We start from the raw sequence: 57,671 nt of genomic DNA, 5'->3' as shown, positions 1-57,671 counted from the left end.
GAGCAGAAGGACTATCCGGCTGCGCCCTTCTTTGACAAATACGGCCCGCGCGGCGTCATCCACAGCTGGGCGACTGACGCCGACGACCCGACCGAGGACCCGCGCTTTGGCCGCATCGGCAAACAGAAGGTCGAGGATACCGGCCAGCTGAACATCGAGCGGATGAAGAATGTCGACGAAGAGTTCATGGATGTCTCGGTCGATTTCATCAAGCGCGCGCAGGACGCCGACAAACCCTATTTCGTCTGGCTGAACCCCAGCCGGATGCACATGTTCACGCATCTGGACAACAAGGACCGCTATCTGGCGCAGGAAGCCACGACCGAGGATGACCTGTACGGGTCGGGCGTGATCCAGCATGACCGTCAGATCGGCGAATATCTGGCCGAGCTGGAAAAGATGGGGGCGCTGGACAATACCATCGTCATCTATTCGACCGATAACGGCCCCGAGGAAAGCGCCCGCTATCATGGTGGCACCACGCCATTCCGGGGTGAAAAGATGACCACCTATGAAGGCGGCGTGCGCGTGCCCTTCATCGTCAGCTGGCCCGGACATATCCCGCCCGGTCAGGTCATCACCGGCATGCAGTCGCATATGGATGTGATGACCACGATCGCGGCGGCGGCGGGTATTCCCGATGTGAAGGAAAAGGTGCTGGCCGAGCAGAACCAGGTGCTGGACGGGGTCAACAACCTCGACCTGTGGCTGGGCAAGACCGACAAGTCCAACCGCAACGATTTCATTTATTACTACGAAGGTGACATCAAGGCGCTGCGGGTCGGCAACTGGAAGCTGCACTTCCAGACCTCCGAGGGCTATTACGAGCCTTGGGTGAAGCAGAAATTCCCGATGCTCTACAACCTGCATTTCGATCCCTACGAATCCCACGATGACATCACCCAGCGTTCGGACATCACGCAGCGCAAGCAATGGCTGTCCGAACCGGTGCAGGCCCTGCTGGGCGCACATCTGAAATCGCTCAAGGAACACCCGCCGGTGCAGGTCGCGCCGACGCTGGATTTTTCGGAGTTGATCAAGCAGATGACCGCCAGCACCAACTAAGCCCAGAGTGGCGTGTCCCGCCGGGGCGCGCCACCGTCACATCCGAGGTTTGACGTGAATCCCCAATATCCCGCCCTCGACCGGGCCGGTCTTTTGCAGGGCCGGACCTATCGCTTTCACGCGATGGTCAAGCCCTCGGGGGCCGAATGCAATATCGACTGCACCTATTGTTTCTACCTGCACAAATCCGGGCTGCTGCATCACCGCTCCCAGTCCCGGATGGGCGACGACCTGCTGGAAAACCACATCCGCCAATATATCGAGGCCCAGACCGGAGAGCAGGTCGTCTTCTCATGGCAGGGCGGCGAACCCACGCTGATGGGTCTGGCCTTCTTTGAAAAGGTGGTGGTGCTGCAGGCGAAATACGCCAAGCCCGGCCAGCGGATCGAAAACGACCTGCAGACCAACGGGCTGCTGCTGGATGCGCGCTGGATCGGGTTTCTCAAGGCGCATGGCTTTCACGTCGGCCTGTCGATCGACGGCCCGCGCCAGTTGCATGACCGTTTCCGCGTCACCAAGAACGGCAAGCCGACCTTCGATCTGGTGATGAATGCCGCCCGCATGTTGCGTGAGGCCGGGATTCCCTTTGCCGCGCTTTGTGTGGTGAACCGCGAAAACGCCCTTCACCCGCGCGAGGTCTATCGCTTTCTGGCCGATGAGCTGGGCACATGGCGCATCCAGTTCACCCCCGCCGTCGAGCCGCGCCAGTTCGAAACCGACGCCCCCGCGCGGGTTCAGGACCAGCCGCTTGAGGACGACCCTCGCGCCCGCCCCGGCCATCCCGATTCCATCGTTACCGACTGGTCGGTCGATCCTGTCGATTACGGCCGCTTCCTGTCCGAAGTCTGGGACGAATGGATCGCCACCGATATCGGCCGCGTCCATGTGAACCTGTTCGAAACCGCGGTGGCGCAGGCGGCGGGCCAACCGGCACAGATGTGCACCCAATCCGAATTCTGCGGCAAGGCCGTCGCGGTCGAGCATGACGGAGAGGTCTATTCCTGCGACCATTTCGTCTATCCCGAATACCGCATCGGCAATATCGCCGACACGCATCTGGGCAATCTGGCCTTTTCCCCGGCGCAGCAGGATTTCGGCCACGCCAAAAGCGCGACGCTGCCGCGGAAATGCCGGGACTGCGCCTATCTGCGGCTGTGCTGGGGTGAATGTCCCAAGAACCGGTTGATCCGCTCGGACACGGGCGAGGCCGGGCTGAACTACCTGTGCGCCGGGCTTTTCGCCTTTTACGACCATATCGGCCCGGACGTGGTGCGTATCCTGCAGCGGCTGGGGCGGATCTGAGCGCATCGACCGAACGGACCCTCATTCGGATTACATTGCCTGATCATTCATGTTTCGAATTGGACGATAGGTTTTCCATACGGCTAACAAATATGGCGCGACCTGGGGAGGGGCAGCCATGTTTGACCAGCCAGCCGAGAAACGTCTGGATTTCGACCTGTCGGATCGTCTGACCAAAACCGAGGGTTGGGTCTATATGACCGGGATGCAGGCGCTGGTGCGTCTGCCCTTGCAGCAGCGCAAGCGTGACATGGCGGCTGGACTGAAGACCGGCGGCTATATCTCAGGCTATCGCGGCTCGCCCCTTGGGCGCTACGACATGGAACTGTGGCAGGTCCATGCCGAACTCAAGGCGCATGACATCGTCTTTCAGCCCGGCCTGAATGAGGATCTGGCCGCGACCGCCGCCTGGGGTAGCCAGATGGTCGGGCTGTTTCCGGGGGCCGAGGTCGAGGGCGTCTTTTCGATCTGGTATGGCAAGACGCCGGGGATGGACCGGGCGATGGACCCGATCCGGCACGCCAACCTTGCCGGGACCAATCCCAAGGGCGGCTCGCTGCTGCTGGTCGGGGATGATCACGGGGCAAAATCGTCCTCGATCGCCTGCTACTCGGATTTCAACTTCGTCTCGGCGGGCATTCCGCTGCTGGCCCCGGCCAATGCGCAGGAGGTGCTGGATTACGGGTTGCACGGCATCGCGCTAAGCCGTTTTGCCGGTTGTCTGGCCGGGATGAAGCTGGTGACCGACGTGGTCGAGGGCGGCGGCTCGGTGCGGATTTCGGCGGATGAGCCACGGATCACGCTGCCCGAGGCGCCGCCGGGGCCGGGCATCGCGGTCTTTGCCACGGTGCTGCAACAGGAGCGGCAGCTTTACGACGCCCGGCTGGCGCGGGCGCTGGACTATATCCGTGCGAACGGGCTGAACCGCATCATCGGGGCCGACGCTGCGCGCATCGGCATCGTCGCCGCAGGCAAGGCGTGGCAGGACCTGTCGCAAGCTCTGAACGAGATGGGCTGGTCCGAAGGCCGACTGGCTGGGATGGGGCTGCGGCTGCTGAAAGTCGGTGCGGTCTGGCCGCTGGACGACCGGATCGTCCGCGACTTTGCCGAGGGGCTGGATACCGTCGTCGTGGTCGAGGAAAAGCGCCCGCTGCTGGAGGACCAGATCCGCGCCACGCTTTATGGTCAGGCGCGCGCCCCGCGCATTATCGGCAAGACCTTTTCCGGGCAGGCCTATGCCAGAGACGCGGGCGAGGTTGCGTTTCAAAACTACGGCGAAATCGACCCGAACCAGATCCGCGGCGTCTTGACCCGCGTCATTCGCGACCTGAACCCGGCCGCGCCGATTGCCGCCCCCAATGCCGCCAGCGGCACGGCCCTGCTGGAAACGCCCGGCGCGCTGCGGATGCCGTCCTTTTGCGCGGGCTGCCCGCATGGCCGTTCGACCAGGGTCCCCGATGGCAGCCGGGCGCTGGCCGGGATCGGCTGCCACACCATGGCGGTGCTGCGCGACCCGATGAAGACCAACTCGATCACCCAGATGGGCGGCGAGGGGGTGGCTTGGCTGGGCCAGTTTCATTTCACCAAGGAAAAGCATGTCTTCGCCAATATGGGCGACGGCACCTATTTCCATTCCGGCCTGCTGGCGATCCGCGCCGCCATCGCCGCCAAGGTGAACATCACCTACAAGCTGCTGCATAACGGCTTTGTCTCGATGACCGGCGGCCAGCCCGTCGACGGAGAGATCGACCCCTTGCGGATGATCGACCAGCTGCGCGCCGAGGGCGTCGCCGCCATCGCGCTGGTCGCTGATGAGCCGCAGAAATATCAGGGCACCGCTCTGCCCGCCAATGTCACCCTGCATCCGCGCACCGAAATGGATCTGGTCCAGCGCGAGATGCGCGAGCGCACCGGTGTCACCGCGATCATCTATGATCAGCCTTGCGCCACCGAACGCCGCCGCCTGCGCAAGCGCGGCAAATGGGTCGATCCCGACAAGCGCGCCTTCATCAATCCCGAGGTCTGCGAGGGCTGCGGCGATTGCTCGACCGTCTCGGGCTGCATGGCGATCGAACCGCTGGAAACCGATCTGGGGCGAAAGCGACAGATCAACCAATCCTCCTGTAACAAGGATTTTTCCTGCGTCGAGGGCTTCTGTCCCAGCTTTGTCACCGTCGCGGGCGTGAAACCCAAACGGGTCAAGGCCGCGCAGGTCAATATCGATGCCGGGGCGCTGCCGCAGCCCGTGCTGCCTGCGGTCGCGGGTTCGTGGGCGGTGCTGGTGTCGGGGATCGGCGGCGCGGGTGTGGTGACGGTCGGGCAGACTCTGGCCGTGGCCGCCCATGCCGATGGTTGGTTCAGCTCAAACCTCGACATTACCGGTCTGTCGCAGAAATACGGCGCGGTGCATTCGCATATCAAGATGGCCCGCACGCCCGAGGACATGGCCGCGACCCGCATCGCCACCGGCGAGGCTGATGCCCTGATCGGCTGCGATCTGGTGGTGGCCGCGGGCGATGAGACGTTGTCGAAGCTGAACCTTGGCCATGCGCTGGCTGTCACCGACACGACCGTGGTGCCGACTTCGGAATTCGCCAAGAACCCCGACTGGCAGTTGAACGGCGATGAGCAAATGTCGCGCCTGACCCGTCTGCTGGGTGACCGCGCGCAGGGTCTGGACGCGCAGGTTCTGGCCACGCGCCTGCTGGGCGATGCGGTCTATGCCAATATGCTGCTGGTCGGCGCAAGCTGGCAGTCGGGTGCCCTGCCATTGTCGCTTCAGGCGATGATGCGCGCGATCGAACTGAACGGCGTCAAGATCGCCGAGAACCGCCGCGCCTTCGATCTGGGCCGGTTGGCGGTGGCCGATCCGCAGGCCGTCACCGCCTTGCTGCGCGGCGCGCTGTCCCCGGTCGATCTGGGCAGCCGCCGCAAGCAGTCTCTGGACGAGGTGATCGCCCATCGCGCGGGCGAACTGACCGCCTACAAGAACGCCACCCTTGCACGCCGCTATAGCGACATGGTCGCCCGCATCCGCAAGGCCGCCGATGCGGCAGGTCTGGGCGAGGCCCCGGTCATGGCCGTCGCGCGCTGCTACTACAAGCTGCTGGCGGTAAAGGACGAATGGGAGGTCGCGCGGCTTTATTCCAAGCCGGAATTCGCGAAATCCTTGGCCGAGAGCTTTGACGGTCAGCCCGAACTGACCTTCCATTTCGGCGCATGGCCCTGTGGCGGGCGGGACGAAAAAACCGGCGCATGGGTCAAGGGCGCGGTCAGCGGGCGCAAGGCCATGCGCTTCTTTGGCCTGATGCGCCGCCTGCGCTGGCTGCGCGGCACGTTGCTGGACCCCTTTCGCAACAGCGAGGAAGCGCGCCTGGCCCGTCGCCTGCTGTCCGAATACGAGGCCGACATCGCCTTTGCACTGGCGCGTTTCGGAACGGCCGCGGGGTCCGATCTGACGGCGCTGCTGTCGCTGCCCGAACATATCCGCGGCTATGGCCATGTGCGCGAACGCCACGCGGCCGATGTCGACACCCGCCGCGCCAAGCTGCGCGCGGCCCTTACGACCACGACGGCTGCGGCCGCCTGATCCCAGGAGAATGAACATGAAACTGCGTTCCGACGCCGTCACCAAAGGTGTCCTGAATACCGGCGCGCGCGCGCTGTGGCGGGCCACCGGCACCAAGGCGAATGAATTCGGCAAGCCGATCATCGCCATCGCCAATTCCTTCACCCAATTCGTGCCGGGCCATGTCCATCTGCGCGACGTGGCCCCTCTGGTCGCCGAGGAAATCCGCGCGGCGGGCGGTGTGCCCAAGGAATTCAACACCATCGCCGTCGATGATGGGATCGCGATGGGCCATCAGGGGATGATGTATTCGCTGCCTTCGCGAGATGTGATCGCGGATTCAGTGGAATACATGGTCAATGCCCATGCCGCCGATGCGCTGATCTGCCTGTCCAATTGCGACAAGATCACCCCCGGCATGATGATGGCGGCCTTGCGGCTGAACATCCCGACGATCTTCGTGTCGGGCGGGCCGATGGAATCGGGCAAGCTGAACTACCGGGGCAAGTCCATGCGGATCGACGCCATCGACACGCTGATGGTGATGGGCGATCCCACCGTCACCGCGCTTGAGGTCGATACGGTCGAGGAGGCCGCCTGTCCGACCTGCGGTTCCTGCGCGATGATGGGCACGGCCAATTCGATGAACTGCCTGACCGAGGCCTTTGGTCTGGCTCTGCCCGGAAACGGCACGACACTGGCCACCCACAAGGACCGCGAGCGCCTGTTCCGCAATGCCGCCCGCCGCATCGTCGGCATGGCCGAGGAGTATTACCGCGACGGCAACAGCCGCGTGCTGCCCCGCGCCATCTGCTCGCGCGAGGGGTTTGAAAACGCGGCGCGGCTGTCGATGGCGATCGGCGGTTCGACCAACACCATCCTGCATCTGATGGCCGCCGCTCAGGAGGCCGGGGTGGACTGGACGGTCGAGGATTTCAACCGCGTCTCGAATTCGACGCCCTGCCTGTGCAAGGTCTCGCCCAATGCACATGAGATTTTTGTCGAGGACATGCATCGCGCCGGCGGCGTCATGGGGGTCATGGCCGAGTTGAAGCGCGCGGGCCTGCTGCATACGGACAATCCCGCCGTTTCTGCCGACACCATCGGCGAGGTCGTCGACCAATGGGACATCACCCGTCCCGGCAATGACACGGCCGAGACGCTGTTCCGCGCCGGTCCCGGCGGCGTCAGGACCATGCGCCCCTTCAGTCAAGAGATGCGCTTCGCGGAACTGGATACCGACCGCGATGCAGGCGTGATCCGCAATACCGCCAATGCCTTCAGCGAAACCGGCGGGCTCAGCGTGCTTTACGGCAATATCGCCCCCGACAGTTGCGTGGTGAAGTCGGCGGGCGTGCCTGCGAACCTGTTCGAGTTCACCGGCCCGGCGCGCATCTTTGAAAGCAAGGACGATTGCGTTCTGGCGATCAACAGCGACCAGATCAAGCCGGGCGATTGCGTGGTCATCCGCTACGAGGGTCCGCGTGGCGGGCCGGGGATGCAGGAAATGCTGACGCCCACCGGGATGATCAAGGCGCGCGGTCTGGCGGATAAGGTGGCGCTGATCACCGATGGCCGCTTCTCGGGCGCGACCTCAGGTCTGTCGATCGGGCATATCTCGCCCGAGGCGGCCTCGGGCGGAGTGATCGCGCTGATCGAGGAAGGCGACCAGATCCGCATCTCACTCAGCGACCGCCGCGTCGAACTGCTGGTGGACGAGGCCGAGATCACGCGCCGCCGCGAGGCGATGTCTGCTCGCGGCGCGCTGGCATGGCAGCCGGTCGCGCGGGTGCGCGAAGTCTCGACCGCGCTGCGCATCTATGGGCTGATGGCCAGTTCGGCCGACAAGGGCGGCTCGCGCGACACCGAACGTCTGGCCCGTCTGGAACTGGCCGCCGCGAATATGTGACGGGACATCGCCCCAAGCCGCGAAACCCCCGTGCATAGAACCATGCGCGGGGGGATGGGGGATAATTGGTCATTGAGCAATATCCCCGCCGTCGTTGTAGAAAATACTCCCGGTCGATGTACTTCCGGGAATTCAAAATTCAATCGGTACGGTACTCAAAAAATATTACGCCGACGCGTTGGGCGTGAAAAAACAGCCGAAGTAATGGCAAAAAAGTCGCGCTACGCAAAGTCGATCAAGGCGATGATCGCGGCAGCGCTGTCGTGCCGCTGCCCCCCCGAAGTTCGTCTATGGTCCGCACGAGTTTTCTTGAAGTCCAAGCGTAAAGATGGGCCAGGGCGACCCCGACAATGATCGACGAAATCAACGCCATCCATGGCTTCTCGACGCCGAATATTTTCCTCACGACGGATATCATCACGTAATGGGTAAGATAGATAAACAGTGATGCCCCGGCAATTTCCGCCACCAGTACCTTGATGGGAATTGGCACAATGAATGCCTCAACGAACAGAACGAGTGCGCAACCACCAGCCACATAAAAAGCAGCAGAAGTCGCGCCCCACTTCAACAAGACTGCCGCAACGGCCACGAACAAGGCCAGTAGCCGTTTGCTCGGGTCCTTTGCGAGCGCCAAAACGATGCCCAAAGCAAAGGCCCACGCATAGTTCCAAGGTGTTCGGTGGTAATTATAAGTACTATCCCAGAAGAACTCGATGATTTGATTGAGCGCGGCGACTGCCAGAAGCAAGACAAGCGCGCTCAACATCGGGCGGCTCTTGAACGAATACTGTACTTTCGAGAATGAAAAAAATGCCGCAGCTAACACCAGCAATTGCAGATAGAATTCAGAGAAGTAAAAAATGAAACCCTTCAGCTCACGCGGATCGAGATAATTCGAGACCAGAAGCAGCGGCAATATTTCGAACCGTTGTGTCGCCCCTTGTAGAAAAGCGACCATAAGCAGTGTGGGTATCGCCACATATTTGATCGTTCCCCAAAGGGTTTTGGTGCTACCGGTGCGGATGATTTCGGGCAGTTGAAAGCGCGCGACCGAATACCCTGCAAGCAGGATCAGGAAATAGGCGGCGCCCCAATTCGAACTGTAGACAAACGCATCGGTATGCAGCGCGACGATGCAGATCATGAAAAATGCGCGCGTCAATGTCGCGGATTCCAGCCGTCGCCAATTGGACTTCTTGGTCGTGCCCAGACCTTGCTGCAACTCGGCTGCGCTAAGTTGCGGCCAGTTGTTCGGCAATTGGCCGAAGCGTTGTTCAAAACTCAGCGAGAACTGAATGTAGTGAAGGGAGTCCCCGCCAAGGGACTCGAAGGAATCTTCAGAGCGAACCGGTTGACCGGGGAACTCATGCCGGAACAAGGAAAGAACGTCGCTGATCTCACCTGTCGGGACATGCGACCTGTCGGGGGTCAGCTGCGAGACGAACTGCTCTGCCAGAACCGAACGCTTTACCTTGCCGGTTCCCGTGACGGGCAGGGCATCCACAGCCATGACATGCAGCGCGCTGCCCGCCACAACCCCCATACTCTGCAACGCGGCAGCGGCCAGTTCCTTCACCCGTGCGGTGCCAGAGGGACCGGCCTTGACGGCGACCAGAACGCCATCGCCACGCTGGGCATCGGGGACTTTCGCCACCGCAATCTGCATGCCCGGCTCAAGTCCGGATCGGATACGCTCCTCAAGCAGGTCGGGCGAGACCTTTACGCCGCCGCAATTGATCAGATCGTCGGCGCGGCCGTCAAAGAAAAGACAGCCGTCCCGCATGTGCCCAAGGTCGTTGGTCTGCAGCCAGCCATCCGCATCCTGCAGATTGTGCAAGCCCTTGGCGTCGATGCGCCACCTGGCGACATGGGGTCCGCGGATCCGGATACGACAGTCCGCGCCAAGCTGGATCTCGGTTCGTCCCACCGGTCGGCCTACGGAGTGCAATTGGCTCTCTGACGCGGATGAGACCTGCAGGAAGGTGCTGCGCGAGGCCTCGGTCAGACCATAGTGCTGCACGATCAGCGCATTGGGGAACATCGTCCGAACGCGGAGCTTTTCATCCGCTGTCATATGCTGAGATCCGATTTCCATCCAGCGCAGGTTCTTGCCCGACTCGCCGATCAGGTCGGGAGCATCCAGAAGGATGCGAAGCAAGGTCGGCACAGCCGACAGCGCGTTGACCTGATTGGCGGCCAGCATGCGGGCAAGCTCAAGCGGGTCGAAACCGCGGGGCGGCAGGTAAGCATGTCCGCCCACGGCGCTGATTGCCCGGTAGCGCCCCATGCCAAAGCTGAATGTCGCCGGGACACCGACATATTCGCGAATCTCGGCCGTCATCTGCATTTCGGCGATGATTCGCTCAGCCGCGTCGGCCAGATTCGCGTAGGTCAGAAGAATGCCTTTGGGCTGCCCCTCGGTCCCCGACGTATAGCTGACCTGCGCTGGAAGATCGTCGTGGATCAGGGGATGCCTGGCGGTGTACCAGCCCGACTGTTCCACCGGAGCGATGCAGCGGTCAATCACGATTCCGGACAATCCGCTTGCTTCTTTTGCGTCGTTGACCATCACGAATGGCCGCCGCGCGTCATTCAGCGCAAATACATTCTCGATGAAGGCTATCGAATTCTTGCGAATGACCGCGGTTGCTTCGAGCTTCTGAAAGTCCATGATCCCTGCAAATCAGTTAATTGTTAAAAACAGCTTTGAGTCTGGAATTGCTCTTTGGTGACTGGCAGTTGGGCGCAACGGATTGGTCTCATTGCGTTCCTGACAATCGGGTCGGTATGGAAGTTCTCATCCCACTTTTATTGTTTTGCAAGTAGAGGTTTGATTCAATTTGCGCAGCATGTCGAAAATGACAGTTCCAGGTGCCGCTTGCATCTAAGGGTTGATGTTCTTTTGCATTAATATCGGTTTGCGGGTTGCGGCGCGCTTCGCGGAATTTTCCGGTTGCTCTGGCAACACTCTAGGGTGGTACGTCTTTCGGTGCCTTCACCGCGCAGTCCAGCACTGCTCAGGCAACAGGGTGGAAAGCGGCGGTGATCTTGCCCCGTAATCCCGGACCGGGTCATGTTCACTATGCGACCGTTGCGAAGGATCGTGTCGATCTTCGCCTGCTCCGCTATGCGCAATCCGATGCTCGGGTGCCATCGGTGCTGGTTACAGAAGCAGGTGACCTACGCGAAGAGTGTAGTTTGACTTTCGCGTTACGAAGGGAAACTGGCGCGACGGAGCCAACCGTCTCAAGTCCTAGCCGCCAACCCTTCAGTTGCGACGATGTGAGGTCAAGCTTCTGACGACGCTAACCTGTGTGGCGATCGGCTTGGACGGTCGCGCAACCGCCTGTTCCTTAAGTTCCGCTGCGACGTTGCTGCAACTTGCGATGCGCCGGGGCGAGGGCTCGGATTGTCTTTCAGTTGACGTCCAACGCCTCCATACCGCTGCATGTGGTGCGGGTGGCGGTTCCGCCCTTTGAAACCGACCTGAATAGAGCCCGATACACGCGGGCGACGGCGGCATTATGCGGGCCATGATCGCACACTCCCCTACCGTCACTGCGCTTGTCGACGGCGTGTTCGCCCAGCTATCCACAATACGCCACATGGACATTCGCTGGGCGATGTCGCGAGGTGTCCGCATCTAAGGTGCATTCAGTATAGGGGCGGTGAGGGTTGCTAAATGGAGGTATACGGAATAGTCGGCTACGAAACCACTTTCAGGTGGTACCGCCGAATGCCACCTACCGACGATGCGGAGGCGGTGTTTGTATCGACTTTGCCGTATTCCACAGTATTCCTGCGGGATTTCCGGCTCGGCGTGTAAACCTTTATCAAGTTGTTTTCTTTACGATTCCGGGACAGAGCGATTTCAGGCATTCCATCAGCTTGTCAGTCGGTTCGAAACCCTGCTGATCAGGCAATCTCCTTCCGGAGCCTGAATCGCGCCAGCTGACTGAAATAGGTTGTTCCTGAGTTTGAAGTGGTCAGATACGGACCCCCAATCTGGCTAGCGCGGTCATCATCGGCGCGGTCTAGCTCTGCGGCGGACTTGCAGAGGGGGGAACATGTCCGCCATCCAGAACCAATTCGCGGCGCTGCTGTGGCAGAACGCCAAAGGGGCCTCGCCGCCGATGCTGACCCCGGCCTTGGCACGAAAGCTGACCCAGCGGCTGGACGGCATCCGGCTGTTTGCGCATGGCTATACCTTGCTGACCAACCTGACCCATGGCCGGGCCACGCCTTGGGACTTGCTCGATTTCGCTTGGCGGCACGAATTGCAGGGAGTCTGCCTGCATGTGCTGGACGGCGGCCGCAACAGCCTGTCCGGGATGGACGATCAGGCGCGACAGGCATTCGGCCTGCGCGCGCGCGAATTCGGGCTGGACCTGCATCTTGAGATCAGCTCGACCCTGCGCCCGGATCTGGATCAGGCGGTTGCGATCGCCCTTGCGACGGGTTCGACCAATATCCGCGTCTATTCCCGCTACGAAGGGCTTCTGTCCGAGGTCATGGCCCGGATCGAAGCCGATCTGCGCTATATCTCCGAGCTTGCCGACCGGCACGGGCTGAACTTCGATTTCGAGCAGCATGAAGAGCTGAAAAGCCACGAGATCGCCACGCTGCTGCGCCGGATCAATCATCCCCGGCTGAATGCGCTGTTCGATTTTGGCAATATGATCAATGCCAATGAGCAACCCCTGCCAGCCTTGCAGGCGATGGCGCCGTTGATCCGGCAGGTTCATCTGAAAGGCGTGCGGATCGTGCCGCAGGGCAAGGGAACCGGCCATTACGGCGTGCTTCAGGGCAGCGCACAGGATGACCTGCCCGGCCCGAGGATGCTGTACGAATTGCTGATGCTGGGCGAGGACGCGCCGCAGGTCATAGCCTTCGCGCTCGAACAGGAAAACCATTACGCCGCCCCAGCCTTCCGCATGTCGGATGAGGCTGACGACCCCTTCATCCCCTATCGCGAGATGAGCGATACCGTCCTGCCGCCCGGCCATACGCTGGACAGCATGATGGCGGCCGAGCATCGCTGGCTGGAAAACCAGCTGGACTATATGCGCGGGCTTATCCGCGAGCTGCGCCTTTTGGCTGCGCTTGTTCTGGCAGAGGCCGAGCAGCCCTGCAAACCCCATGCCCTTGTCGGAGACCAGCAATGACCACCGCAAACCGCGCGAAATGGCTGCGCTTTCTTGTCCTGATCCTTGGCGGCGGGACGATCTATAAGCTGGCGAACGTCAAGGACGCCTTCTATGTGCCGCTGCAAGAGGTCATGGGCCTGTCCCATACGCAGATCGGAACGCTGCTCAGCGTCAATTCCATCGTGGCGACCGCGCTTTTCGTGCTGGGGGGCATGATGGCCGACCGCTTCGGGACGCGCAAGCTGATCCCTCTGGGGCTGATCGGCGCGGGGCTGCTGGGCCTTTATATGGCCAGCTTCCCCGGCTTTGGCGGAATGCTGGTGGTCTTTGCCTTGCTGGCGGTCTGCGCGGATTGCCTTTACTGGCCCGCGCTTTTGAAGGCCGTGCGCAATCTGGGCAGCGATGATGAGCAGGGCCGGATGTTCGGCTTTCTGGAAGGCGGGCGGGGCGTCGTCGACACGGTCGTCGCCTTCTCGGCGCTGGGGGTCTTCGTGGTCGCGGGCTCGGGTGCGCTGGGGCTGAAATCGGCGATCCTGTTCTATGCGATCATCGATATCGTCGCCGGGATTGCGGCATGGTTCCTGCTGAATTCCGCCGCCGAGAAACGCGCGGAGGCCGAACCGGTGGGCCTGTCCGGCCTGATCGAGGCGATGCGCGTGCCCGCCATCTGGCTGGTCAGCCTGAATGTGTTCATGGTCTATACCGTCTATTGCGGCCTGACCTATTTCATTCCCTACCTGAAAGAGATGTACCAGCTGCCGGTCGCGCTGGTCGGGGCTTACGGCATCATCAACCAGTATTTCCTTAAGGTTCTGGGCGGTCCGGCAGGCGGCTACATGGCGGATAAGTCATTCCGCAGCGCCAGCCGCTATATCAAATGGGCCTTCCTTGCGCTGCCGCCGGTGATGGTCCTGATCCTTAGCCTGCCGACGGGGGCTGCCTATATCTATCCGGCCATGGCTGCGATGCTGTCATTCGCCTTCATCGTCTTCAGTATGCGCGGCGTCTTCTGGGCCCCGATGAGCGAGATCGGAATTCCGTCCCGCATCACCGGCTCGGCCTTTGGTCTGGGCTGCCTGATCGGATATGCGCCGGGCATGTTCGCCTATATGATCTATGGCGCGATCCTTGACCGCTTTCCGGGTCAGCAGGGCTATACCTATGTCTTTGCCCTGATGAGCGTGCTTGCGGTGATCGGCTCGCTGGTGGCGGGGCGGCTCAACCGCATCATCGGCGGTCCCGATGCCAAGGCGGCGGTGGCCGCCTGAGCCTTAGCGCAAAGCGTCCGAGACGATGCGCGCCAGCGCCTCGAGCCCCGGCTCGAGCTGCTGGGGCGTGACCCCCGAAAAGCCAAGGATCAGGCCCGGACGCGCGGACGGGCGCATCCAGTAATCGCTCAGCGCATAGCCATGCACCCCCGCATCTTTGGCGCGTTCGGCAATCATCCGGTCGTCCAGCCCATCGGGCAGCCATAACAGCGCGTTCATGCCGCTATCGGGCCGCTCGACATGGAACAGCCCCGCGCCGACCTGTCGCGCCACGGTCAGGAACCGGTCGCGGCGCTCGCCGTAAAGCTCGCGCATCTGGCGCAGATGGGTCGCGAAATGCCCCTCGGAAATGAACTCGGTCAGGGTCATCTGCGAGGGAAGCGGCGCGCAGCGGAACATCAGCGCCATGGCATTGCGGAACATGTCGATCAGAACCGGCGGCAGGACCAGATAGCCGACGCGCAGAGCCGGGAACAAAGCCTTGCTGAAGGTGCCGACATAGATCACGCGGCCAAAGCGATCGGCGCTGTGCATGGATGGCAGGGGCCGCCCGGTATAGCGGAATTCGCTGTCGTAATCGTCCTCGATGATCCAGCCGCCATGGGCCTCGGCCCAGTCCAGAAGCTTGAGCCTGCGTTCCAAGGCCAGCGTGGTTCCGGTCGGATGCTGGCGCGAGGGCATGACAAAGACCATGCGGATGCCCGGATCATTGGCAAGGATGTCTTCAAAGGCCATGCCGTCGCCATCGACCGGGGCCGTCACGATCCTGCGTCCGAGCGACGCGAACATATTGCGCGCGATATAGGGGCCGGGGTCCTCGACCAGAATCCCGTCGCCGGGATTGGTCAGCAGCATCGCGGCCAGCATGAACCCGGCATGGGCGCCCGGCGTGATCACGATCTGGTCGTGATGACAGGCGTCACTGCGATGCAGCGCAAGGTAATTGGCGATGGCCCGGCGCAACGGCGCATAGCCCTGCGGTTCGGCATAGCCCAGATTGCTGCGATAGCCGAGGCGGGTCTGCCGGTTCACGCATTTCTGCCACAAGGCAAAGGGAAAGCGGTCATAGGCGGGCGTGTTGGGCAGAAATGGCCGCGCCTGCCGCGCCTCAATGTCGATGGTCAGGTCCTGCAGTCTTGCGCCCATCTCGGAGAGTTGCGGATGCGCTCCGGCGCCTGCGGCCGCGTCCTCGCGGGCCATGGCGCGCGGCAAATGCTGGGGCACCGAGCCCGCGACAAAGGTGCCCGCGCCGTGGCGCATTTCCAAAAACCCCTCGGCCTCGAGCCCTTCCAGCGCCAAGACGGCGGTCGGGCGCGAGATCGAGAATTCGGCCGCCAGCATCCGGCTGGAGGGCAGCTTGGCTCCGCCGGGCAGCACGCCCGAGACGATTGCATTGCGCAACTGTTCCTTGAGCTGCTGCGCCAACGAGACATGGCTACCACGATCCAGACTGATCCATGTCAGGATTGCTCCGGACGGGCGTCGCGCCATATTTCCTCGCGTCAGTCGATCTTCAAGGCGGCCAGTGCCGCGCGGTGCAAGACCGCATTGGCCGAGATCAGGACGGTATCGAAAACCCGGCCGTCGGGCAATGGCAAGCCCGCCCAATCGGTGATGATCCCGCCCGCGCCAAGAATGATCGGGGCCTGTGGCAGGATGTCGTAATCGTAAACATTCGCCTCGGCCAGAATATCGACCAGCCCCAGCGCCAAAAGCCCCGCCGCATAGCAATCATGCGAGCTGCGGTTGAAGCGCGTGCTGCAAGCCAGCCGGTCATAGCGCGGCGCCTGCGCCCCATCGAAATGGTCCCGCGCCGAGGTGTACAGCACCGCATCGGCCAGATTTTCGACGCTGCTGCACCGAATGGGCTGCGTGCCGAAGAGGGTGGGCAGGCCCGCCCGACCCAACCAGCGCTCGCCGGTGATCGGCTGGTCGATCAGCCCCAGCACCGGCTGTCCGCGATACAGCAGCGCGATCTGCGTGCCAAAGGCCAGCGAGCCCGAGATAAAGGATTTCGTGCCATCGATCGGGTCCAGCACCCAGACCCATTCCGCATCCGCCTGATGCAGGCCAAACTCTTCGCCACGGATGCCGTGATCGGGAAAGGCATCGGCGATCATCGCGCGCATCAGCGCCTCGGCCTCGCGGTCGGCGATGGTCACGGGGCTTGCGTCATCCTTGGTCTCGATGATCAGCCGTTTGCGGAAATGCTGCGCGATCAGCGGGCGCACGGCATCGGCCATGGACAAAGCCAGTTCGGTCATGGGTGCGGGGCTGGATATGGTCTGGTCGCTGGTCACGACGCGCTCCTGAAATAAGGCAGATGGTCATGCTTGGCGTGCAATCCCGCGCTGCCGCAGGACGCCCCAAAGCACGGCACAGATCACCGTCAGCGCGACGAAGATGATGCCGATGGCATTGATCATCGGGCTGATGCCAAAGCGCATCCGCGCGCCGATCTCGGTGACCAAAGTATGATCGCCGCCGATTGAAAAGATCGTGGTGTTGTAATTTTCGAAGCTTTGCAAAAAGGCGATGACGGCGGCGCTGATCATGGTCGGGCGCAGAAAGGGCAGGGTGATGCGCCGGAATGCCCGCGCCGGGGTTGCGCCAAGGTCAAGGGCTGCTTCCTCAAGCGTGATGTCCTGCCGTTGCAACCGCGCCATGAACATCAGCATCGCATAGGCCGAGATGAATGCCGATTGCGCCAGAATGGCGGTCAGGACGCCGCCCGAGACCCCCAGTTGCGACCAAAGCGTGACCGTCGCAATGCCGATGATCAGCCCCGGCGTCAGCAAGGGCGAGACCATGATGATGTAAAGCAATCCCGCCGAGCGCCGTCCCAGCTTTGACAAAAGCAAGGCCCCCGCCAGACCCATGGGCAGGGACAGCGCGACCACCGCCCCCGCGATCATCAGCGAATTGGCCAGTCCCGACCACATGCGGGCGTCCTGCCAAAGCGCGCTGAACCAGCGCAGCGTAAAGCCCTTCCAGACCGTGATTGAGGGGGGCGAATAGTCGTTCACGCCCGCCAGCATCATCGCGATCAGCGGCAGGAACATATAGGCAAAGAACAAAAGCATATAGACATGCAGCACCAGATCGCCTGCCTGTCTGCCGCGCGGGGAATGCGTCATTTCGCGATATCCTTCAGGCTGACTTTCAACAGGCGCATCATCAGAAAGACAAAGATCATGCAGACGATCAGCAGGCTCAACGCATAGGCCGCGCCGACATTCCAGTTGGTGGCCTCGAAGAAGCGGTTGTAGATCAACTGGGTGAACCACGGCGCGGCGGTCCCCCGCGTCATGATATAGGGCACCGAGTAAGACCCGACCGACAGCATGAAGGTCATGATGCAGCCCACGGCAATGCCGGGGCGGGCATGGGGGATGACCACGCGCCGATGGATTTGCCAGACGGGCGCGCCCAGATCACGCGCGGCCTCGATCTGGTTTTTGTCCAGCGTTTCCAGAACATTATAAAGCGGAAAGACCATGAACAGGATATAGGCGTAAACCATGGCGATAAAGACGCCTGCGCCGCTTTCCAGAAACGGCACGGCAGGCAGGCCCAATGCGCCCAAGACCGCGTTCACCGGCCCATTCGGGCCAAGCAGCATCTGCCACGCGAAAATGCGCAAAAGCTCATTGATCGCATAGGGCACGACCAGCATCAGCATGATGAGCGCGGCGGTTCTCGCAGTCTTGAGTTGCGCCACCGCGAAGGCGATCGGATAGCACACCATCAGCGCAAGGGCGGAAACCGCCAGCGAGGCCAGGATCGTGCGGACAAAGATCGCGAAATGCGCCGCACCCATCTGGCGGAAATTGTCCAGCGTATAGGTCTTGACCGGGGTGGTTTCGGCACGCTCCAGATCGGCGATCTGGGCTTGGATCGCGCCTGTCTCGGTGTCGACCGCCGCCAGCTTTTCCGGCTGATCCGCAAGGGTGCTGCGGTCCAGCGCCAGCAGGTCCAGCCGGTTGTAAAGCCCGTCGATTTGCACCGACAGTTCGGCGGCACCCACGGGACGCTCCATCCGCCACAGGGATTTGTCGATCATGATGATCTGGGGCGCGGCGATCAGCCCCAACACCCAGACCCCCGAAAAAAACAGGATCAGGCAGGTCAGCGGCCCGCCAAAGGCCCGGATAAGGCTAGTCATGCGAAATCTCGCCCTTGGGCAGGATCAGGGCCTCGGCTGCTTCAAAGCCCAGCCGGACCTCGCCCTCGGGCGGGGCGCCGCGCCCGTCATTTGGCATATTGACCAACAGCTTGCGGCCTTGGGCCTCGGTGACGATCATCGACCATGCACCCTCCATGTCGCGGCGCGTCACGCGCGCGGGAAGGGTGTTCTCGGCCGCCTCGCCGGGGGAAAGCAGGCGCAACCGCTCGGGGCGGATGAACAGCATGGCGTCAGAGGAAGCGGGCAGGGCCTTGGGATTGCTTGCCCGCAGCAGACCCAAAGGCGTCTCGCATTGGGCGATTGGGCCAGATTCGGTCAGCTTGCAGGGCAGGGCGTTCATCTCGCCGACGAAGGTGGCGACGAAACTGTCACCCGGATGGTCATAGATCCGCGCGGGTGCCCCGATCTGGATGATCTGGCCCTTGTTCATGACAGCCACGCGGTCGCTCATGGTCAGCGCCTCGCCCTGATCATGGGTGATATAGACAAAGGTGATCCCGGTCCGGGCCTGTATCTGCTTGAGTTCCGCGCGCATATGCTGGCGCAGCTTCAGATCCAGCGCCGAAAGCGGCTCATCCAGTAGCAGGACAGCGGGCTCGACCGCCAGCGCGCGGGCAATCGCGGCGCGCTGCCTTTGCCCGCCGGAAAGCTGGTCGGGCAGTTTCCCGGCATGGTCGGCCAAGGCGACCGTCGCCAGCAATTCCTCGGCGCGGGCGCGGCGCTTGGCCCGCGACCAGCCCCGCATTTCCAGCCCGAAGGCCACGTTTTCCCAAACGGTCATCAGGGGAAACAGCGCAAGGTTCTGAAAGATCAGCGCCGTCGGGCGATCCGACGGCCCCAGCCCCAGCATCGAACGGCCGCCAATGCGGACATCCCCCTCGGTCGGCTCAAGAAACCCCGAGATCATGCGCAGAAGCGTGGTCTTGCCGCAGCCCGAGGGGCCTAGGATCGAGAAAAACTCCCCCGCCCTGATCGTCAGGTCGGTGGGTTGCACGGCCTGAAAACGGTTGAAGCGCACCGATGCGCGCTGCAGCTCGATTTCCATGCCGATCGTCTGGCCAGTCATATGGGACTCCGTCGCGATCTTGGGGGCGGCGCGGGATTGGTCGCGCCGCCCAGCCGGGGCATTCAGGCGTTGGTCAGCTTCTCGACATATTCTTCGCGCACGGTCGAGAACCAGGGCGTGAACATCGGCCACCACCACAGATTGTCGATGGCATTGCCGGAATAGGCGAATTCGAACGCGGCCCGGCTGGCCTCGGACAGATGCGGCGCGGTGCCGCCCGCAGCCGAGTTGTAGCCGGTATTATCCGCGAACATCGCGCCGATCTTGGGCGTCAGCATGAAGTTCAGCAGCTCATAGGCCTGTTCGATATTTTCGGCCCCCACGGGAACGGCGGCGGTGTCCATCCATGCCAGCGCCCCTTCCTTGGGCGACGCATAGCGCCATTTCGGCGCGGCATCGGAATGCAGCTTGATCCCCGTCGTGTCCCATGTCTGTCCGATCGAGCAGCCGCCATCGGTAAAGGCCGAGGTGGCCTCGGTCGAGTTGTTCCAATACGAGCCGATATTCTTCTTATGCTTGGCCGCAAACGCCACGCAGGCATCGAAAATGCGGCGGGTATCGGCCTCGGTCTTGTAAAGATCCATCGCCCGGTTCGAGGGCAACTCGCCCGTCGCATCCAGATGGATCGCAAGCGTGATCAGAACCGATTTCTGGCGCATGGCAACCTTGCCATCCAGCCCGTCCTTCCACAGATCGCCCCAGGACAGCGCGCCGGGGGCGAAGTCATGGGTCTCGCTGTCATAGGTGATGCCCTCGGTCCCCCAGCTGAAGGGGATCAGATAGCGCTTGCCACGCCGCGCCGCGCCCAGCGTCAGCGAGTTGCGCCACAAGGGCGCCTCGATCTGGTCGACCCGCAGACGGTTTTCGTCGATGGGGGCAAGCAGATTGCCCTCGTCGTAATTGGGGCGGGTGTCGACCGAGGGGAAGATCAGATCGAACCCCTTGCCGCCCGCGGCCCGCAGCTTGCTGACCGCTTCCTCATTCGAGCCATAGGTCGAGATGTTGATCTTGATCCCGGTCGATTTCTCGAAGGCCTCGACGATATTGGGCTGGAAGTAATCGCCCCAGGCAAAGACGTTCACAGAGCCGGACGAGGCCAGCGAGCGTCGTGCAAAAAGCGGAGCGGCAAGTGCGGCGCTGCCCGTTGCCAGAAGCGCGCGGCGGGTGAGATCGGTCATGGACTTATCCTTGTCTGGACAGAGGCGGGTTCATGGGAAACGGACCTGCCGTGCAGGTCTGCGGCGATGAAAACCCATCGCGGTCAAGGGTGCAGAAGGCGAAACAGGCGTCTTGTGGAAGCCGGTCTGCGGGTGCTGGTGTTGCCTTCATGCGGGTCCTCACGCGGCTGTGACGGGTGATGTCCCCGACATGCCAGCAATCCCCGATCTCGGATTTAGCCACTCAAATGGTTTCTTGCTGTCCACTTTCACGCAAACGCAATATTAGGAGTGTGACCTCAGATATGTCCGTGAAAATAATATGTTGCGTCCGGTCTTGCCGCCGCAACATGGGGTCGGATTTCGACCTTTTCGACCAGTCGTTGGTTCTGGCCAGCCCCACGTCTGGGGCGTCGCTCGCGCTCAGGCAGCTTTGCGCAACACTGACACCATGGACGGGCCTTTCCACTGCGCCGCGACCGATTGCGCGACCAGCTCGGCGGTGGCGGCGGAGAGGGTCCAGCCCAGATGGCCGTGGCCGGTATTATAGAATACGCCTTCGCGCCGTCCCGGCCCCACCCGCGGCATCATCGAGGGGGTCATCGGGCGCAATCCGGCCCAAGGGACGCATTGCCGGGTCGAGACCTGGGGGAAATGCCGGTTCACCCATTCGACGATCGGGCGGATGCGACAGGCGCGGATATCGCGGTTCTCACCGGCGAATTCCGCGGTGCCGGCAACACGGAAGCGGTCGCGGCCAAGGCGGCTGGTGACGATCTTGGCCGCGTCGTCCAGCAGGCTCAACTGCGGCGCTGCGTTGCGCGACACCTCATCGGGCAGGTTCACGGTGATCGAGTAGCCCTTGACCGGATAGACATTGATCCGGTCGCCAAGCGCGCGGGCCAGATCGCGGCTGCCGATCCCGGCGCAGATCACGATGGCGGCATGGGTGCTGTCTGCGACGCCCTGTGGTCCTTGAGCGCGGATCGCGATGCCCTGCGCGTCATGGCGGCAGGATAGGATCTCGTGTTGCATGGCGAAATCGACACCCATCCGCCGACAGGCCTCGGCCAGACCCACGGTGAACAGATGGATATCCCCGGTCGCATCACCCGGCGTGTGAAAGCCACCGATGAAATCGCCCTTCAGCCGCGGCTCAAGGCGACGCACCGCATCGGCGTCCAGTTCCATCCGCTCGACCCCGCCCTTGGCCAGCAGATCCGAGACGCGGCGGGCATGGTCCATCTGACGCTGATTGGCATAGAAATGCAGAATGCCCCGGTCGTCGCGGTCAAAGGCGATGCCCTCGGCGCTGGCGATGTCTCGCATCCGCTGGCGCGCGGCGACGGCCAGACGGGCGGTGGCCGTGGTATTGCTGCGATAGCGCGGAATATGGGCCAGAAACTCGGCCAGCCAGCTGTATTTGTGCCAGCTGGGCGACAGGCTTAGCGACAGCGGCGCGTCGGGTTTCAGCATCCATGACAGGCCCTTGATAATGGTCGAGGGATGGTTCCAGACCTCGGCATTCGAGGCCGAAAGCTGGCCGCCATTGGCAAAGCTTGTCTCCATCGCGGGGTAGCGCTGGCGGTCATAGACGGTGACGGGAAAGCCGCGCGAGGCAAGCTCATAGGCGGTGGTGATGCCGGTAATTCCGGCACCGATCACGGCGATCGATTGCATCATTCACTCCGATATTCAGGCCAGAACTTCGCCGCGATCGACCATGATCGCCTGTCCGGTGATGTTCTTGGCCGCGTCCGAGGCAAGGAACAGATAGGTCGCGGCCATGTCCTCGGGCTCCATCAGGCCGGGCAGGATCTGGTTGCCGACGATTTCATCGAGCAGATCGGCCTCGCTGCGGCCGGTTTCCACCGACATCCGCGCCAGAGACCGCATCGAGGCGACCGTGCGCACCCAGCCCGGACAGACGCCGTTCACCCGGATGCCGCGCGGACCCAGTTCCTTGGCAAAGGTCCGGGTCAGGCCAAGGCTTGCATGTTTCGAACTGGCATAGGCGGCGAAGCCCGGCTCGGAGGTGCGGCTCCAGATCGAGCAGGTATTGACGATATTCGCGCCGGGGCGCGTCATCAAAGGCAGGGCCGCGCGGGTCATCAGGAACGTCCCGGTCACGTTGATATCGACGATGCGGCGGAAGTCGCGTTCGATCTGCAGGGCATCACCGCCCTCAAGCGGGGTCAGCAGTTCCAGCCCGGCATTGTTCACCAGCACGTCGATCCGGTTGAGCTGCGCCACGGCACCGGCAACCGCCTCGGCCGAGGTGATATCGCAGGCCAGACCCCGCACCGTCACGCCGCAGTCCTGCGACAATTGGGCTGCGGCGACGTGGACATCCTCGCCCTCGGCCAGAATGGTCAGATCGGCCCCGGCGCGGGCAAAACCGGTCGCCACGCCGTAACCGATGCCGCGGCTGGCACCCGTCACCAGCACATTTATGCCGCGAAAATCAAAACTGGTCATCATTCGCACCTCCTGATCCTGTCCCCAGCTTTGGCCAGCTCGAAATCCGGAAAAATAGAAAAGACTGGCATTCACTTCGAAATTATCGATATGAATGAGCCAACAACCCGAGGAAGCCGATGCGCCGCCTGCATGATGTCGATCTGAAATTGCTCAGGACGTTCAAGGCCATCGTCGAGGCGGGCGGGCTATCGGGCGCGCAGGCGACACTGAACAGTTCGCAATCGACGCTGTCGACGCAGCTGGCCGATCTGGAAAAGCGACTGGGCTTTCGGCTGTGCCAGCGCGGGCGGGGCGGATTCGCGCTGACGCCTCAGGGGCAGAAACTGCTGGACGCGCTTGAGGATTTTCTTGCCGCCGCCGATCATTTCCAGAATGAGGCGGCCTCGATCTCGGGCGAGATGCGGGGCGTGCTGCGGCTAAGCGTGGTGGACGCGATGCTGTGCAATGCGGCATGGGATCTGTCCACGATCCTGCGCGACTTCAATGCCCGCGCCAAGGCGACCCTGATCGAGATGTCCACCGCCTCGCCCTCGGATATGGAAAGGCTGGTGGCCGAGGGCAAGCGCGACATCGTCATCGGTCCATTCTTTCGCCGCAATGCCGGGCTGAGCTATGTGCCGCTGTTTCAGGAACATCACGCGCTGTTCTGCGCGGCCACGCATCCCTTGGCGCGATCGGGGCCGGTTCAGGCCGCGACCCTGCGCCAGCACGCTTTCGTCGCGCGCGGCTACCTGCACCGCTATGATGTCGAACGGGTCGGCCATGTCGAACCGGCAGCCCTAGTCGATACGATGGAAACACAGGCGCTGCTGATCCGCTCGGGGCGATTCATTGGCTATTTGCCCAGCCATTATGCCCAGACCGTTGACGGGCTGACCCGGATCGAGACGGTCGAACCCGTCGATTATCTGTCCCCGATCCAGCTGGTCCACAGCACCGGGGCCTCGGAAAACATCCTGATCCGCAGCTTTCTCAACCGCGTGGCGGAACATCCGTTGCGGCTGGACGGACCGGCGGGGCAGGGGCCGATCCGTCCGTTTTAAGGGGGCGTTCAGCGCCCCAGATGCACCGGGCGCTGGTAATAGGGCAGATCCTCGACCCGCACACCGCGTCCGGCGCGATGCTCGGCCTGAACGTGGCGGGCGATGTCTTCAAGCGGCGCGAACCAGACATCGCCGCGATCCAGCACCTGTTCCAGCCATTTCTCCATCTGCATCCAGCGCGCCAGCCGTCCGGTCAGGAAGGGATGCAGCACCGGCATCCAGAAGCCGCCCGCCTCATAGGCGGCGTCGAACTCCTCGAAAAACGCTCGCAGCCCGTCCGAGGGGGCCCGCACCGGCATCAGGTAGCCGATCTCGGCGTAATGGGCGAAGGGGGGCCAGTCGTCATTGCCCCAATGCACCGGCATCTCGATCAGCTCGCCCGCATCGGTGCGCATGACATAGGGATTGTCATCGGCCATCAGCGAGCTTTCATACAGGAAGCCCCGCGCGATCAGCCGGTCCAGCACGGCCTGCGTGACATTATAGACCGGGGCGCGATAGCCGCGCGGCTTCTGGCCGGTCATCGCGACATGCACATCGGTTGCCTTGTCGAACCAATATTCCTGCTCGGCATCGGATTGCGCCGAGGGGTCCTCATGCAGGTAGCTGTGATGGGCGATCTCGTGGCCGCCCTGCAGGATCGTGTCCACGGCCTGCGGATATTGCTCCATCACCCAGGCGGGCATGAAGAAGGTCTGCTTCAGGCCAAGGCGGCGATAGGTTTCAACGATGCGCGGCACGCCGACGGTCGGGCCATAACGGCCCATGCTGATCGGGGATAGTCGGTCGAAGCCGTCGGTGGGCCGCGAGATATGGATCAGGCTGTCCGCATCGACATCGAAGGTGATGGCGCAGGCGCAGCGCGCGCCATTCGGCCATTGGATCTTGTTGCTGAGGATCATGGGGTTTCCTTAGTGCATCGCCGCGCCGCCATCGACGCTGTAGCATTGCCCGGTGATGAAGCTGACCTCGGGAGAGGCGAGGAAGGCCGCGACCGCCGCGATTTCGCGCGGCTGGCCGATGCGGCCCAAGGGATTGGCGGTCTCGACCGCCTGCTGTTCGGGGGTCATCTGGTCAAAGGCCAGCAGCGGCGTCTCGACCGGACCGGGGGCGACGGCATTGACCAGAATTCCGCGCGGTGCCAGTTCCCGCGCCCATGAGCGCGTCATGGTCAACGCGCCACCCTTGGTCGCGGCATAGGCCGACAGGTTCTGCCGCCCCAGATAGCCCAGTTCCGATGCAATGTTCACGATCCGCGCGCCGCGCCCCATCAGGGGCAGCACGGCTTGGGTCACAAGGAAGGGCGCGCGCAGATTGACCGCCAGCATCAGATCCAGCGCCGCCAGCGTCTGCTCGGGCAAGGGGGCCTCGATCAGCACACCGGCATTGTTGACCAGCACATCCACCCCTGCCGTCATCGCGGCAAGGCGTTCGCCCGCCGCTGCGATCTGGGCGGCGTCGGTCAGGTCCAGTTGCAGCCATTCGCCCAAGGCGGGCTGATTGCGGTCCAGCACGATCACCCGGCAGCCATCCGCCAGCAGCCTTTCGCAAATCGCCCGCCCGATGCCGCTGGCCCCGCCGGTGACCACTGCCACCCGTTTGTCATTCGCCGTCATTTCTCTGCCTTTCATGCCTTATTGATTTCGGGACGCGATCACCGGGCCGTCGCGCCCATCTGCCGGAGCAGCGTGCCGGTCCGCTGGCGGGTTTCCCAGCCCTCGGCCAGCCCGATGGGGGCGTTCGATGCGGGCAGCGGCGGCTTGCCAAGGATCAGGTCCGAGGCTCGCTCGGCCAGCATGATCGTCGGTGCGTTCAGGTTGGCGTTCGGCTCGCTGGGGAAGACCGAGGAATCGATCACCCGCAGCCCCTCAAGCCCGTGGACGCGCAATTCGCTGTCGACGACGGCCATGGCATCCTCGCCCATGCGGCAGCTTCCGCAGGGGTGATAGGTGCTTTCCATGGTCTGGCGGACAAAGGCGTCGATCTCGTCATCGGTCTGGACATCGGCACCGGGGGCAATTTCCTCGGCGCGGAACGGGTCCATGGCGGGCTGTGCGATGATCTCGCGGGTCAGGCGGACGCAGCGGCGGAAGCCCTCGCGGTCCTCCTCGCGGTCAAGATAGTTGAACAGGATCTCGGGATGGATGCGCGGATCGTCCGAAACGGCGCGGACATGGCCCCGGCTTTTGGGCTTGTTCGGCCCGGTCAGGACCATGAAGCCATGACCCTTCAACGGCTGCTTGCCGTCATAGCGCATGGCGGCGGGCAGGAAATGGAACTGGATATCGGGCCATTTCACCATCGCATCCGAGCGGATGAAGCCACCGGATTCGAAATGGTTGGAAATCCCTAAGCCCCGCTTGAACAGCATCCATTCGACGCCGATGCGCAGCTTGCTGAAAAGTCCCATCCGGCCATTCAGCGTGATCGGTTGCTTGCAGGCATATTGGATATAGATCTCGGAATGGTCCTGCAGGTTTTCGCCGACGCCGGGCAGGTCGTGGCGTATCGCGATGCCCGCCGCTTGCAGCACCTTGCCCGGCCCAATGCCTGAGCGTTGCAGCAGATGCGGCGATCCGATCGGCCCGGCCGAGACGATGACCTCGCGCCGCGCCAAAGCGATCTGGATCTTGCCATCCACCTCGAACTCGACCCCGGTCGCGCGGCCTTTTTCCAGCAGGACGCGGCGCGTCATCGCATGGGTGACGACGCGCAGGTTCGGGCGGCTCATCGCCGGTTTCAGATAGGCATTGGCCGCCGACCAGCGCACGCCGTCCTTGACGGTCATATGCATCGGGCCAAAGCCCTCTTGCATATGGCCGTTGGGGTCCTCGGTCCCGATATAGCCCGCTTCGATTCCGGCATCGACAAAGGCGCCATAAAGCGGGTTGGCCATGCGATTGCCGTTGTTGACATGCAGCGGCCCGTCATTGCCGCGATATTCGTCGCCGCCAAAGGCAAAGGTCTCGGCCTTGCGGAAATAGGGCAGGCAATGGCGATAGCCCCAGTCTCGCGCGCCAAGGCTTTCCCATTCGTCGAAATCACGCGGATGGCCGCGCATATAGACCAGCCCGTTGATCGAGGACGATCCGCCCAGCACCTTGCCGCGCGGGCAATGGATGCGGCGACCGTTCAGACCCGGTTCGGGGGCGGTCTCGTAGCGCCAGTTGTATTTGGTGCCGTTCATCGGGATCGAAAGCGCGCTTGGCATCTGGATGAAGACGCTTTTGTCGCTGCCGCCGAATTCCAGCACCAGCACCTTGTTCGCGGGGTCCTCGCTGAGCCTTGCGGCCAGAACGCAGCCTGCCGAGCCCGCGCCGACGATGATGAAATCATAGGTTTCGGCCATGGCCGGTCCTCCTCTGTTCAGATGGGAATGCGATGCCGCCGCCCGCCGCATCGGGGCGGGCGGCGGATCGGTTCAGGGTTTGCGCGGATAGCCGCCCCAGCCGCGCGGCTGCGTGATAGCCTTCGTCAGCGCGACATGAACCAGCGCCGCCGCCACGCAGGACGGGATCGAGGCACTCAGCCAGACAAAGACCGGCAAATGGTCCAGCGTCTGCGGGTTGAAGATCACCACATAGACCAGAACGCCCACCGCCAGTGCGATCAGCCCCGCCGGGTTATAGCCGCGCCAGAAACCATAGGTGTGGTCATGTCCGGGGGTGAATAGCGCGCGCATATCAAGGCGTTGGCGGCGCAGATAGAAGTAATCGGCCAGACCGATCCCCGCCAGCGCGCTGTTCAGCGCCGAGGTCCAGACGAGGAAGCGGAAGAACCCGTCATAGACGCCGGGCGTGAACAGAACCAAGCCCAGCGGGATCAGGCAGAAAATCAGGCACAGCGCCTCCCAGCGCAGGCGGCGGATCGCGTCGGTGCTGACCTGCCGCAAACCGATGACCGAGGTGTAAAGGATGTTCGCCATGCTGGTGATATTGGCGAAGGCCACGAAACCCAGCGCTATGACACCCACCGCCACGCCACCAATCTGCGCCATCCAGATCGTGGGATCGCTATTCCCCAGCGCCACGGCGGCCAGCAATCCGACGACCTCGCCCAAGGCCGCCGCCGCAAAGATGCCGATCAGGTTCGGCCAGACAGCGACACGCTCATTGCGGGTCAGCCGCGCAAGGTTGCCGATATAGGGCCACCACGACATGCCTGCGGCGATATTCACCTCGACCGCGACCATGAAATTGGCCGCGCGGCTGTCAAAGGGCGGGTCGAGCGGCGGCAGGTTCATCAGCTCGGTAAAGGACCGCTCGGACAGGATCAGCCACATCATCACGATCATCAGGATGACCAAGGCGGGCGAGACGATCATGTTAAAGAATTTGATCGAGGTTGGCCCCTTGGCCACGATGAACCATGTCAGCAGGATCGCACCCACCCCGGCAATCGTGACCGCGCCGCCCGAGGTCGCGGCCGCCGGATCGCCGCCTTCTATCAGCGCGCCAAGCCCGCTGATCGAGCGCCCGAACATCAGCCCCAGCACCGCAAGCCAGCCCATGGTCAGGACGATCACCGCCAAGACATAGACCAGCCTGCTGCCATTGCCGCCAAAGGCGCTGCGCAGAAAGACGAATTGTTCCAGCCCGTAGCGCCCGGTCGCCACGCAGGTCGCAAGCGCAGTGATGGCGACGCCGATCACGTTGCCGATGACGATGGCGGCGATCCCTTCGCGCGGGCCGACGAACAGCCCGACCGCCCCGCCGATCAGAAAAGCCCAGGTCGCGATGGCCAGCGCGGAATTGGCATAGGTGAATTCCCAGAACCCCCACAGCCGCTCTGAGGGCAGCAGCGGCAGGTCGCCGCGTTCCGCCGCAAGGCGATAGTCCCGGTCCTCGGTTGCGGCCATCAGATGCCCCCCCACGCCCAGAACCCGCCAGCCAGAACCACGACCATGGCGACCAGCGCGGTGTAATCCACCATGCCCAGCCGCCCCGCGATCCCGCCGTTCTGTTCCAATTCCTCATAGACGCGGATGCGTCTTTCGATCTCGTCGTCCCATGCTGTCGACATGGCCATACTCCCCGTTGCGAAGGTTTTTCCCTTCGATGTTCTGAGATGCGGGCACGGGACGTCCTGATCTGGCTTGGTGGCCCCGGACCGCGCGAATGCCTGCTGTCCATTGGGGCGATCCGGCCCCGGAAAGCGTCGCACCCTTGGATGAAACGGCCAGCCGATTGTTTAGAAAATATCTGTTTCATTATATTCACTTCAGGTAATTCTAATGTAATGCAGCAGAAATCCGGCCTTGGGCGCCCGTCCTTCACCGATATCGACCTGAAACTTTTGCGGATCTTTGCCGAGATCGTCCGCTGCAACGGCTTTTCCGCAGCACAGATCAGTCTGGGGATGAGCCAGGCGACGATCTCGCAGCAGATGCGGCATCTTGAGGAACGCCTCGGGCTGCGGCTATGCGAAAGGGGCCGTGCCGGGTTCTACCTGACCGAGCAGGGGCGGCAGGTGCATGGCGCGATGCTGGACCTGTTCGGCGCGATCGAAAGCTTTGGCACCGCAATCGGCGATGTGCGCGGTGAACTGACCGGACGGCTGAATTTCGGCACGGTAGATGCCATGGTGACCAACCGGGCGCTGGGGCTTGATCGCGCCATCGGCGCCTTTCACCAGTCTGCGCCCAAGGTCAGCCTTGATATCGACATCGCGCCGCCGCAGGCGTTGGCGCAAGGCCTGCTGACACGACGATACGAGGTAGCGCTTCTGCCGGTCCGCGATGCCTTGCCGGGGCTCGACTCGCGGCGCGCCTTTTCCGAGCGGCAGTTTCTTTACTGCGGCCAAAAGCACCCGCTTTTCGGGCGTCCCGACGGTGGGATCACCGATGCGGAGCTGGCCAGACAGGCCTTTGCCGGGCGGACCTATATGCCGGATGAGCGGATCTGCGGCATCGATTTCCAATGGAGCGCGCAAACCGCCCATATGGAGGGTACGCTGACCTTGCTGCTGTCGGGGGCCTTCATCGGTTTTCTGCCGGACCATTTCGCGGCAATCCCGGCGCGCGAAGGACAGTTGCGCGCGATTGCCCCTGAACGGCTGTATTTCGACGACATCTTCCACATCGCCTTCAGCCCCGGACGTCGCAACCGCACCGCCCTGCTGCTGGCCGATCTGATTGCGCGCGAATGCGATATGGCGGGCGCCTGATCACATCCGAAATCCCGAAGCAATGATCAATAATATGGGATATATCGAAGAAACTCGCGGCCGATAATCGACGTGAACCGGTACCAGCCGGCCCATGTCCCATCGGAGCGATTGATATGCACGACACCTCGTCCTCGCACGGCTATGCCAGCGGCCGCCTGAACCTGCCGTTCGTCGGCATCTCGACCTTTGGCAAGCGCCCCTATGTTGCGGATTGGTCCCAGATCGACGCCGATGTCGCCGTGCTGGGCGCGCCCTTTGATTTCGGCACCCAGTTCCGCGCGGGCGCGCGCTTTGGGCCACGGGCGCTGCGCGAGGCCTCGACGCTGTTCAGCTTTGGCCATGCCGGGGCTTACGATCACGAGGATGACTGCACCTATCTGGGCGCGGATGTGCGCATCGTGGATATCGGTGACGCCGATATCGTCCATACCGACACGGTGAAAAGCCACGCCAATATCAAGGCAGGGGTCAAGGCGATCCTTGATGCCGGGGCCTTTCCGGTTGTGATCGGCGGCGATCACTCGATCAATATTCCCTGCATCGACGCCTTCGAGGGGCAGGGCGACATCCATATCCTGCAGATCGACGCGCATCTGGATTTCGTCGACGAACGCCACGGCGTCCGCAACGGCCATGGCAACCCGATGCGCCGCGCGGCGGAAAAGTCCTATGTCACCGGGCTGACGCAGGTCGGTATCCGCAATGTCTCGTCGACTGCCAAGGAAGGTTATGAGGATGCCCGCCGCATGGGTTCGGATATTCTGTCGGTGCGGCAGATGCGGGCGCTGGGGCCAAAGGCGGTGATCGATCGTATTCCCAAGGATGCGCGGGTCTATGTCACGCTGGATATCGACGCCTTCTGCCCCTCGATCGCGCCGGGGACCGGCACGCCCTCGCATGGCGGCTTCGTCTATTACGAAGTGCTGGAGATGCTGCAGGAACTGGCCCGTCGCAACGAGGTCGTGGGCATTGATCTGGTCGAGGTCGCGCCCGATTACGACCCCACCGGCGGCACGGCCATTCTGGCCGCGCAAGTCCTGCTGAACTTCCTTGGCTTCGTTTTCCACGAACGCAGCAAGCGCTGACCACAAGGACAGCTTGAACAGACGCCCCGCCCGCCAAGCGGGCGGCGGGCATCGGCAATGTGAGGAGGCACATTCACCATGACAGCACAGGATACCCTTGCCGGCAGCCGCCCGGCCCCCGCAGCCCCCCATGAGTTGCGACGGCGTCTGAAGGTCAGCCATGTCGTCTGCCTTGCCATGGCCGATGCCTCGCCCGCGATGGCGGTGCTGCTGCTGTCGGGCGGCGTGTTTCAGGTCGGCGGCACCTTTGCCGCGGGCGCGATGCTGATCCTAAGCGTCGTCGTCATCCTGATCGCCATGTGCCTTGGGGAATTGGCCTCGACCTATCCCTCGACCGGAGGGTCCTATTCGATGGTGCGTAGCGTGTTGCCCGAGCCGCTGGCATGGATCACGCTGTTCAATTTCGTGACGCAGGGCATCGTCATCCCGGCCTCGCTGCTGCTGGGCATCCCGATCTTTCTGAAACACCTGATGCCCGGCCTGACCGTACCGAACGAGGTCATTGCCTTTGCGCTTCTGGTGATTTCGGGCGGCATCGCCATCACCAAGGTCGAGATCGGCGCAAGGGTGAATATCGCCATCCTGATCGTGCAACTGGTCGTGGTCGGGCTGATCGTGCTGGCGGCGGTGATCGCGCCCGCGCAGAACCCGGTCGACATCGTGCTGCATCCCGTCGCAATCAGCGATGGCCAGCTTGTCGCGGTGACGATTGGCATGGCGCTGGCGACGCTGGCCCCGGCCTTCAACGTGCTGAACGGCTATGACGCGGTTTGCGGTTTTGTCGAGGAACTGGTGGGCGGCGCGGCCGATATCGGCAGATCGGTGATCTATGCCGCCATTCTGGCCTCGGTCCTGATCACGGTGCCGCTGATCGCGGGCGTGATTGCCGCGCCGGATCTGACGGCCTTCCTGCAATCCGACGCGCCGATCGTCTATGCCGTCGAAAGCGCGCTTGGCCCATGGGCCAGCACGATTCTGGATATCGGCGTTATCGCCGCGCTGTTCAACGCCGCGCTGACCTTGCAGATGTATTTCGCACGCGGGGTCTTTGCCTCGGCCCGCGACGGGCTGTGGCCGCAGGCGGTCAATGCCCGGCTGGCGCAGCTGAACCGGTTCAGTTCGCCCGGATGGGCGGTCGCGGCGCTGCTGGTGCCCTCGGTCTTCCTGATCGGGATGTCCAGCCTTGACTGGCTGATCATGTTCGCGGGCACGATGATCGCCACCGTCTATTTCTTCGTCGCCGTCGCCGCCCTTTTCAGCCGCATCGCACATCCGGCGATCAAGCGCCCCTTCCGCATGCCGTTCTGGCCGCTTGCCCCGCTGATCGTGATCGCTTTCACCGGCTATGCGCTGCTGACCCAGACGCGGGATTTCCTGATCGGAGAATTGGTCCTTGCCGGGATTGCCCTGCTGGCATGGGCGCTGTCGAAGCTGTGGCGTCGCGCGGGGTAGTTCGACTACACCAGCGCGCGACCCGACTGGGCAAAGAAATGCATGTGCCCGGGGTCAAAGCGCAGCGCGATTGGTTCGCCCGGCTGCAGCGCCACATTGCCATTGAGGCGCGCCAGTATCGGGCCGACCTGCTCGACCGAGGTGTAGACATTGGTGTCCGAGCCCAGCCGCTCGACCAGCAGCACCTCGGCATCGACATCGCCGGCTCCGCGCGCGGCGATGTCCAGATGTTCGGGGCGGATGCCGACATGGCTGGCCTGCGACGGTCCGCGCAATGTCATGTTGTTCTTCAGCTGCAATCCGCCCGCGCCGGGGGTCACGTCAAGGATGTTCATCGTGGGTGAGCCGATGAAGCGCGCGACAAACAGATTGGCGGGCCGTTCGTAAAGCTCCAACGGCGTGCCGACCTGCTGGATTTCGCCCGCATTCAGAACCACGATACGGTCGGCCAGCGTCATCGCCTCGACCTGATCATGGGTCACATAGATCATCGTCGCATCCAGCCGCTGGTGCAGGCGTGCGATCTCAAGCCGCATTTCGACCCGTAGGGCGGCGTCCAGATTGGACAGGGGTTCATCGAACAGGAACGCCTTGGGGCTGCGAACGATGGCCCGGCCCATGGCGACGCGCTGCCGCTGCCCGCCGGACAGTGCCCGAGGAAGGCGATCAAGCAGCTTGTCCAGCCCCAGCGTCCGGGCCACGGCCAGGACCGGCCCGCGTCGCTGGGCCTCGGGCGTGCGGCGGATCTCCATCGAGAAGCCCATGTTCCGGCCAACTGACATATGCGGGTACAGCGCATAGCTTTGAAACACCATCGCGATGTCGCGGTCGCGGGGACGCACCTCGTTCATGATCTCGCCGTCGATGGTGAATTCGCCATCGCTGATCGGCTCCAGTCCCGCGACTTGCCGCTACAGCGTATTGGCCAGTTTCGGGATGTCGATGCGCGCATTTAGCTCGATCGACATCGCCCGAACGGCTGGTCAGCTCCGGCACGGCATTGGGGCCGGGGGAATGAACCCGCGTCACCTCGGGGCGCTCGCTCAGCCGATCGACAAAGATGTCAGCGGTGCGCTGGTGCTCGCGCATCCGGGCGGGCAAGGTGCGCAGGCCGCGATGCAGCAGTCATGCCTCGAACAGCGGCAGCGTCAGTGCGCGGATCTGGCCAATCAGCTCATCGGTCGAGACGACGACGCGCGGACCGTGTCGGAATGCTCCGAAATGTATTTCGAGGCCGAATGCAGCACCAGATCGATGCCCAGTTCCAGCGGTCGCTGGAAAACCGGCGTGGCCCAGCTGTTGTCCACGACCGTCAGCGTGCCGTGGCGCTTGGCATGTTCCGCCGTCCGACGCAGGTCCATGACCTGCATCATCATCGAATTCGGGCTTTCCAGATAGGCCAGCCGCACACCGCTGAGCAAATCGGGGTCGCTATTGAACGCGGTCATCGGGTGATAGGTGATCTCGACTCCCCAAGGCCGCAGCATCTGTTCGAACAGGCGGTAGGCATCGGGATAGACATGCTCGATACAGGCGATACGATCGCCGGGTCGGACAAGCGCAAAGATCGTCGAGGAAATCGCGACCATCCCCGAGGCAAAGCCCACCGCCGCCGCACCGTTTTCCAACCGGGCCATCATCTGTTCGAAGGCGGCGGCCGTCGGGGTCTGCACACGGGAATACAGCGTCCGGCTGCCCTGACCGGACATGCGGGCCTCGAAGGCGGCAAAATCGTCGAATGTGAACAGCGAGGACTGATAGATCGGCGGCGTCACCGAGCCTTCGGCCCCGCCATGCGTCTGCGCCAACAGGGTTTCGATGGCCAGTTCATTCATGCGACAGCTCTCCAACTCTGATCCTGGTTTCCTCGGCCACGAGGTCGATGATCTCGTTCATCAGCGCCACTGCCCGGTCTGAATGGCCGTCGCGGATCGCCTCGGCCAGCGGCAGATGCAGCCGAAGCGAAGAGGTCCCAAGCTGCGGTGCTCCGATCGGGTCGCGATAGACCGTGTGAAATGCGTGCTGCAGCTGATACACCAATTGCCGGAACAGGGGGGTCCTGCAGCATCGTGGATCGCATGATGAAAGCTGTGATCTTTGGCCGCCAGTCGTCACCCGCATCTAGCGCGTCGATCAGCACGTAGGCCCGGTGGATGATTTCCGCGCGTTGTCGGTCATTTGCCCGAAGCGCGGCCAGCCTGCAGGCCTCGGCCTCGATCGGGCGTCTGACTTGCATCGACTTGCCGGAAATGGGCACACGAAGGACCGTCCCCGCGCCCTTGTTGCGCGACACGACCCCCATGCCCTGCCATGTCTTCAAGGCCTCGCGCACGGTCGAACATGCCACGCCCAGATCGCGTGCCAGATCCAGTTCCGGGGCAGGCGCTCTCCTATGTCGGTGCCATGTTCGACGATCATCTCTGCGACCGCTTCAAGTACGGTGCGCTGCTTATCCGTGTCGGCTGTTTCGTGTGTCGATTCCATGGCCAGATCATGAAATCATGTCAGACAAAGCCAATAACGATGTCTGACATTGTTTGATGCGAAAGCGAAACCCGGCCCTTCAGATGGCTGGACGCCGGTCGGGCCTGCCCTTAGCAGGTGCCCAGCATCCAGCGCCGAGAGGTTGGCGGCGCGGCTTTCTTGCACATGTTGCAGCCGCATGTGGGCAGGTGACCGCGCTTCATCACCTTCGGCTCGGAGGAACTGGCATCCGCGCGGCTTTCGGCGCGGCGCAGGGCGCTGGACATGGTGCTGATCTGCGGGATCGAGGGCAGCACGGCGCAAATGCCGCCGCAATCGGGGCAGGGCGCGCCTTGGCGGCTGGCATCATAGCTCATCCAGTCCGAAAAGATGCCGTGGTCGGAGCAGTTGAAATCATAGACGGGCATGGCCGTTCCTTTCACATCATTCCATCAAGCAGCAGCATGCCGGGCAGCCAGCCGGTCACGATGCCGGCGACAAGCGTGGCCCATGCGGTTGCCTTTAAGATCGGGCGTCCCAGCGCCAGAAGCAGGAAGTACATGAACCACAACGCGGCCCAGATCAGCCAATTGGTCGCCAGCCAGAAGCTGCCGCCCGCCCCGATCCCGGCATAGGCCTTGAGGATCACCGGGATCAGGGTGATGGCGACGAACAGGCTGAACCAGCCCAGCCCTCGCCCGTCGACCCCGGTCACGCGGTTATGGGCAATCCAGAAATAGGTGGTGGCGAACAGCAGGGTCAGCGCGCCCGCCCGGATCGATTCAGCATCGGCAGCCGTGCCGAAGACCGACTTGATCACGACACCCGCAGCCACCAGCCCCGAGACGATGTTGATGACCACGATCTCGCGGTCTTCGATCTTGCCCAGCAGCCAAAGCCCGTTCAGAAACAGGACCGCGCCCACCCAAAGCAGCAGAAATCCAAGCATCATGGTGACTCTCCTGAAAGAGCCGCCCCCGAGAAGCCGGGGGCGGAGGTGGGGAGGGAAGGTTCAGCTGGTCTTGGCCCAGGGCGTTTCCGGGACCATGCGCTTGGGCCCGTCGCCATTCGGGCGGATGTCGAAGTCGAAAATCCCCGTCGGGATGGCCAGCGTTGCGCAGACGTTGGGAATGTCGACGATGCCGGCGATGCGCCCCTCGACCGGGGCGGTTCCAAGGATCATATAGGCCTGTTCGCCCGAATATCCGAATTTCTTGAGGTATTCGATGGCGTTAAGGCAGGCGCGACGATAGGCGACATGGGCGTCCAGATAGTATTGCTCGCCCGTATGCTCATCGACCGAGATCCCCTGGAAGATCAGGTAATCGTCGAAATGCGGGTCGATCGGCGACGGGCGGAAGATCGGGTTCTGCACGCCGTATTTGTTCATGCCGTCCTTGATGATCTCGACCTTGATCTCGATCCAGCCGGCCATTTCGATGGCACCGCAGAAGGTGATTTCGCCGTCGCCCTGGCTGAAGTGGATGTCACCCATCGAGAGACCGCCGCCCTTCACATAGACGGGGAAGTAGACCTTGGAGCCGCGCGACAGGTTCTTGATGTCGCAATTGCCGCCATGTTCGCGCGGCGGCACGGTGCGCCAGGCCTCTTTGGCGGCGGCATCGGCCGCGTTGCCCGACATCGACCCCATCAGCGAGGTGGGGCCGTAAGGCGGGTTGGCCAGCGGTGGCACGCGGGTCGGATTCGTGGCGATCAGAGCGGCCTCGCGGCGGTTCGCTTCGGCCAGCAGTTTGTGATCGGGCAGACAGCCGATCAGGCCGGGATGGATCAGCCCCGGATAGCGCACGCCCGGAATATGGCGCGAGGTGGTGTAGATGCCTTCGAAATCCCAGATCGATTTCGACGCATGGGGATAATGCTCGGTCAGAAAGCCGCCGCCGTTTTCCTTGGCAAACAGGCCGTTGAAACCCCATCTGGACTCCGGCAGCGCGCCGATATCCAGAATGTCGACGACCAGCAGATCGCCCGGCTCGGCACCCTCGAAGGCGAAGGGACCGGACAGGTAATGCACCCGCGTCAGGTCGGCATCGCGAATATCGTTGGCGCTGTCGTTGTTGCCGATCTGGCCCCCGGTCCAGTCATAGCATTCGACGCGCAGCACCTCGCCGGGCTTGAAGCTCTCGACCATCGGGATGTCGGGATGCCAGCGGTTATGCGGCTTCTGTGCGGCTTCTTCGGGTGCCCTTTTCAGATCGACTTCGAAAACGGTTCTGGACATTCTACCCTCCCTGTCCGTCGGACGGGCCAGCGCGTTGCGGGCCTACCCGGAACCAAGGTCATCGGGCCATGTAACCGCCATGCCCTTTGACCGGGCGAAGTTTGTAAAACTGTGTAAGCGTCTTGTAACCTGGGCTGTCACACCATCGACAATGGGAATTCACAGGACCAGCAATCGCTTCTAGGATCGCTGTCATCGTGTGGCCCGATCGCCCGCGACACCCGGGGGGAGGGTCATGGACAAGTCGGTTGCCGAGGCAGGTGCAGACCTGCGCGGAGGTGTTCCTTTGCCCGCCGCCCGGGCGGCCTTTCCCGGTTTCGAACCCGAAGAGCGCAGCTATCAATCCTGGGTCGCCGACGAGACCATCGAGGATTACGCCCTGCGCTATGCCCCGGTGAACCACCGCCGCTGGAACCCCTTCACCATTGCCAATACCGCGCTTGGCGGCATTTCCTTTCTGGCGCTGGAGGCCATCGGCGCGGCGCTGACCCTGTCATGGGGGGTGCATACGACGGTCATTGCGGTGCTGCTGGTCTCGGTTTTCATCTTTGTGACCAGCCTGCCCATCGCCTATCACGCCGCCCGGTCGAATGTGGACATGGACCTGCTGACGCGCGGGGCGGGCTTTGGCTATATCGGGTCGTCCATCACCTCGCTGATCTATGCGACCTACACAATCATCTTCTTTGCGCTTGAAGGCGTCATCATCGCGCAGGCGCTTTCGGTCAGCACCGGATTGCCTTTGCCGGTGGGATATCTGCTCTCGACGCTGGTGATCCTGCCCTTTGCAGTGCGGGGGATGACGGCGATTTCGCGCTTTCAGATGGTGACGCAGATCCCTTGGATCGTGCTGGGCCTGATGCCGTTCGCGGCGATCGCGATCCTGGAACCGCAAGAGATGCGCAGCTGGCTGGATGCGACCGGGCCGACGCTAGGCTGGCTGTCGCTGGGCGGGGCGATCGGCGTGCTTTGTGCGCTGACATTGCAGATCGGAGAGCAGGTCGATTACCTGCGCTTCCTGCCGCCAAAGGAAACCACCCCCGCCTTGCGCTGGTGGTCGGCCCTGATCCTGGCCGGACCGGGATGGATCCTGATCGGCGGCACCAAGGTGCTGATGGGCAGCTTTCTGGTGACGCTGGCACTTGGCGATGGCATGGCCGCGGATTTCGCGTTGGAGCCGATCGGCATGTTCTGGCAGGCCTATCAGCATCTGTTCAGCCCCGCCGTCGCGCTGGCGGTGGCGACCGTCTATATCCTGCTGGCGCAGATCAAGATCAATGTGACCAACGCCTATGCCGGGTCGCTGGCGCAGTCGAACTTCTTTCTGCGGGTGACGCGATATCATCCGGGGCGGCTGGTCTGGCTAATCTTTCACATCACGGTCAGCTGTGCGCTGATGCTGATGGGGGTCTTTTCCACGCTCGAGGCGGTTCTGGCCATCTATGCCAATCTGGCGCTGGCTTGGCTGGGGACGATCTTTGCCGATCTGGTGATCCTGAAACCGCTGGGCCGCAGCCCGAAGCGGATCGAATTCAAGCGCGCCTATCTGCCGGATTTTAACCCGGTCGGGTGCAGCGGCATCGTCGTCGGCGGGGTGATCGGCATCGGGCTTTTGCTGGGGCTGGGCGGGCCGATGCTGCAGGCCTGGGCCCCGCCGATCGCTTTTGTCGTCGCGATGCTGACCGCCTCGGCGGTGGGGATCGTCAAGGGAAAGTCGGTCTATTTCGCGCGTGAGCCGCATGATTTCGGCCCAATCGAGCGCTGCGATTGCGCCATTTGCAGCCACGGCTATGAAATCCGCGACATGGCCTATTGCACATTTTACGAGCGCCCGATCTGTTCGCTGTGTTGCAGCCTGGAACCCCATTGCCGCGATTTCTGCAAGCGCCCACGCCTTGCGCCGTCGATCCCCGTTACCCCGGACGGGCTGCGACTGCATCGGGTGTCGCCACGGATCTGGCAGCGGATCTGGCAAATCGCCGCGGTTTTCGCGGCGCTGTTGGCGGGGCTGGCCGGGTTTTATCTGGTCGCCCGACATCTTTCCTCATTGCTTGAGGACCGCCAGCTGGTGACGCATTTCTTTCTTGGCTCGGTCCCGATGCTGGCCTTGCTGGCGATCTGGGTGGTCATGGCCAATGAACGCAAGCGCCTGACCGAAGATGACCTGCTGGGCGCGCTGACCCGGCTGGGTCAGGCGCAGCGCGAACTGGCGCTGAACCAGCGCCTTGCCGCCGTGGGCGAGGTCGCCGCCACGATCAGCCATGAATTGCGCAACCCCCTTGGCACCATCACCAGCTCGGTCGAGGTGCTGTCGCGTCACCCCGGTCTTGGTCCCGAGGTTACCGAGGATGTGGACCGTATCCGGCGCAACATCCGCCGCTGTCGCCGCATCATCGACATCCTGCTGGACTTTGCCCGGCAGGGCGCAACTGAGATCGTCCCGATCGACCTGCCGGCATGGCTGAACGCCGTCGTCGCGGATCACTCGGGTCAGCGCTTTGTCAGGATGCAGATTCCGGCGGGGATGCGGTTGAAATGCGATCCCTCGCGGCTGCAATTCGCCGTCCACAACCTGATCGACAATGCCCTGCATGCCGCCGAGGCCGCTGGTCGGTCGCCCTGCATCACGCTGAGCGCGCGGCGTCGCGGCAGTGTCACCGAAATCGAGGTCGCCGATAACGGTCCGGGCATTCGTACCGATCTGCAGGCCCGGATCTTTGATCCGCTGTTCTCGACCCGCGATACCGGCGTCGGGCTGGGGCTGCCTCTGGTCCGCCGCGTGGCCCAGTTGCATGGCGGCGAGGCCTGGATCGCGCGCAGCAGTCCGGACGGCACTGCGATGTGCCTGTCGATCCGGGATAGGTCATGACCGTGACGCCGCGCCCCAAGGTGCTTATCGTCGATGATGAACGCGACTTCGCCGTCTCGACCGCGCGGGCGCTGGCGCTTGAGGGGATCACCTGCCTGATTGCCCATGACAGCGCCACGGCCCTTGCGCAATTGACGGAAAATCCGGCCATGATCGCCTTGGTCGACATTCGCATCCGCCATGAGGATGGGACCCAGTTGGCCGCGCGGCTGCGCGCAGTGCGGCCCGAGTTGCTGGTCATCATCATGACGGCCTATGCCTCGATCGACAGCGCGGTCGCGGCGATGCATGCAGGGGCGCATGATTACCTGTCCAAGCCCTTCTTCCTTGATGAGCTGATGCGGGCGCTGAACCGCTGCTTCGAGGTGCTGGCGCTGCGCGAGGACAAGGCCCGTGCGGAACAGGATCTGGCCATCCTGCGCCAGCTTGAGGCGACATCGCGCCTTGCGACAGGGCTGTCGCATGATTTCAACAATATGCTTGCCGTCATTCAGGCCAATGTCTCGGTCATTCTGGATCGGCTTGGCCCGGACCACGCGCTGGCGGCTTATGCCGACGATGCCGACCGGGCAGCCCGTGCGGCGGCCGAGCTGGTCGCGCGGCTGATCGATTTTACCCGCAGCGGCCAAGCGCTGCCCGAGCCGATCGACCTGCGCGAACCTGTCGCCACGGCCTGCCGCATGATGCAGCATACGCTTTGCGTCGATATGAGGATTGCGGTGGACCTGCCCGACGCTCCGCTTCTGGTGCCGGTCGCGCCCACGATGCTTGAAACTGCGGTGGTGAATCTGCTGATCAATGCACGCGACGCGACCGAAGGCCGGGGGCGGGTCATCGTCACGCTGTCCTTGCTGCGTCAGGGCGGCAATTACGCCCGGCTGGTCGTTCAGGACGACGGTCCGGGCCTGTCCGCAGAGGTTGAGGCGAAGTCGCTGCATCCCTTCTTTACCACCAAGCCCAAGGGCACGGGGCTGGGCCTGCCGATGATCCAGCAACTGGCGCTGGCGGCTGGCGGCGCGTTTCGGATCGGAACCGCACCCGAGGGCGGGGCGCGCGCGGTGCTGGATCTGCCGGCAACCACTCAGCCGGACGGCGAGAACATGTAACCCGCCCCGCGAATGGTGCGGATCACGCGATGCTCCGGTCCGGTATCCCCGATCTTGCGGCGGATCTTGCCGATCATCACGTCGATCGAACGGTCAAAGGGCGACCAGTCTCGATTGGCCGCAAAATCAAGCAGTTGATCGCGGCTGAGGACCCGACCCGGTCGTTGCGCTAGGGCACTGAGCAGGTTGAATTCCTGTGTCGTCAGCGACTGGACCCGACCCGTCGCGTCACGCAGCATGCGCGATTCAAAATCCAGCGACCATCCGTCGAAATGGGCCATGCGCGGATGATCCGGGCGGGGCGGGGCTGCAGGTTCGGCAGGCAGGCGGCGCAGGATCGCCCGCACCCGCGCCAGCAATTCGCGCGGCTCGAACGGCTTCACCAGAAAATCGTCGGCCCCGATCTCCAGCCCGACAATGCGATCAATGGCCTCCTGCCGTCCCGACAGGAACAACAGCCCGCCCTTGTGTTGCCCCCTGATCTCGCGCGCAAGGGCATAGCCGTCATCGCGACCGGGCAGCCCGACATCCATCACCACCAGATCGAACCGCATCTGCGCCAGAAGCTGACGCAGCCCTGCGCCGTCATGGCACATGTCGACCTGATAGCCTTCCTCGCCGAAATACCGCCCCAGAAAGGCGCAAAGGCTGGGGTCGTCCTCGACAAACAGGATCCGTTGCTTCGTGGAATCGGTCCGCAATGTCGCTTGGGTCATGCCTCCTCCTTGCCAGCAGGGCGGCAACCATGCTGACCGAAGATTAACCAACCGTCGAGGCGTCGAATAGCCGACTGAACTGGATTTGCGATGATGATGCGGTTGCCAAGCGCAAAGCCGCAGAGTCACGGTTTCCGAAACCCTCCAGACCGCAGCACCGCGAAATGCCGCCCGACATGAGTCGTTACAGGTCGAAATCCGTGCCGGACAGGTTGATCGACTTGCCGATCTGAATGGTGAAATCGGCGCGGCCGTCGCCGTCCACATCGCCATAGACGAAGGTGGCGTCGGCGGTGCGGACCCAGCGCAGCTCCCCGGCATCGCCGCTGAACTTGTCACTGCCGATCAGGGTGAAGGCCTGATCGCCCCGCGTGGCGATATCGGCATCGATGGCCGAAAGATCGATCCGGTCATTCTGCGCCGAGCTGAAATCGACGATCAGGTCGAGCCCGGCAGCAAGAACGGTGGATTCCGCCGTGCTGTAGAAAACGAAGACATCCGCGCCGGCACCACCGACCAGCGTATCGGCACCGGTCCCGCCGATCAGCGTGTCGTTATCCGCGCCACCCTCCAGCAGATCCTGACCGGTGCCGCCGATCAGCCGGTCGGCCCCCGCCTCTCCGTAAAGTTTATCATTGCCGCTTCCGCCGTTCAGGGTATCGGCGCCGATACCACCGCCCAGCCAGTCGTGACCCGTGCCGCCAAACAGCGAGTCATTACCGGCCTCTCCGTAAAGCAGATCGTTTCCATCACCGCCGTCGAGGGAATCGTTCCCCTCTCCGCCACTTAGCTTGTCGGCTGCATCGCCGCCGGACAGCAGGTCGTTGCCGGCTTCGCCATAAATGGTGTCCGCACCCGCGCCGCCATAGGCGCGGTCGTTGCCGATACCCGAATAAATGGTGTCATTGCCGGCCTCGCCCCAAAGTTGATCCGCGCCCGCACCGCCATAAAGGGCGTCGTGCCCTTGACCGCCCTTGAGGGTGTCCGCGCCGACATTTCCGTACAGCAGGTCGTTGTCGTCGCCACCATAAAGCTTGTTGTTGCCGCCCTCTCCCAGAAGCGTATCCGCCCCGGCACCGCCAAACAGGACGTCATTGCCCGCGCCTCCGAACAGCTTGTCGTTCCCGGCGCCGCCGTTCAGCGTGTCGTGACCGTCGTAGCCCGCCAGCGTCTCATTGCTGGCGCTGCCGGTGACGGCGTCGTTTCCGCCCAGAAGCAGGCGGCTGAAGGCCAGATCGTTGAACGACTTGAAGGCCTGAGCAAGCCCGGCTGCCGAAACCGACAGCGCAGTGGCCTCGAACACGGTGACGCCCGCCGAGACAATGCGCAGCGAGGTGATCGTTCCCGACTTCAGCGCCCCGATACCCGTCCCGCTATAGCTGAGTTTCGTCCCGCCAAGCACCGCATAGTCGGATGCGCTGTCAAACAGCCGCAACGAGGTCGTCTGCTGCGAGGTTTTCGCGTAGTCCAGCCTATTCGACCACGCGATCGAGGTCATGTCCCGGGCGAATCCGGCTTTCGCGTTAATGATGAATTTCGCCATGACAAAGACATACTCTAAAACTGCAGGTTGCGGGCAAGATGGAGGCCGCAGCGCCTGAGTTCAAGACAAACCCGCCCCTCGGTGGCCGGTCCCGGTCAGTTGTGATGATCTGCCATGGTCGATGCCCATTCCTTGGCCTGCTGAAGGGTCAAGGGGGGCGCGTAAAGATAGCCCTGGGCATAGTCGCAACCGATCCGGCGCAGGAACTCGGCCTGCTGCTCGGTTTCGACCCCTTCCGAGATGACTTCCAGTCCCAGCGCCTTGCCCATCGCCACCGCCCATTCGATGATCTGTTCGCCCTTTGCCGTGCCCGACAGCTCGCCCAGAAGGCTGCGGTCAAGCTTCAGCCGGTCGAAATCGAACTTGCCCAGTGCCGCGAGATTGCTGAAACCCGCGCCAAAATCATCCATGGCAATCGCGACGCCCAGTTCCCGCAGGGAGCGGATGCAGGTGGCGGCCTCATCCTGCAGGCATTTGCTTTCGGTGATTTCCAGTTCAAGGCGATGGGCGGGGAAACCGCGCTGTGCCAAAATCCGCGCAATGCGGTCGGCAAAGCCGGAATGGCGCAATTGAATGACCGAGACATTGACCGACACGCGCACCGGCGTGGGAGAGTCGATGGTCGCAAGGTCGGACAGCGCCTTGTCCAGCAGCCACATGCCGATTTCGTCGATCAGGCCATGTTCCTCGGCGATGGGGACGAATCTGTCGGGCTCGACCTCGCCCAGCACCGGGCTGTACCATCGGGCCAGCGCCTCGAAACCGGCAAGGGTCCCGTCGGATAACCGGATCTGGGGCTGATAGCGGATGAGCAATTGATCCTTGCGCAGCGCCTCGGCCAGCGCCGAGATGAGGTGCCGATCGTCCGGGGACGGCAGCACAGGACCGCCCGTTGCGGTCTTGTCCATATCGTCCATGCCGAACACCTCCATCGCTACCCCGCAAGTAAGGGCGGAATTGGCAGGAAAAGCAATAAGCAGAAGTGTCGCAGGCACTTAGCCACGGATACGTGACGCCAACCGGTCACGGCGCGTTTTCTGCGCGTAGAGCATCCGGTCGGCGCTGGCCAGCAGCTCGGTCTGGTTCCAGGACGACTCGCTGGCCAGCGCGATGCCCAGACTGATGCCCACGACAACCTCTTCGCCGTGATCGCCGACGGCAATCGGTTGCCGGACGGCCTCGATCAAGCGGCGGGCCATCTGCTCGGCATCGCTGCGGTCGTTGCAGACCATCAGCACGGCGAATTCGTCCCCGGCCCAGCGGGCAACGATATCCTCGGTCCGCACGCAATCGCTTAATCGTGAGGCAATGACCTTGAGCACCACATCGCCTGTCGCATGGCCGTAGGCGTCGTTGATCGGCTTGAACAGGTCCAGATCACCGAACAGCAGCGCCAGATCGCATTTCTGTTCGGACAGCAGCACCTGACATCGCTTGTTGAAACCGGCCCGGTTGAGCAGACCGGTCAGCGGGTCGGTCTCGGCCTCTCCGATCAGGGCCAGTTGGCGGGCATAGGCATCCGAGGCGTCCTGAAAGACGATTACGCCGCCGATCATCTCCCCCTCCGTATCCCGGACCAGCGAGGCGGATCTTGTCACCGGCAACAGCGCGCCCGCTTTCGTGCGCAGCATCGTCTGGGGCTCGTCGGCGCGAAGGCCGCCATTCTGCGAGGGATCGAACAACCCTTCATTCATCGGCATCCCGTCGGCGGAAAACAACGGAAAGACCTCATCCAGATCCTGACCGCAGCCGCTGTCGGCCAGCCATTCGGTGATCCGCTGCGCCGAGGGGTTCATCCACGACACGCGATTGCCCCTGTCGGTCGCGATGACGCCGTCGCCCACCGCATCGAACGTGGCCTGAAGGATCTGCCTTTGGCGATGCACCTCTCTCAGTGCGCTGACAAGGCGGTTCTTGTTCTGATGCAGTTCCAGGAAAATCAAAACCTTGGAAATCAGGATCGTCTCATTGACGGGCTTGGGGATAAAATCGATGGCCCCCGACATATAGCCATGGATCTGGTTGATCTCATCCGCGTTCGAGGCCGTCAGGAAGACGATGGGCGTCTCGGCCGAAAGCGGGTTGTCCTTGAGGTAGCTCGCGACCTCAAAGCCGTCCATCTCGGGCATCTGCACGTCCAGAAGGATCAACGCGAATTGCATATCAAGCGCCAGCGACAGCGCCTCGTTGCCGGAATGCGCCACGACAAGGTCAGCACCGACATCGCGCAGCAGGATCTTCATCGCCAGCAGATTTGACGGGATGTCGTCCACAATAAGGATTCTGGGCCGTTCGTCGGCTTTCCCGAGTTCTTCAAGCGAAATGTCCGTCATTGGTCGCCACCCTTTTCGATCAGGCCATCACCCATGCTGATTTGGCTGCGGGCTGGCTGCAGCGGGCGATAGATCAGGTTGCACCCCGGCTCTTTGCAATAGGCCGCTCCGGTGCTGATCGGTGTCTCTCTGCTGCCGAGGCACAGAAATCCACCACGAAACATGGAATCTTGAAACAGGTCAAAAACCCGACGCTGAAGCTCGGGGCCGAAATAGATCAGCACGTTCCGGCAAAAGATCAGATTTGCCTCACAGAACACGCCATCTGTCGCCAGATTGTGCTGGATGAATGTGACATTCTTCAAAAGCTGCGGGTCAAAGCGATACCTGTCGCCGGACCTGATCGTATAGGACGACAGCGAGCCCGACCCGCCGCCTTGCGCATAGCGTCGCTCGATCGCGGCCAGTTGCTTTTCATCGATCTCTGCGCCGTCCCTTGCCGCGCTCAGGCAACTGGTCGAAATGTCGCTGGCGAAAATTCGGCTGCGTGAATACAGACCGGCCTCATTCAGCAGGATCGCCAGCGAATAGACCTCTTGGCCCGCGGCGCAGCCCGCATGCCAGATGGTGATGTTCGAGAAGCTTCGCAGATGCGGAAAGACGTGCTCCTTGACCTCGGCGAAGGTCTCGGGCTCGCGAAAGTAATCGCTCACCGGAACGGTGATGTTTTCAACGATGAAATCGATCCGGGTCGGGTTGTCCAGAACCCAATCGGTCAGGGCGTCAATGCCCGGCAGCTGTAGATTTGCGCAAAGGTTGCGCAGCCGCTTTTCAAGCGAGCTGGACCGATACCCGCGGAAGTCGCAGCCATATCTCTCGAATAGATTTCGAGTGAACGTCGCGACTTCATCCTCCATGCGGAAGGCTCTCGCTGATCATCGAAAGCAGCTTGGGCACATCGACGGGCTTGGTCATGTAATCCGTCGCGCCGGCGGCAAGGCACCTTTCGCGGTCCTCCTTCATCGCCTTGGCGGTCAGGGCGATGATCGGCAGGTCCGACCACGCGCCGCCGCGTTTGCGGATTTCGGTCATCGCCTCGTAGCCGTCCATGTTCGGCATCATCATGTCCATCAGGACGATCTGGATGTCGGGATGGGCTTCAAGTTCGCTCAGCGCCTTGAACCCGTCCTGCGCCAGAACGACATTCATGCCCTTGCCGCGCAGGATCTTGGCCAGCGCATAGATGTTTCGCATGTCGTCATCGACCAGAAGCAGCTTGCCGTTCAGCCCGGTATCCTGTGGCGGGTGCTGCCCGTTCATCTTCGGCTGCTTGGCGGCGGGCGCGGTCTGCGGTTGGGGAGCGTGCTGCAGGAACTGTTCGACCTCTTCCAGCAGGCGTTTTTGCGAATATTCGCCCTTCAGGATGATGCTGTCGGTATAGGCGCGCAGGTCCATGATCTCGTCCGGGGTCAGGTCGCGGGCCGAGTAGATGATGACCGGGGGCGTGTCGCCAAGCTCTGATATCTGCTTCAGCAGCTCAAAGCCGCAAAGGTCCGGCAGGCCGATGTCCAGAATGAGGCAGCCGAACTTGCGCGTGGCCAGCATGCTCAGGGCGGTTTCACCATTCATCGCCGAGACCGAGTCGATACTCGCGCGGGTCAGAAGCTGCGAAATCGCAAGCTGCGTGCCGGGATCGTCCTCGATGACCAGCACCGTCCGCTGACCAGGCGAGGGGGCGATCGGCGCGGCACCATTCTGTTTTCGCATAACGGGAGGCGCGGGGCGCGGCGGCTCCGGCGTGTCGCCTTGGTCCTCCTCGGGTGCCAGCGGCAGCGACAGCCTGAAGGTCGAGCCCTTGCCCTCGGCGCTTTCGACGGACAGGTCGCCCTGCTGCAACTGGGCGAGCTGCCTTGAGATCGCCAGACCAAGCCCGGTCCCGCCGAATTGCCTGCGGGTGCTGCCATCGACCTGCTCGAAGGGGCGGAAGATCGTCTCAAGCTTGTCGTCCGGAATGCCGATGCCGCTGTCGGTGACTGAAATTTCCAGCACCTGTCCACCCTCGGCGAGTTGCAGCGACACGTGGACGCGGCCCTCGGCGGTGAACTTGATCGCGTTGCCGATCAGGTTATTGGCGATCTGCTCCAGCTGGCCGCCATCCGCCCAGATATGGTCGGGCAGGGCGGGATCGCGTTCCAGCACGAATTCCAGCCCCTTCTGTTCGGCAAGCGGGCGGAAGGTGCGCTCGATGGTGTGGCACAGGGCGATTAGCGAGACCCGCTCGCGATGCGCTTCCAGCTTGCCGGCCTCGATCTTGGACAGGTCGAGGATGTCGTTGATCAGACGCAGCAGGCTGACGCCGCTGGCATGGATCACCCCAGCTGCCTCGACCTGATCGCTGTCCAGATTGCCCTGACCGTTCTCGGCCAGATCTTGCGCCAGGATCAGCATGCTGTTCAGCGGCGTGCGCAATTCATGCGACATATTGGCCAGGAAGCGCGACTTGTACTGGTTGGCGCGCTCAAGTTCTTCGGCGCGAGAGATGGCTTCCTGACGGGACTCGACCAGTTTTTCGCCTTGCAGGGCCAGTTGCTTGCTGCGGCGCTCAAGTTCATCATTGGTGGCCTGCAAGGTTTCCTGCTGGGCGCGCAGCTCTTCCTCGGCGGCTTGCAGTTCTTCGGTCTGCCGCTGGCTTTGTTCCAGCAGTTCCCGCGTGCGCAGAACCCGCCGCAGGTTTTCCAGCGGCAGCGCGACCACGGCGGGGGCATCCTCGACAATGCGCTGTCCGACCTCATCCAGCTTGTCGAAGGTCGCGAACTCCATCACGCCGATCAGCTGGTCCTGCACCACGACCGGGACGACCAGCACCAGTTCCGGCGTTCCCTCGCCCGAGCCCGAGTGGATCTTGACGTAATTGTCGGGCACCGGGGTCAGCACGATGGTCTTGCGTTCCAGCGCCGCCTGCCCGACGAGGCCCTCGCCCAGCATGTAGCGCGTGGCGACGTGGCGCCGTTCCTTGTAGCCATAGCTGGCATAAAGGTTCAGCGACCGGCTTTGTTCGTCATAGGCAAAGAACACGCCGACCCCTGCCTTGATCTGCGGGGCAAGCGTCCGCAGCGCGGCATCCGAAAAGTCGATCAGCGTCTTTTGCTGCTGGATGGTCTGGGACAACTCGGTCAGCAACCGCCGGACCTGCAGATCCACACTGCGCTCCACTGCGAGGTTCCTGAAGATCAGCAGCGACCGGCTCATGGCGCCGATTTCATCGGGTCGTTCCTGAAACGGCACGGTCGCGCTGCGGTCGTCATTGGCCAGCCGCTCCATGGTTGTGGCCAGCCGCTTCAGCGGGGAACCGATGCGATGATAAAGCAACGCATAGGCCAGAAGGGCGGCAATGCAGACAAAGATGGCCGACATGACGGTCGCGTTGCGCATCCGGTCGATCAGGGCGTTACGCTGGGCGCGCGCCTCGTCCAGTTCGTCCTCGACCAGCCCGGACAGGCGGTCAAAGGATTCCCGCGGGAAACTGTCCACCAGATCGGTGGCATTGGTCGTCAGGTAATGCGCCAGCGCCTGTGCGCGGGCCGCCGGGGTCACCGTCCCCTCGATGCGCGTCAGCAAGGGCAATGCGCGCTGGTTCATCCATTGGGTGGCGGCGACCTGAATGGCGACCGCATCCGCCACCGCCTGCGCGTCAAGGCCGGGCAGCCGCAGCAGGTTCTCGATGGCGGTCAGGGTGTCCTTGTGGGCCTGTTCGAATTTTTTGCGCGATTCTTCGGTGCCTCGGGACAGCGTGTCGACCAGCGCCAGTTCGCGGGCCAGAATCGACCGCTCGACCGCCTCGATCGAGGTCAGGCTGGCGGTCAGGTCACGGACGTGGTTCTGGGTCGATGACAATTCCTTGGTGCCCCAATAGGCAACCGAACTGACCGCGACCACCACCAGCAGAAAGCTGAGCATGACCGCGCCAAGTTGCGAGCCAAGAGAAAAGCTGATCGAACGTTGGGCCAAGGCTTCGCTCCAAACTGCAGAAATCGAATGATTTTATGATCAATTGTTCCGTGTTTCCAACCACCATATATCGCCTGCAGGCTTAGTCGAAAAGGTGACAGGCACCTGTCACGCATCTGCCGCACTGCAGCGATGCAGATGCGCAAGCCTGAAAATTCGATCTGGAACCGACAATCGGTAGTGGTAAGGGGTGGCGCTTACTCTTGCGCTGACCCTTTTTGCACCGTTCAATGACTGCAATCGAAGGGTGAACTTGCCCTTTATGCCACAATCATATCATGCTTTGTCCTAGGAAAGGGCAGGCTCCCGCCCTCACCCCCGTCAAGGTTACGAATGGAATTTTAGGAAGTACGATGATCGCTGGATGTGACCGCAAAATCGATCAAGGCTTGCTGTCTTGTGATGCTCTTGCAACCATTAGGAAATTCGGACTTCTTCTGTGCTTGTGCCTTGCAACCGCGATGACGGCGGGTTGCGCCGTGGACGCGCAGAACTTCGGCCTGACCCGTGCCCAGATCGATGAGCGCACGCCCTTCGTCGCCGTGTCCGCCAGCCAGGCCTGGGTCAATGCGCCGGACATTCGCAGCGTGTTCCAGCGTCATCTGGGGATCGAGGCCGAACAAAAGATCGGTCTGGTGAACAACACCACGGTTCCCGGCGACAACATGATCCTGCTGCGGACGCGAACCGGCTCGGCCGGTCTTGGCCGGCTGCGGTTCGAGGATCTGGTCGCCCGGTTTGGCGGTCTGCCCCAGCCCTTCACCAATCTGAGTTCCGGCGACCTGCTGCAGGCCGAAGACGAGGCTGGCAGCTATTTCTGGGCGGGGCAGATGGTCGGCGGCAGCACCAATTGCATTCTGGGCATCCGGCGGCTGGACAGTGGCATGCGCCAGCTGCCCGGCGGTGCAGGTATTATGGACATAATCGTGCGCAATTGCGTCAACGGCAGCCAGCAGGACGCGCTGGCACCGCTGCTGGCGGCCAGCACGGGCGTCAGCGCCGCCGTTCGCGCGCCGGATGGTTCCAGCCGCATGTTGTCACCTTTGGCGGCGCCGTCCGGGAATTTGAGCCCGTGACGGCACGTTCAGGAAGTATTGCGAGTAAGCAAATGCCTTTGCGAATTGTTCTTTTGGCGCTTTGGGTCGCGACGCTGATCCCCGTCTTCATCCTCAGCTCGGCCCCGGTTTCGAACATGGCGCAGGGCATGTTGGGCATCGTCGCCGTTCTGATGGTGATGCTGCTCAAGCCTTTTACCTCGAATATCGTGGCGCGGACGGCCTTTGTCGCGGTCGCCAGCGTCGTGGTGCTGCGCTACTGGTTCTGGCGCGTCACCGCGACATTGCCCGAGCCGGGACTGAACGCCTCGTTCGTATTTGCCGTGCTGCTGCTGATCGTCGAGACCTATTCGATCCTCGTCTTTTTCCTTGGTGGCTTCATCACCGCCGATCCGCTGGAACGGGGACTGCCGCCCAAGGTCGAGCTGGACCAATTGCCCACGGTCGACATCCTTGTGCCGTCCTATAACGAGCCGACCGAGATGCTCAGCATCACGCTGTCGGCGGCCAAGAACATGGTCTACCCGGCCTCGCGTCGGCGGGTGGTTCTGTGCGATGATGGCGGGACGGATCAGCGCTGCAATTCCCCGGACCCGGAACTGGCAGCCCGCTCGCGCGCGCGCCGGGCCGAGTTGCAGGCGCTTTGCGCCGAGCTGGGCGTGATCTATTCCACCCGCGCCAGAAACGAACACGCGAAAGCCGGCAACATGAGTGCGGCGCTTGAGCGGCTGGACGGCGATCTGGTCGTGGTCTTTGACGCCGACCACGTGCCCTCGCGCGATTTTCTGGCCCGTACCGTCGGCTATTTCGCGCAGGACCCCAAGCTGTTCCTGGTGCAGACGCCGCACCATTTCATCAACCCCGATCCGATCCAGCGCAACCTTGGCCTGAAATCCCCGCCCGAGAACGAGATGTTCTATGGCATGATCCACCGCGGGCTGGATCGCTGGGGCGGCGCGTTCTTTTGCGGCTCGGCGGCGGTGCTTCGCCGCAAGGCATTGGACAGCGTTGGCGGCTTTGCCGGGGAAACCATCACCGAGGATGCCGAAACCGCGCTGGAAATCCATTCGCGCGGCTGGCGCAGCCTGTATATCGACCGCGCCATGATCGCGGGGCTTCAGCCCGAGACCTTCGTGTCCTTCATCCAGCAACGCGGCCGCTGGGCCTCGGGCATGGTCCAGATGCTGATGCTGAAGAACCCGCTGTTCCGGCCGGGCCTGAAGCCGCTGCAACGGCTGTGCTATATCAACTCGATGTCCTTCTGGTTCTTCCCGCTGATCCGGCTGGTCTATATCATCGCGCCGCTGACCTACCTGTTCTTCGGCGTCGAGATCGTCGTCACCACCTTCCAGGAAGCGATGGCCTATGTGCTCAGCTACATGGCTGTGGTCCTGATGGTGCAGAACGGGATATTCGCGCGCTACCGATGGCCGCTTATCTCGGAGATCTATGAGGTCGCGCAGGCCCCCTATCTGGCAACCTCGATCTTTCGGACCATCCTTCGCCCGCGCGCTGCCAAGTTCAACGTGACCGCCAAGGACGAGACGCTGGCCGAGAATTACATCTCGCCGATCTACAAGCCGTTGCTGGGACTGTTCGGCCTGACGCTGGCGGGCGTCATCGCGCTGGTCGTGCGCTGGATCGCCTTTCCCGGCGACCGCAGCGTGCTGTCCGTCGTCGGGGTCTGGGCGGTGATCAACCTGCTGCTGGTGTCGCTGTCGCTGCGCGCCGTATCGGAAAAGCAGCAACGCCGCGCCGCGCCGCGTGTCGCGATCGACGTGCCCGCCACGATCAGCTGGGCCAATTCGGGTCCGTTCCCGCTGAAGGCGACGGTGCTGGACGTGTCGACCAGCGGCGCCCAGTTGCGGGTGGACCAGCCGCCTTCCGGCAAGGACGCGCGCATGGTCCGCGTCGGGGATGAGATCAGTTTCCGCCCGCGCTTCGACAATGCCCCGCATCTTGAACAGAACGTGCGGGCGGTGGTCCTTGGCATCAAGAACGGCGCGAACAATGCCAATCTGCTGGGTGTCCGGTTCCTGCCCGACCAACCGATCGTCGTGCGCGAGGTGGTGGCCCAACTGATCTTCGGCAACAGCGAAACTTGGTTAATGCAGCGCGAGGCCAACCGCGAGGGCAAGGGGTTGCTGGCTGGGCTTGCCTATATCATCGGGCTGATGGTGACCTCGATCCCCAAGACGATTTCGGACTTCATGCGCGAACCGGCGCGGCGGCGCAGGAATGCCCGGATGCAGCATCAGGGCCAGAAGCCCGCGCATCTCATGGCTTTCGGCGCGGATTTCGACACGGACGAACATCGCAGCGAGGCCATGCCCCAACCCATCGACGCCTTCATCGGGATGGAGGGCAAACGATGACGCCGCGCGCCAGACTGTCCCCGGGTGGGGTCGCCTTGATGCTCAGCCTGCTTGCCTCGACCGCTTTCGCGCAAGCCGTGCCCGAAATCCAGATCGCGCCACCCGAGGCTGTCGAAACCGCCCCGGTGGAGCAGCCGGAATCGGTGCCGGTGCCGATCCCGGCACAGCGCGACGCCACCGCGCCCCTGAGCGAAGCGCCTGATCGCAAGCTGCTGCTGACGCTGCGACCGCCGCCCTCATTGCCGCATAGCGTCGTCATGGGCACCAGCCTGCCGGAACCGGGCGTGGTGCGGCTGACCGGCGAAACCGCGACCAGCGAGTTTGTCCTGTGGCTGCCCGATGGTGTGCCGCTGCCCCCTGAACTGGTGCTTAGCGTCCGGTCATCCATCAACGTTCTGGCCGATACCGCCGGAATGCAGGTCACGATCAACGGCGCTACTCCGGTCGAGCTGCCGCTGAACAAGTTCGACGGTTTCGGCACGTTGCGGGTTCCTGCGCCGGACCTCGTGCCCGGACCGAACCGGATAGCCCTGTCCTTGCGGCAGCCCCACCGGATCTTTTGCGGTCCGGATGCCAGCTTTGACGTCTGGACCGAGGTCGAGTTGACCCGCAGCGGCGCGGAATATCCGGTCGATGCGCTGGTGCCGAATGCCGACCTGTTTTCACTGGCCGTCGGCAACCAGATCAGCGCCGGGCGTCCCGTGAACCTGCTGGCCGATCCGGGGATCGAGCCTGCGGCCTTGCGCGGGCTGGCCACCGCATTGGGCGGGGCCATGCAGGGGCAAGGGCAGGTCAATATCCAGTCCTTCTATATGCCCACCGCGCGAAACAGCGCGACGGTCGCCTTGATCCCTTCGGATCGATCCCTTGTCAGCTATCGTCAGGATGCGAATGGCGCGCCGGTGCTGCAGGTCGAATCCGCCAATGGCACGCTGCCGGATCTGGGCGGGGTGCTTTTGCCCGACACCATGCCGCAGGCGGCACCCCCTCCGATGCTGACGCCGGGGCAGACCAGCAGTCTGGCCGATCTGGGCGGAACCGATCTGATCGGCAACACCCATTATTATCGCCACGATTTCCGCTTCCGCCTGCCTTCGGACTGGCTTCTGCTTGCCAATCAAAAGGCCCATCTGGACTTGCAATACGGCTTTGCCGACGACCTGCCGAAAGGCGCGATGCTGCTGGTCAAGGTCAATGACGAAACCATCCGGCTGCTGCCTTTGGATCGGAACGGTGGCCGGATCGTCGATCCCCTGACCATTCCCTTTGGCGCGCGTCTGCTTAATCCGGGGCAGAACACGCTGAGCTTCGAGATGATGGTGCCGGGCGATCCCGCTGACGCGGCCTGCGCGCCGCGCCGCACCGATATGCTGGTGGTGACCAAGGAAACCACGATCGAAGTGCCGAAATCGCCGGCGATGCAGCTTTCGGGCATCACCAGCCCGCTTTCCACGCTGACGCCTGTGGGTATCACCGTCGATCCGCAGGCGATTGACGCCAAGCCTCTGGATCTTTTCGCGACGCAACTGGCGGCGGGGCTGACGCCAAGCGACCAGCCGGATGATCAGGTCAGCCTGAGTCTGGTCGATATTGCCGGATTGCGGCCTTCGGATGCAGGTATCCCGACGCGGGTCCTGCAAGAGGCCCTGTTCCCGGTCGAGATCGCGCCCGTGGCCAAGGCCGCGCCTGTGCCCGCAGCGCCTCAGTTCCGGCTGAGCGAGGAAAGCGAGGCCGCGCCCGATGCCGAACCAACCGAGGCCAAGGAGAATGCCAAGGAGCCCGCGTGGTCCTTTGGCGGCTGGCTGTCGGGCATGCGGGAACGGGTCCGAAATTCGGCCTTCATGACCTCGGATCAAGATCTGGGCGATTGGCTGCAGGGCCGCAAGGGCGACGCGCTGCTGATGTCAGGCCATGCCGACCAGCCTGAAGCGCTGCGGCTGATCGTCGGACCGGATGCCCAGGCGAATGCCATTGGTCCCGCCCTGAACAAGCTGCGCACCGGATCGCTGGGCGAGGGCAAGGCGGTACTGCTGTCCAATGACGGAACCTATCAGGTCTGGGCCTCGGCGCAGCTTCCCCGCATGCGCGAGGCGGTCACGCCCCTGAACCTGCTGCCGGTTCTGGGCAATTACGCCTCGTGGTCGCCCTTCATCTTTACGCTCGGTCTGCTGGTGCTTGGCCTGATTTCGATCATTCCGGCGCTGCTGATCGTCGTTCTTTTCCGCAAGCGGAGACTGCGCTGATGGACCGCCGAGCCTTTCTTACCAGTGCGGTCGCATCGACATCCCTGCTGCTGGGCGGCAATCGCGCATGGGGGGACACGGCCACGGGCTATTTCGACCCCGAGCATCCGCTGCAGGAATCCTGGCGCATGTGGAAATCCCTGTGCCTTGATAATGCCGGGCGGGTCATCGACGGATTTCAGAACTCTGCCAGCCATTCCGAGGGGCAGGGCTATGGCCTGACGCTGGCCGCGATGTTCGACGACCGCGCCGCCTTTGACTCGATCATGGCATGGAGCGATGCCAATCTGGCGGTGCGCGACGACGCGCTGATGGCCTGGCGTTGGCAGCCCGATGCCGATCCCCCGATCCAGGACCGCAACAATGCGACGGATGGGGACCTGTTCTATGCCTGGGGGCTGATCCTTGCCGGCGCGCGTCAGGACCGCCCCGACCTGATCGCCCGCGCTGGCCAGATCGCGGCGGATATCGTCCGGCTTTGCTCGGCCCCACATCCTGACGGCAGCGGCAGGCCGATCATGCTGCCCGCCGCCATGGGTTTCCGCAGCCCCGAACAACTGGTCGTCAATCCATCCTATTACATGCCGCGCGCCATGCGGGAACTGGCCGCGGCGACTGGCATTGCCGGTCTGGCCACAATGGCCGCGACCGGCGAAGAGCTGATCGAAACGCTGGCACAGACCGGATTGGTGCCCGATTGGGTCGCGCTGACGCCGCAGGGGCCGACGACGCCCCCGGAAAACTTCTCAAGCAATTCCGGCTATGAGGCGATCCGCGTGCCGCTGATGGCGCTGTGGTCGGGCAATGCGCAGTCGCGGGCCGTCCGGAACTTTGCCGAGGCCACTTCGGCCGCGTGGAAGACCGACAGCCCGGCCGTGGTCTTTGACCCCATCACCCGCGAGGCGCTGGAACGCAGCAGCCATGCAGGTTATCGTGCGGTCGCGGCCCTCAGCAGTTGCGCGGCATCTGGCGGCGTCGGCTCGGTCATGCCGCGCTTTACGAGCGAACAACCCTACTACCCGGCGACCTTGCACCTGATGGCGCTGGTTGCCCAAGCCACCCAGTTTCCCCAATGCGTGCCCCTATGATCCGTTCGACCATCTTTGCAGCCATGATGCTGGCGGCTCTGCCCGCCTTCGCGCAGGACGCTCCGTCGCCTGACGAGTTCCTTGCCCTCAACATCTATCTGCAGCGCAATGAGACCGCTGCGGTCGAGGCCGAGCTGCGGCGCCTGCGGTTGAAATACCCACAATGGACGCCGCCCGCCGATCTGCGGCAATTGTCGAATTCGGCCCCCAGCGGCGAGATCGACACCTTCTACAAGCAAATTGCCGCCGGGCAGATCGAACAGGCGCGCGGGACCCTTGCCGCGATGCGTCGGGATTATCCGAACTGGACCCCGCCCGCCGACATGACCACGCAGCTTGAGACGGCTTCAGGTCAGCAGACGCTGGACTCGGCGCTGGATGGCGGGGATGTGGACGCGGCCCGTTCGGTTGCCGCGCGCACGCCCGGCCTGCTGCGCTGCGACCGGATCAACAACGCCTGGCGGATCGCCGACGGGCAACGCAGCGCGGGCCGCTCGGCCGAAGCACTTGCGACCTATCGCGCCATTCTGGGGGCCTGTGTCAATCCGGCCGATCTGACCGCAACCATCGAAAAGGCCGATGCGGTCAGCAGCAGCACCGAGTTGCGCGCCATGGTGGCGCAGGTCAGCGGACGTTTCCCCGCCGAGGCCGCGCGTTTTGATGAGCTTTTGCAGCGTCTTCTGGCTGGGCGGGGATCAGGAGCAGCCGCGCCGGCCGTCGCCCAGCCCCGGACCGAGCAACCCGCGCCGCGTCAGCAGGCCGCCACCCCGCGGGCGGAACCACAGCAGCAGGC

The 57,671-nt window shown here is 63.0% G+C and carries 43 protein-coding genes (2 of these 43 cut by a window edge); 17 read left to right on the top strand and 26 right to left on the bottom strand.

The genetic code is table 11. The features are described from left to right. The 4 genes from IB235_RS12535 to ilvD all read left to right on the top strand — a co-directional run. Positions 1-1,065: the 3' portion of an arylsulfatase gene (locus tag IB235_RS12535; RefSeq protein WP_225612268.1), read on the top strand. Its footprint begins 528 nt before the window's first position; the window shows 1,065 of its 1,593 coding nt (coding positions 529-1,593); its start codon lies beyond the left edge, outside the window; it ends in the stop codon at positions 1,063-1,065. Between the two features lie 54 nt (positions 1,066-1,119). Continuing rightward, positions 1,120-2,367 (top strand): anaerobic sulfatase maturase, encoded by a 1,248-nt coding sequence (locus IB235_RS12530; protein ID WP_370576886.1) that lies wholly within the window; start codon positions 1,120-1,122, stop codon positions 2,365-2,367. Positions 2,368-2,485: 118 nt separating this feature from the next. Beyond that, positions 2,486-5,956, top strand: coding sequence for an indolepyruvate ferredoxin oxidoreductase family protein (locus tag IB235_RS12525; protein WP_192337014.1), 3,471 nt, complete (start codon positions 2,486-2,488; stop codon positions 5,954-5,956). A 16-nt stretch (positions 5,957-5,972) separates the two neighbouring features. After that, the gene (gene ilvD, locus IB235_RS12520; RefSeq protein WP_192337013.1) at positions 5,973-7,844 is read left to right on the top strand and encodes a dihydroxy-acid dehydratase; all 1,872 of its coding nucleotides are present in this window, start codon (positions 5,973-5,975) and stop codon (positions 7,842-7,844) included. Positions 7,845-8,079: 235 nt separating this feature from the next. Here ilvD and IB235_RS12515 read toward each other — a convergent pair whose 3' ends face one another. Further along, on the bottom strand, positions 8,080-10,518 hold the full coding sequence (locus tag IB235_RS12515) for an AMP-binding protein (RefSeq protein WP_192337012.1): 2,439 nt from the start codon (positions 10,516-10,518) through the stop codon (positions 8,080-8,082). 1,396 nt (positions 10,519-11,914) lie between these two features. Between IB235_RS12515 and IB235_RS12510 the strand changes: the two genes are divergently transcribed. Beyond that, positions 11,915-13,012: a sugar phosphate isomerase/epimerase gene (locus tag IB235_RS12510; RefSeq protein ID WP_192337011.1), complete on the top strand. Its 1,098-nt coding sequence runs from the start codon at positions 11,915-11,917 to the stop codon at positions 13,010-13,012. Then, positions 13,009-14,262: a nitrate/nitrite transporter gene (locus IB235_RS12505; protein ID WP_192337010.1), complete on the top strand. Its 1,254-nt coding sequence runs from the start codon at positions 13,009-13,011 to the stop codon at positions 14,260-14,262. The genes IB235_RS12510 and IB235_RS12505 overlap by 4 nt, the downstream gene beginning before the upstream one ends. Before the next feature lie 3 nt (positions 14,263-14,265). Here IB235_RS12505 and IB235_RS12500 read toward each other — a convergent pair whose 3' ends face one another. The 8 genes from IB235_RS12500 to IB235_RS12465 form a co-directional block, all read right to left on the bottom strand. Then, positions 14,266-15,753, bottom strand: a complete 1,488-nt coding sequence (locus IB235_RS12500; RefSeq protein ID WP_192337009.1) for a PLP-dependent aminotransferase family protein — start codon at positions 15,751-15,753, stop codon at positions 14,266-14,268. A gap of 11 nt (positions 15,754-15,764) precedes the next feature. Then, on the bottom strand, positions 15,765-16,562 hold the full coding sequence (locus IB235_RS12495; RefSeq protein ID WP_370576885.1) for an inositol monophosphatase family protein: 798 nt from the start codon (positions 16,560-16,562) through the stop codon (positions 15,765-15,767). A 27-nt stretch (positions 16,563-16,589) separates the two neighbouring features. Next, entirely contained in the window at positions 16,590-17,399 is an 810-nt protein-coding gene (locus IB235_RS12490; RefSeq protein ID WP_192337008.1) for an ABC transporter permease, read from the bottom strand. Beyond that, positions 17,396-18,427 (bottom strand): ABC transporter permease, encoded by a 1,032-nt coding sequence (locus tag IB235_RS12485; RefSeq protein WP_192337007.1) that lies wholly within the window; start codon positions 18,425-18,427, stop codon positions 17,396-17,398. Before IB235_RS12485 ends, IB235_RS12490 begins: the two co-directional genes overlap by 4 nt. Further along, complete coding sequence (locus tag IB235_RS12480) at positions 18,420-19,514, bottom strand: ABC transporter ATP-binding protein (protein WP_225612266.1); 1,095 nt, start codon at positions 19,512-19,514, stop codon at positions 18,420-18,422. The genes IB235_RS12485 and IB235_RS12480 overlap by 8 nt, the downstream gene beginning before the upstream one ends. Positions 19,515-19,576: 62 nt before the next feature. After that, on the bottom strand, positions 19,577-20,692 hold the full coding sequence (locus tag IB235_RS12475; protein ID WP_192337006.1) for an extracellular solute-binding protein: 1,116 nt from the start codon (positions 20,690-20,692) through the stop codon (positions 19,577-19,579). A 402-nt stretch (positions 20,693-21,094) separates the two neighbouring features. After that, a complete protein-coding gene (locus IB235_RS12470; protein ID WP_192337005.1) occupies positions 21,095-22,351 on the bottom strand; it encodes a D-amino acid dehydrogenase in 1,257 nt (418 codons plus the stop codon). A gap of 15 nt (positions 22,352-22,366) precedes the next feature. Further along, positions 22,367-23,149, bottom strand: coding sequence for an SDR family NAD(P)-dependent oxidoreductase (locus IB235_RS12465; RefSeq protein ID WP_225612264.1), 783 nt, complete (start codon positions 23,147-23,149; stop codon positions 22,367-22,369). A 119-nt stretch (positions 23,150-23,268) separates the two neighbouring features. Between IB235_RS12465 and IB235_RS12460 the strand changes: the two genes are divergently transcribed. Next, positions 23,269-24,195: a LysR family transcriptional regulator gene (locus tag IB235_RS12460; protein ID WP_192337003.1), complete on the top strand. Its 927-nt coding sequence runs from the start codon at positions 23,269-23,271 to the stop codon at positions 24,193-24,195. Positions 24,196-24,203: 8 nt separating this feature from the next. Here the strand turns inward: IB235_RS12460 and IB235_RS12455 are convergent, their stop codons facing one another. The 5 genes from IB235_RS12455 to IB235_RS12435 all read right to left on the bottom strand — a co-directional run bounded on the left by IB235_RS12455 (position 24,204) and on the right by IB235_RS12435 (position 29,217). Beyond that, positions 24,204-25,094 (bottom strand): polysaccharide deacetylase, encoded by an 891-nt coding sequence (locus tag IB235_RS12455; protein ID WP_192337026.1) that lies wholly within the window; start codon positions 25,092-25,094, stop codon positions 24,204-24,206. A 12-nt stretch (positions 25,095-25,106) separates the two neighbouring features. Beyond that, positions 25,107-25,811: an SDR family NAD(P)-dependent oxidoreductase gene (locus IB235_RS12450; protein ID WP_192337002.1), complete on the bottom strand. Its 705-nt coding sequence runs from the start codon at positions 25,809-25,811 to the stop codon at positions 25,107-25,109. A gap of 38 nt (positions 25,812-25,849) precedes the next feature. Beyond that, on the bottom strand, positions 25,850-27,544 hold the full coding sequence (gene betA, locus IB235_RS12445; protein ID WP_192337001.1) for a choline dehydrogenase: 1,695 nt from the start codon (positions 27,542-27,544) through the stop codon (positions 25,850-25,852). A 72-nt stretch (positions 27,545-27,616) separates the two neighbouring features. After that, positions 27,617-29,053 (bottom strand): cytosine permease, encoded by a 1,437-nt coding sequence (locus IB235_RS12440; protein ID WP_192337000.1) that lies wholly within the window; start codon positions 29,051-29,053, stop codon positions 27,617-27,619. Further along, positions 29,053-29,217 (bottom strand): hypothetical protein, encoded by a 165-nt coding sequence (locus tag IB235_RS12435; RefSeq protein ID WP_170297701.1) that lies wholly within the window; start codon positions 29,215-29,217, stop codon positions 29,053-29,055. The genes IB235_RS12440 and IB235_RS12435 overlap by 1 nt, the downstream gene beginning before the upstream one ends. Before the next feature lie 216 nt (positions 29,218-29,433). Between IB235_RS12435 and IB235_RS12430 the strand changes: the two genes are divergently transcribed. From IB235_RS12430 to IB235_RS12420, 3 genes are all read left to right on the top strand, one after another. Then, positions 29,434-30,360: a LysR family transcriptional regulator gene (locus IB235_RS12430; protein WP_192336999.1), complete on the top strand. Its 927-nt coding sequence runs from the start codon at positions 29,434-29,436 to the stop codon at positions 30,358-30,360. A 116-nt stretch (positions 30,361-30,476) separates the two neighbouring features. After that, the gene (speB, locus tag IB235_RS12425) at positions 30,477-31,448 is read left to right on the top strand and encodes an agmatinase (RefSeq protein WP_155040941.1); all 972 of its coding nucleotides are present in this window, start codon (positions 30,477-30,479) and stop codon (positions 31,446-31,448) included. 78 nt (positions 31,449-31,526) lie between these two features. Further along, positions 31,527-32,900, top strand: coding sequence for an APC family permease (locus IB235_RS12420; RefSeq protein ID WP_192336998.1), 1,374 nt, complete (start codon positions 31,527-31,529; stop codon positions 32,898-32,900). Between the two features lie 5 nt (positions 32,901-32,905). Here IB235_RS12420 and IB235_RS12415 read toward each other — a convergent pair whose 3' ends face one another. From IB235_RS12415 to fmdA, 6 genes are all read right to left on the bottom strand, one after another. Then, positions 32,906-33,796 (bottom strand): ABC transporter ATP-binding protein, encoded by an 891-nt coding sequence (locus IB235_RS12415; RefSeq protein ID WP_304612854.1) that lies wholly within the window; start codon positions 33,794-33,796, stop codon positions 32,906-32,908. Between the two features lie 273 nt (positions 33,797-34,069). Continuing rightward, positions 34,070-34,735 (bottom strand): aminotransferase class I/II-fold pyridoxal phosphate-dependent enzyme, encoded by a 666-nt coding sequence (locus IB235_RS12405; protein ID WP_192336997.1) that lies wholly within the window; start codon positions 34,733-34,735, stop codon positions 34,070-34,072. Further along, positions 34,728-35,021, bottom strand: coding sequence for an FCD domain-containing protein (locus IB235_RS12400; RefSeq protein ID WP_225612260.1), 294 nt, complete (start codon positions 35,019-35,021; stop codon positions 34,728-34,730). Before IB235_RS12400 ends, IB235_RS12405 begins: the two co-directional genes overlap by 8 nt. A 473-nt stretch (positions 35,022-35,494) precedes the next feature. Continuing rightward, positions 35,495-35,791: a zinc ribbon domain-containing protein gene (locus IB235_RS12390; protein WP_192336995.1), complete on the bottom strand. Its 297-nt coding sequence runs from the start codon at positions 35,789-35,791 to the stop codon at positions 35,495-35,497. A gap of 11 nt (positions 35,792-35,802) precedes the next feature. Next, the gene (locus IB235_RS12385; protein ID WP_192336994.1) at positions 35,803-36,315 is read right to left on the bottom strand and encodes an AmiS/UreI family transporter; all 513 of its coding nucleotides are present in this window, start codon (positions 36,313-36,315) and stop codon (positions 35,803-35,805) included. A 60-nt stretch (positions 36,316-36,375) separates the two neighbouring features. Then, a complete protein-coding gene (gene fmdA, locus IB235_RS12380) occupies positions 36,376-37,602 on the bottom strand; it encodes a formamidase (RefSeq protein ID WP_192336993.1) in 1,227 nt (408 codons plus the stop codon). A gap of 235 nt (positions 37,603-37,837) precedes the next feature. On the opposite strand from fmdA, the gene IB235_RS12375 reads away from it, so the two are divergent. Together IB235_RS12375 and IB235_RS12370 are read left to right on the top strand one after the other, a co-directional pair. Further along, the gene (locus tag IB235_RS12375; protein WP_192336992.1) at positions 37,838-40,471 is read left to right on the top strand and encodes an ATP-binding protein; all 2,634 of its coding nucleotides are present in this window, start codon (positions 37,838-37,840) and stop codon (positions 40,469-40,471) included. After that, on the top strand, positions 40,468-41,577 hold the full coding sequence (locus tag IB235_RS12370; RefSeq protein ID WP_192336991.1) for a sensor histidine kinase: 1,110 nt from the start codon (positions 40,468-40,470) through the stop codon (positions 41,575-41,577). Before IB235_RS12375 ends, IB235_RS12370 begins: the two co-directional genes overlap by 4 nt. Here IB235_RS12370 and IB235_RS12365 read toward each other — a convergent pair. The 6 genes from IB235_RS12365 to IB235_RS12340 form a co-directional block, all read right to left on the bottom strand. Further along, on the bottom strand, positions 41,553-42,293 hold the full coding sequence (locus tag IB235_RS12365) for a response regulator (RefSeq protein WP_192336990.1): 741 nt from the start codon (positions 42,291-42,293) through the stop codon (positions 41,553-41,555). The two genes, IB235_RS12370 and IB235_RS12365, sit on opposite strands and share 25 nt — an antisense overlap. 184 nt (positions 42,294-42,477) lie before the next feature. Then, positions 42,478-43,791: a calcium-binding protein gene (locus IB235_RS25740; RefSeq protein WP_192336989.1), complete on the bottom strand. Its 1,314-nt coding sequence runs from the start codon at positions 43,789-43,791 to the stop codon at positions 42,478-42,480. Positions 43,792-43,931: 140 nt separating this feature from the next. After that, entirely contained in the window at positions 43,932-44,753 is an 822-nt protein-coding gene (locus tag IB235_RS12355) for an EAL domain-containing protein (protein WP_192336988.1), read from the bottom strand. A 78-nt stretch (positions 44,754-44,831) separates the two neighbouring features. Then, positions 44,832-46,169, bottom strand: coding sequence for a diguanylate cyclase domain-containing protein (locus tag IB235_RS12350; RefSeq protein WP_192336987.1), 1,338 nt, complete (start codon positions 46,167-46,169; stop codon positions 44,832-44,834). Then, positions 46,166-47,026: a protein-glutamate O-methyltransferase CheR gene (locus IB235_RS12345; protein WP_192336986.1), complete on the bottom strand. Its 861-nt coding sequence runs from the start codon at positions 47,024-47,026 to the stop codon at positions 46,166-46,168. Before IB235_RS12345 ends, IB235_RS12350 begins: the two co-directional genes overlap by 4 nt. After that, positions 47,016-50,117, bottom strand: a complete 3,102-nt coding sequence (locus tag IB235_RS12340; protein ID WP_192336985.1) for a response regulator — start codon at positions 50,115-50,117, stop codon at positions 47,016-47,018. The genes IB235_RS12345 and IB235_RS12340 overlap by 11 nt, the downstream gene beginning before the upstream one ends. 479 nt (positions 50,118-50,596) lie before the next feature. On the opposite strand from IB235_RS12340, the gene IB235_RS12335 reads away from it, so the two are divergent. The 5 genes in view from IB235_RS12335 to IB235_RS12315 are tightly spaced (at most 32 nt apart) and all read left to right on the top strand, a layout consistent with a single transcriptional unit that may run on beyond the window. After that, positions 50,597-51,193 carry a hypothetical protein gene (locus IB235_RS12335; protein ID WP_155040957.1) on the top strand — a complete coding sequence of 199 codons (597 nt, stop codon included), beginning with the start codon at positions 50,597-50,599 and terminating at the stop codon, positions 51,191-51,193. Positions 51,194-51,225: 32 nt separating this feature from the next. Beyond that, positions 51,226-53,547: a UDP-forming cellulose synthase catalytic subunit gene (gene bcsA / locus IB235_RS12330; protein WP_155040958.1), complete on the top strand. Its 2,322-nt coding sequence runs from the start codon at positions 51,226-51,228 to the stop codon at positions 53,545-53,547. Beyond that, positions 53,544-55,790 carry a cellulose biosynthesis cyclic di-GMP-binding regulatory protein BcsB gene (locus tag IB235_RS12325; RefSeq protein WP_192336984.1) on the top strand — a complete coding sequence of 749 codons (2,247 nt, stop codon included), beginning with the start codon at positions 53,544-53,546 and terminating at the stop codon, positions 55,788-55,790. Before bcsA ends, IB235_RS12325 begins: the two co-directional genes overlap by 4 nt. Then, positions 55,790-56,878, top strand: a complete 1,089-nt coding sequence (locus IB235_RS12320) for a glycosyl hydrolase family 8 (protein ID WP_192336983.1) — start codon at positions 55,790-55,792, stop codon at positions 56,876-56,878. Before IB235_RS12325 ends, IB235_RS12320 begins: the two co-directional genes overlap by 1 nt. Then, positions 56,875-57,671: the 5' portion of a hypothetical protein gene (locus IB235_RS12315; RefSeq protein WP_192336982.1), read on the top strand. 592 nt of this gene lie beyond the right edge of the window; the window shows 797 of its 1,389 coding nt (coding positions 1-797); it begins with the start codon at positions 56,875-56,877; its stop codon lies off the right edge, out of view. The genes IB235_RS12320 and IB235_RS12315 overlap by 4 nt, the downstream gene beginning before the upstream one ends.

Origin of the sequence: Paracoccus sp. PAR01 (genome assembly GCF_014851995.1) — a bacterium.
GTDB classification, from domain to species: domain Bacteria; phylum Pseudomonadota; class Alphaproteobacteria; order Rhodobacterales; family Rhodobacteraceae; genus Paracoccus; species Paracoccus litorisediminis.
Note: the sequence above shows the minus strand (reverse complement) of the source record. Positions and strands in the feature narration are given on the sequence as shown.

Bases quoted from the DNA above. Each gene is read 5' to 3' on its own strand.
- IB235_RS12515 (WP_192337012.1), bottom strand. From the start codon at position 10,518: ATGGACTTTCAGAAGCTCGAAGCAACCGCGGTCATTCGCAAGAATTCG.
- IB235_RS12405 (WP_192336997.1), bottom strand. From the start codon at position 34,735: ATGAATGAACTGGCCATCGAAACCCTGTTGGCGCAGACGCATGGCGGG.
- IB235_RS12505 (WP_192337010.1), top strand. From the start codon at position 13,009: ATGACCACCGCAAACCGCGCGAAATGGCTGCGCTTTCTTGTCCTGATC.
- speB (WP_155040941.1), top strand. From the start codon at position 30,477: ATGCACGACACCTCGTCCTCGCACGGCTATGCCAGCGGCCGCCTGAAC.
- IB235_RS12320 (WP_192336983.1), top strand. From the start codon at position 55,790: ATGGACCGCCGAGCCTTTCTTACCAGTGCGGTCGCATCGACATCCCTG.
- fmdA (WP_192336993.1), bottom strand. From the start codon at position 37,602: ATGTCCAGAACCGTTTTCGAAGTCGATCTGAAAAGGGCACCCGAAGAA.
- IB235_RS12475 (WP_192337006.1), bottom strand. From the start codon at position 20,692: ATGACCGATCTCACCCGCCGCGCGCTTCTGGCAACGGGCAGCGCCGCA.
- bcsA (WP_155040958.1), top strand. From the start codon at position 51,226: ATGCCTTTGCGAATTGTTCTTTTGGCGCTTTGGGTCGCGACGCTGATC.
- IB235_RS12490 (WP_192337008.1), bottom strand. From the start codon at position 17,399: ATGACGCATTCCCCGCGCGGCAGACAGGCAGGCGATCTGGTGCTGCAT.
- IB235_RS12440 (WP_192337000.1), bottom strand. From the start codon at position 29,053: ATGGCCGCAACCGAGGACCGGGACTATCGCCTTGCGGCGGAACGCGGC.
- IB235_RS12480 (WP_225612266.1), bottom strand. From the start codon at position 19,514: ATGACTGGCCAGACGATCGGCATGGAAATCGAGCTGCAGCGCGCATCG.
- IB235_RS12370 (WP_192336991.1), top strand. From the start codon at position 40,468: ATGACCGTGACGCCGCGCCCCAAGGTGCTTATCGTCGATGATGAACGC.
- IB235_RS12485 (WP_192337007.1), bottom strand. From the start codon at position 18,427: ATGACTAGCCTTATCCGGGCCTTTGGCGGGCCGCTGACCTGCCTGATC.
- IB235_RS12465 (WP_225612264.1), bottom strand. From the start codon at position 23,149: ATGACCAGTTTTGATTTTCGCGGCATAAATGTGCTGGTGACGGGTGCC.
- IB235_RS12450 (WP_192337002.1), bottom strand. From the start codon at position 25,811: ATGACGGCGAATGACAAACGGGTGGCAGTGGTCACCGGCGGGGCCAGC.
- IB235_RS12420 (WP_192336998.1), top strand. From the start codon at position 31,527: ATGACAGCACAGGATACCCTTGCCGGCAGCCGCCCGGCCCCCGCAGCC.
- ilvD (WP_192337013.1), top strand. From the start codon at position 5,973: ATGAAACTGCGTTCCGACGCCGTCACCAAAGGTGTCCTGAATACCGGC.
- IB235_RS12430 (WP_192336999.1), top strand. From the start codon at position 29,434: ATGCAGCAGAAATCCGGCCTTGGGCGCCCGTCCTTCACCGATATCGAC.
- IB235_RS12470 (WP_192337005.1), bottom strand. From the start codon at position 22,351: ATGCAATCGATCGCCGTGATCGGTGCCGGAATTACCGGCATCACCACC.
- IB235_RS12345 (WP_192336986.1), bottom strand. From the start codon at position 47,026: ATGGAGGATGAAGTCGCGACGTTCACTCGAAATCTATTCGAGAGATAT.
- IB235_RS12525 (WP_192337014.1), top strand. From the start codon at position 2,486: ATGTTTGACCAGCCAGCCGAGAAACGTCTGGATTTCGACCTGTCGGAT.
- betA (WP_192337001.1), bottom strand. From the start codon at position 27,544: ATGGCCGAAACCTATGATTTCATCATCGTCGGCGCGGGCTCGGCAGGC.
- IB235_RS12325 (WP_192336984.1), top strand. From the start codon at position 53,544: ATGACGCCGCGCGCCAGACTGTCCCCGGGTGGGGTCGCCTTGATGCTC.
- IB235_RS12500 (WP_192337009.1), bottom strand. From the start codon at position 15,753: ATGGCGCGACGCCCGTCCGGAGCAATCCTGACATGGATCAGTCTGGAT.
- IB235_RS12390 (WP_192336995.1), bottom strand. From the start codon at position 35,791: ATGCCCGTCTATGATTTCAACTGCTCCGACCACGGCATCTTTTCGGAC.
- IB235_RS12375 (WP_192336992.1), top strand. From the start codon at position 37,838: ATGGACAAGTCGGTTGCCGAGGCAGGTGCAGACCTGCGCGGAGGTGTT.
- IB235_RS12350 (WP_192336987.1), bottom strand. From the start codon at position 46,169: ATGACGGACATTTCGCTTGAAGAACTCGGGAAAGCCGACGAACGGCCC.
- IB235_RS25740 (WP_192336989.1), bottom strand. From the start codon at position 43,791: ATGACCTCGATCGCGTGGTCGAATAGGCTGGACTACGCGAAAACCTCG.
- IB235_RS12365 (WP_192336990.1), bottom strand. From the start codon at position 42,293: ATGACCCAAGCGACATTGCGGACCGATTCCACGAAGCAACGGATCCTG.
- IB235_RS12510 (WP_192337011.1), top strand. From the start codon at position 11,915: ATGTCCGCCATCCAGAACCAATTCGCGGCGCTGCTGTGGCAGAACGCC.
- IB235_RS12385 (WP_192336994.1), bottom strand. From the start codon at position 36,315: ATGATGCTTGGATTTCTGCTGCTTTGGGTGGGCGCGGTCCTGTTTCTG.
- IB235_RS12355 (WP_192336988.1), bottom strand. From the start codon at position 44,753: ATGGACGATATGGACAAGACCGCAACGGGCGGTCCTGTGCTGCCGTCC.
- IB235_RS12435 (WP_170297701.1), bottom strand. From the start codon at position 29,217: ATGTCGACAGCATGGGACGACGAGATCGAAAGACGCATCCGCGTCTAT.
- IB235_RS12460 (WP_192337003.1), top strand. From the start codon at position 23,269: ATGCGCCGCCTGCATGATGTCGATCTGAAATTGCTCAGGACGTTCAAG.
- IB235_RS12400 (WP_225612260.1), bottom strand. From the start codon at position 35,021: ATGCGGGTGACGACTGGCGGCCAAAGATCACAGCTTTCATCATGCGAT.